This is a genomic window from Corynebacterium tapiri, from assembly GCF_006334925.1.
GTDB lineage: Bacteria > Actinomycetota > Actinomycetes > Mycobacteriales > Mycobacteriaceae > Corynebacterium > Corynebacterium tapiri.
Window position 1 is genome coordinate 171736 of sequence record NZ_VDHJ01000003.1, and the last position, 57671, is coordinate 229406.

The 57671-nt window shown below is 62.7% G+C and carries 51 protein-coding genes (2 of these 51 only partly in view); 20 read left to right on the plus strand and 31 right to left on the minus strand.

The genetic code is table 11. The features are described 5' to 3' along the window. Positions 1-329 carry the 5' end (the start) of an alpha/beta hydrolase gene (locus tag FHE74_RS02975; RefSeq protein ID WP_139465011.1) on the minus strand. 565 nt of this gene lie to the left of the window's left edge, so only the first 329 of its 894 coding nucleotides appear in the window; it begins with the start codon at positions 327-329; its stop codon lies off the left edge, out of view. Between the two features lie 306 nt (positions 330-635). On the opposite strand from FHE74_RS02975, the gene FHE74_RS02980 reads away from it, so the two are divergent. Together FHE74_RS02980 and FHE74_RS02985 are read left to right on the plus strand one after the other, a co-directional pair. Continuing rightward, the gene (locus FHE74_RS02980; RefSeq protein WP_139465012.1) at positions 636-1691 is read left to right on the plus strand and encodes an alcohol dehydrogenase; all 1056 of its coding nucleotides are present in this window, start codon (positions 636-638) and stop codon (positions 1689-1691) included. Positions 1692-1701: 10 nt separating this feature from the next. After that, positions 1702-2463, plus strand: a complete 762-nt coding sequence (locus FHE74_RS02985) for a helix-turn-helix domain-containing protein (RefSeq protein ID WP_139465013.1) — start codon at positions 1702-1704, stop codon at positions 2461-2463. Here FHE74_RS02985 and mutM read toward each other — a convergent pair. The 5 genes from mutM to gdhA all read right to left on the minus strand — a co-directional run bounded on the left by mutM (position 2402) and on the right by gdhA (position 6691). Continuing rightward, on the minus strand, positions 2402-3247 hold the full coding sequence (gene mutM, locus FHE74_RS02990) for a bifunctional DNA-formamidopyrimidine glycosylase/DNA-(apurinic or apyrimidinic site) lyase (protein ID WP_139465014.1): 846 nt from the start codon (positions 3245-3247) through the stop codon (positions 2402-2404). The genes FHE74_RS02985 and mutM overlap by 62 nt on opposite strands. After that, positions 3240-3998, minus strand: coding sequence for a ribonuclease III (gene rnc, locus FHE74_RS02995; RefSeq protein ID WP_139465015.1), 759 nt, complete (start codon positions 3996-3998; stop codon positions 3240-3242). Before rnc ends, mutM begins: the two co-directional genes overlap by 8 nt. Further along, on the minus strand, positions 3995-4519 hold the full coding sequence (locus tag FHE74_RS03000; RefSeq protein ID WP_139465016.1) for a YceD family protein: 525 nt from the start codon (positions 4517-4519) through the stop codon (positions 3995-3997). The genes rnc and FHE74_RS03000 overlap by 4 nt, the downstream gene beginning before the upstream one ends. A gap of 31 nt (positions 4520-4550) precedes the next feature. Beyond that, positions 4551-5282, minus strand: a complete 732-nt coding sequence (locus FHE74_RS03005) for a F0F1 ATP synthase subunit B family protein (protein ID WP_139465017.1) — start codon at positions 5280-5282, stop codon at positions 4551-4553. 62 nt (positions 5283-5344) lie between these two features. Then, complete coding sequence (gdhA, locus tag FHE74_RS03010) at positions 5345-6691, minus strand: NADP-specific glutamate dehydrogenase (RefSeq protein WP_139465018.1); 1347 nt, start codon at positions 6689-6691, stop codon at positions 5345-5347. Positions 6692-6808: 117 nt separating this feature from the next. On the opposite strand from gdhA, the gene FHE74_RS03015 reads away from it, so the two are divergent. Next, positions 6809-7756: a glycerate kinase gene (locus tag FHE74_RS03015; RefSeq protein WP_139465019.1), complete on the plus strand. Its 948-nt coding sequence runs from the start codon at positions 6809-6811 to the stop codon at positions 7754-7756. Here the strand turns inward: FHE74_RS03015 and FHE74_RS03020 are convergent. After that, complete coding sequence (locus FHE74_RS03020; protein WP_139465020.1) at positions 7726-8121, minus strand: hypothetical protein; 396 nt, start codon at positions 8119-8121, stop codon at positions 7726-7728. The genes FHE74_RS03015 and FHE74_RS03020 overlap by 31 nt on opposite strands. Positions 8122-8200: 79 nt before the next feature. Here FHE74_RS03020 and FHE74_RS03025 point away from each other — a divergent pair, with 79 nt between their 5' ends. Continuing rightward, on the plus strand, positions 8201-9463 hold the full coding sequence (locus tag FHE74_RS03025) for an amidohydrolase (protein ID WP_139465021.1): 1263 nt from the start codon (positions 8201-8203) through the stop codon (positions 9461-9463). 114 nt (positions 9464-9577) lie between these two features. Beyond that, a complete protein-coding gene (locus tag FHE74_RS03030) occupies positions 9578-11935 on the plus strand; it encodes a glycogen/starch/alpha-glucan phosphorylase (RefSeq protein WP_139465022.1) in 2358 nt (785 codons plus the stop codon). 59 nt (positions 11936-11994) lie between these two features. Here FHE74_RS03030 and pyk read toward each other — a convergent pair whose 3' ends face one another. From pyk to priA, 8 genes are all read right to left on the minus strand, one after another. Beyond that, positions 11995-13431, minus strand: coding sequence for a pyruvate kinase (pyk, locus tag FHE74_RS03035; RefSeq protein WP_139465023.1), 1437 nt, complete (start codon positions 13429-13431; stop codon positions 11995-11997). 68 nt (positions 13432-13499) lie between these two features. Further along, entirely contained in the window at positions 13500-14381 is an 882-nt protein-coding gene (gene lgt, locus FHE74_RS03040) for a prolipoprotein diacylglyceryl transferase (RefSeq protein WP_139465024.1), read from the minus strand. A gap of 27 nt (positions 14382-14408) precedes the next feature. Further along, positions 14409-15221: an indole-3-glycerol phosphate synthase TrpC gene (locus FHE74_RS03045; protein WP_139465025.1), complete on the minus strand. Its 813-nt coding sequence runs from the start codon at positions 15219-15221 to the stop codon at positions 14409-14411. Between the two features lie 96 nt (positions 15222-15317). Next, positions 15318-15965: a TIGR02234 family membrane protein gene (locus FHE74_RS03050; protein WP_246049165.1), complete on the minus strand. Its 648-nt coding sequence runs from the start codon at positions 15963-15965 to the stop codon at positions 15318-15320. Further along, the gene (gene hisI, locus FHE74_RS03055; RefSeq protein WP_246049166.1) at positions 15962-16336 is read right to left on the minus strand and encodes a phosphoribosyl-AMP cyclohydrolase; all 375 of its coding nucleotides are present in this window, start codon (positions 16334-16336) and stop codon (positions 15962-15964) included. Before hisI ends, FHE74_RS03050 begins: the two co-directional genes overlap by 4 nt. After that, entirely contained in the window at positions 16333-17109 is a 777-nt protein-coding gene (gene hisF / locus FHE74_RS03060) for an imidazole glycerol phosphate synthase subunit HisF (protein WP_139465026.1), read from the minus strand. The genes hisI and hisF overlap by 4 nt, the downstream gene beginning before the upstream one ends. Before the next feature lie 9 nt (positions 17110-17118). Next, a complete protein-coding gene (locus FHE74_RS03065; protein ID WP_139465027.1) occupies positions 17119-17922 on the minus strand; it encodes an inositol monophosphatase family protein in 804 nt (267 codons plus the stop codon). A 16-nt stretch (positions 17923-17938) separates the two neighbouring features. Then, the gene (priA, locus tag FHE74_RS03070) at positions 17939-18676 is read right to left on the minus strand and encodes a bifunctional 1-(5-phosphoribosyl)-5-((5-phosphoribosylamino)methylideneamino)imidazole-4-carboxamide isomerase/phosphoribosylanthranilate isomerase PriA (RefSeq protein WP_139465028.1); all 738 of its coding nucleotides are present in this window, start codon (positions 18674-18676) and stop codon (positions 17939-17941) included. Positions 18677-18707: 31 nt separating this feature from the next. Here priA and FHE74_RS03075 point away from each other — a divergent pair, with 31 nt between their 5' ends. Together FHE74_RS03075 and FHE74_RS03080 are read left to right on the plus strand one after the other, a co-directional pair. After that, on the plus strand, positions 18708-19226 hold the full coding sequence (locus FHE74_RS03075; RefSeq protein WP_139465029.1) for a DinB family protein: 519 nt from the start codon (positions 18708-18710) through the stop codon (positions 19224-19226). Next, positions 19223-19633: a rhodanese-like domain-containing protein gene (locus tag FHE74_RS03080; RefSeq protein ID WP_139465030.1), complete on the plus strand. Its 411-nt coding sequence runs from the start codon at positions 19223-19225 to the stop codon at positions 19631-19633. Before FHE74_RS03075 ends, FHE74_RS03080 begins: the two co-directional genes overlap by 4 nt. Here FHE74_RS03080 and hisH read toward each other — a convergent pair. Genes hisH through hisD form a run of 5 tightly spaced genes read right to left on the minus strand, consistent with a single transcriptional unit; the run spans position 19630 to position 24643 of the window. Beyond that, positions 19630-20265, minus strand: coding sequence for an imidazole glycerol phosphate synthase subunit HisH (hisH, locus tag FHE74_RS03085; protein WP_139465031.1), 636 nt, complete (start codon positions 20263-20265; stop codon positions 19630-19632). The two genes, FHE74_RS03080 and hisH, sit on opposite strands and share 4 nt — an antisense overlap. Before the next feature lie 11 nt (positions 20266-20276). Then, positions 20277-21572, minus strand: coding sequence for an MFS transporter (locus FHE74_RS03090; RefSeq protein WP_139465032.1), 1296 nt, complete (start codon positions 21570-21572; stop codon positions 20277-20279). Positions 21573-21630: 58 nt separating this feature from the next. Further along, on the minus strand, positions 21631-22236 hold the full coding sequence (hisB, locus tag FHE74_RS03095; RefSeq protein ID WP_139465033.1) for an imidazoleglycerol-phosphate dehydratase HisB: 606 nt from the start codon (positions 22234-22236) through the stop codon (positions 21631-21633). After that, positions 22233-23327: a histidinol-phosphate transaminase gene (locus FHE74_RS03100; RefSeq protein WP_139465034.1), complete on the minus strand. Its 1095-nt coding sequence runs from the start codon at positions 23325-23327 to the stop codon at positions 22233-22235. The genes hisB and FHE74_RS03100 overlap by 4 nt, the downstream gene beginning before the upstream one ends. Then, entirely contained in the window at positions 23327-24643 is a 1317-nt protein-coding gene (hisD, locus tag FHE74_RS03105; RefSeq protein ID WP_139465035.1) for a histidinol dehydrogenase, read from the minus strand. The genes FHE74_RS03100 and hisD overlap by 1 nt, the downstream gene beginning before the upstream one ends. An 81-nt stretch (positions 24644-24724) precedes the next feature. Between hisD and FHE74_RS03110 the strand changes: the two genes are divergently transcribed. Continuing rightward, entirely contained in the window at positions 24725-25720 is a 996-nt protein-coding gene (locus tag FHE74_RS03110; protein ID WP_139465036.1) for a YbjN domain-containing protein, read from the plus strand. Here FHE74_RS03110 and FHE74_RS03115 read toward each other — a convergent pair. Both FHE74_RS03115 and FHE74_RS03120 read right to left on the minus strand, forming a co-directional pair. Beyond that, positions 25717-26196, minus strand: coding sequence for a hypothetical protein (locus FHE74_RS03115; RefSeq protein WP_139465037.1), 480 nt, complete (start codon positions 26194-26196; stop codon positions 25717-25719). The two genes, FHE74_RS03110 and FHE74_RS03115, sit on opposite strands and share 4 nt — an antisense overlap. Positions 26197-26225: 29 nt before the next feature. Continuing rightward, complete coding sequence (locus FHE74_RS03120) at positions 26226-26915, minus strand: hypothetical protein (RefSeq protein ID WP_139465038.1); 690 nt, start codon at positions 26913-26915, stop codon at positions 26226-26228. Positions 26916-27091: 176 nt separating this feature from the next. Here FHE74_RS03120 and FHE74_RS03125 point away from each other — a divergent pair, with 176 nt between their 5' ends. Both FHE74_RS03125 and glgX read left to right on the plus strand, forming a co-directional pair. Continuing rightward, positions 27092-27637 (plus strand): TetR family transcriptional regulator, encoded by a 546-nt coding sequence (locus FHE74_RS03125; RefSeq protein WP_139465039.1) that lies wholly within the window; start codon positions 27092-27094, stop codon positions 27635-27637. 6 nt (positions 27638-27643) lie between these two features. Then, positions 27644-29809 carry a glycogen debranching protein GlgX gene (gene glgX, locus FHE74_RS03130; RefSeq protein WP_139465040.1) on the plus strand — a complete coding sequence of 722 codons (2166 nt, stop codon included), beginning with the start codon at positions 27644-27646 and terminating at the stop codon, positions 29807-29809. On the opposite strand, the gene FHE74_RS03135 is transcribed toward glgX, so the two are convergent. Then, a complete protein-coding gene (locus tag FHE74_RS03135; RefSeq protein WP_139465041.1) occupies positions 29806-30657 on the minus strand; it encodes a VOC family protein in 852 nt (283 codons plus the stop codon). The two genes, glgX and FHE74_RS03135, sit on opposite strands and share 4 nt — an antisense overlap. A 59-nt stretch (positions 30658-30716) precedes the next feature. Between FHE74_RS03135 and FHE74_RS03140 the strand changes: the two genes are divergently transcribed. The 5 genes from FHE74_RS03140 to FHE74_RS03160 all read left to right on the plus strand — a co-directional run bounded on the left by FHE74_RS03140 (position 30717) and on the right by FHE74_RS03160 (position 37241). Continuing rightward, positions 30717-31604, plus strand: a complete 888-nt coding sequence (locus FHE74_RS03140) for an SDR family oxidoreductase (RefSeq protein WP_139465042.1) — start codon at positions 30717-30719, stop codon at positions 31602-31604. Positions 31605-31692: 88 nt separating this feature from the next. Further along, positions 31693-33054, plus strand: a complete 1362-nt coding sequence (locus FHE74_RS03145; protein ID WP_139465043.1) for an exonuclease domain-containing protein — start codon at positions 31693-31695, stop codon at positions 33052-33054. 102 nt (positions 33055-33156) lie between these two features. Then, a complete protein-coding gene (locus FHE74_RS03150; protein WP_139465044.1) occupies positions 33157-33702 on the plus strand; it encodes a hypothetical protein in 546 nt (181 codons plus the stop codon). 64 nt (positions 33703-33766) lie between these two features. Then, complete coding sequence (treY, locus tag FHE74_RS03155) at positions 33767-36253, plus strand: malto-oligosyltrehalose synthase (RefSeq protein WP_139465045.1); 2487 nt, start codon at positions 33767-33769, stop codon at positions 36251-36253. Then, positions 36246-37241 carry a GTP pyrophosphokinase gene (locus tag FHE74_RS03160; RefSeq protein ID WP_139465046.1) on the plus strand — a complete coding sequence of 332 codons (996 nt, stop codon included), beginning with the start codon at positions 36246-36248 and terminating at the stop codon, positions 37239-37241. The genes treY and FHE74_RS03160 overlap by 8 nt, the downstream gene beginning before the upstream one ends. Before the next feature lie 8 nt (positions 37242-37249). Here FHE74_RS03160 and FHE74_RS03165 read toward each other — a convergent pair whose 3' ends face one another. From FHE74_RS03165 to FHE74_RS03175, 3 genes are read right to left on the minus strand one after another with little or no spacing between them, the layout of a single operon-like run. Next, complete coding sequence (locus FHE74_RS03165; protein ID WP_139465047.1) at positions 37250-37630, minus strand: RNA-binding S4 domain-containing protein; 381 nt, start codon at positions 37628-37630, stop codon at positions 37250-37252. A gap of 11 nt (positions 37631-37641) precedes the next feature. After that, on the minus strand, positions 37642-37872 hold the full coding sequence (locus tag FHE74_RS03170) for a hypothetical protein (protein ID WP_139465048.1): 231 nt from the start codon (positions 37870-37872) through the stop codon (positions 37642-37644). Positions 37873-37882: 10 nt separating this feature from the next. Continuing rightward, positions 37883-38521, minus strand: coding sequence for a YigZ family protein (locus FHE74_RS03175; RefSeq protein ID WP_139465049.1), 639 nt, complete (start codon positions 38519-38521; stop codon positions 37883-37885). Between the two features lie 58 nt (positions 38522-38579). Here FHE74_RS03175 and treZ point away from each other — a divergent pair, with 58 nt between their 5' ends. Further along, positions 38580-40307, plus strand: coding sequence for a malto-oligosyltrehalose trehalohydrolase (gene treZ / locus FHE74_RS03180; protein WP_139465050.1), 1728 nt, complete (start codon positions 38580-38582; stop codon positions 40305-40307). A 35-nt stretch (positions 40308-40342) separates the two neighbouring features. On the opposite strand, the gene ilvA is transcribed toward treZ, so the two are convergent. Continuing rightward, on the minus strand, positions 40343-41623 hold the full coding sequence (ilvA, locus tag FHE74_RS03185) for a threonine ammonia-lyase IlvA (RefSeq protein WP_139465051.1): 1281 nt from the start codon (positions 41621-41623) through the stop codon (positions 40343-40345). 127 nt (positions 41624-41750) lie between these two features. Between ilvA and FHE74_RS03190 the strand changes: the two genes are divergently transcribed. After that, positions 41751-43487 carry a choice-of-anchor I family protein gene (locus FHE74_RS03190; protein WP_180339662.1) on the plus strand — a complete coding sequence of 579 codons (1737 nt, stop codon included), beginning with the start codon at positions 41751-41753 and terminating at the stop codon, positions 43485-43487. On the opposite strand, the gene FHE74_RS03195 is transcribed toward FHE74_RS03190, so the two are convergent. After that, positions 43458-43931 carry a MarR family winged helix-turn-helix transcriptional regulator gene (locus FHE74_RS03195; protein ID WP_139465052.1) on the minus strand — a complete coding sequence of 158 codons (474 nt, stop codon included), beginning with the start codon at positions 43929-43931 and terminating at the stop codon, positions 43458-43460. The two genes, FHE74_RS03190 and FHE74_RS03195, sit on opposite strands and share 30 nt — an antisense overlap. Positions 43932-44018: 87 nt before the next feature. Between FHE74_RS03195 and FHE74_RS03200 the strand changes: the two genes are divergently transcribed. Then, positions 44019-45974, plus strand: coding sequence for an MMPL family transporter (locus tag FHE74_RS03200; RefSeq protein WP_246049167.1), 1956 nt, complete (start codon positions 44019-44021; stop codon positions 45972-45974). Here the strand turns inward: FHE74_RS03200 and FHE74_RS03205 are convergent. From FHE74_RS03205 to dnaE, 3 genes are all read right to left on the minus strand, one after another. After that, complete coding sequence (locus FHE74_RS03205; protein WP_139465053.1) at positions 45967-47172, minus strand: cobalamin-independent methionine synthase II family protein; 1206 nt, start codon at positions 47170-47172, stop codon at positions 45967-45969. The two genes, FHE74_RS03200 and FHE74_RS03205, sit on opposite strands and share 8 nt — an antisense overlap. A 104-nt stretch (positions 47173-47276) precedes the next feature. Continuing rightward, entirely contained in the window at positions 47277-47768 is a 492-nt protein-coding gene (locus tag FHE74_RS03210; protein ID WP_139465054.1) for a GNAT family N-acetyltransferase, read from the minus strand. 43 nt (positions 47769-47811) lie between these two features. Further along, a complete protein-coding gene (gene dnaE, locus FHE74_RS03215; protein WP_139465055.1) occupies positions 47812-51369 on the minus strand; it encodes a DNA polymerase III subunit alpha in 3558 nt (1185 codons plus the stop codon). A gap of 174 nt (positions 51370-51543) precedes the next feature. On the opposite strand from dnaE, the gene FHE74_RS03220 reads away from it, so the two are divergent. Together FHE74_RS03220 and FHE74_RS03225 are read left to right on the plus strand one after the other, a co-directional pair. After that, positions 51544-52935, plus strand: a complete 1392-nt coding sequence (locus tag FHE74_RS03220; RefSeq protein WP_139465056.1) for a GntP family permease — start codon at positions 51544-51546, stop codon at positions 52933-52935. A 69-nt stretch (positions 52936-53004) separates the two neighbouring features. Further along, on the plus strand, positions 53005-57671 hold the 5' portion of the coding sequence (locus tag FHE74_RS03225) for a DEAD/DEAH box helicase (RefSeq protein ID WP_139465057.1). The gene runs 265 nt beyond the window's last position; 4667 of the gene's 4932 nt are visible here — the first part of the coding sequence; the start codon lies at positions 53005-53007; its stop codon lies beyond the right edge, outside the window.

The window sequence follows — 57671 nt, forward strand, 5'->3', positions numbered from 1 at the left end:
CGGCGGTAATCGAGGACAAAGCTGGTAACACTGAGGGTCTTGGCCACGTGGGCGGCGAGCTTGCGGTGCGAGGCCGCGGAGCCGACGGCGAATCCGCCGCCGTGGGTGTACACGAGCACCCGGGAGGTGTCTGCGCCCTGCGGGAGACACCAGATGCCGGGGACTCCCCCGATTACTTCTTCCTTGTAGGTGACGTTCTCGGGTTCGACGGTGGGCTGGTGCCACTCGTCGAAGATGGCGCGGAAAAGGCGCATGGACATGTCCGGGTTATCGGCCATGACCTGGCTCCAGTCCGCGTAGAGGTCGCGCAACGGATCGGAAGTGTTCATGGTGCTCTCCTCAAGTTCGGGTGCGGTAGCTCGACGCGCTTCCGCAGCGTGTTGTGTTCTCGAGCTCAGGTGATACCGGAGAGTGACCGGAATCACTTTGCTTAACTTGACCCTAAAGCACGTCAAGCACCTGTGGTTGTTCCGATCTGAAACAGTGCCCGCGAAACACCGATCATTACCGGCATGGCATTAATAGACCCGTCATTTGGTATCGGAGTTTTCTTAGTGGGTATTCACTTCGCACCACATCCCTGGAAGACTCAAACATGATCCAGATCACTGCCAGGCAATATTGAGAGGTGCATCATGCATTCTTACGCGGTTCAACCTGACGACACCCGCATCCACGACCTCGAGATCGACACCCCCACCCCGGAGGGACGCGGGGTACTCCTGAAGGTGATCCGCGCCGGGGTCTGCCACACCGACACCCACCTGCGCGAGGGCGGCTACAACCTGGGAAGCCGCGGCACGATGACCATGAAGGACCGCGGCATCGAATACCCCATGGTCATGGGCCACGAGGTGGTCGGCGTGGTGGAAAAGCTCGGCCCGGAGGCCACAGAGTCCACGATCGGCAGCACCAAGCTGATCTACCCGTGGATCGGCTGCGGAGAGTGTCGCGAGTGCCGCGAGGGCAATGACAACCGCTGCGCAGCCGGAAAGAACCTCGGCATCGCGCGCCACGGTGGCTACGCGGAATACATCCTCGTCCCCGATGAGAAGTACCTGGTAGACATCGACGGAATCGACCCGAGCTGGGCCGCCACCCTGGCCTGCTCCGGGCTGACGGCCTACAGCGCCGTGGACAAGGTCCTGCCCCTGGACCCCGACGAGCCCATCGTCGTCTTCGGCGCGGGCGGGCTCGGGCTCACCGCCATCGCCATCCTCAAGCACCGCGGGCACGAGTCCATCTGCGCAGTTGACGTCTCAGACAGAAACCTCGAGCTGGCCGCGAACATGGGAGCTAGCCACACGGTCAAGTCAGACGATGAAGCCGCCAAAAACATCACCGAGGCCGTCGGAAACCCAGCCAGCGCCGTCATCGACTTTGTGAACAACGGCGCGACCGCGTCGACTGCCTTCGACATCCTCAAGAAGGCCGGCGTCATGGTCCAGGTGGGCCTCTTTGGCGGCGAGGTCACCATCCCCACGGCACTGCTGGCGCTGCGCATGGTGCACATCGAGGGCAGCTTCGTGGGCACCTTGGGCCAGATGCAGGATTTGGTCTCCATCGCCCAGACCGGCTCCCTGCCCAACATCCCCATCGTCGAGCGCCCCCTCAACGCCGCCGAGGTCGAGCAGGCACTGGACGACCTCACCAGCGGCGGAGTCTCCGGGCGCGTCGTGCTAACCGGATAGGCCTGGAACTATGTCCGGTCTGCCCGAGCCCATCCTGACCAGCTGGCAACGCTCCCAGCGACAGGGAGTTGATGCCGACACGGTGGCGCGGGCAGCCACGTCTACGCTTCTCGACGACAGGCTTCAACGCGCCGGCGAGCGAGTCTTGAGCCAATGGGCCACGAGTCTGGAAGACTTTCGACTGTCCATCCTGGTGGCAGACAACACCGGCATGATCATTGCCCGCCACATCGTGGACGCGCGCGATCGCAGTGCGCTTGAGCGTGTCAACGCCGCAGAAGGGTTCGACTTCTCCGAGTCCTCTGTGGGGACAAACGGTTTGGGCACTCCGCTGCACACCGGAGAAGACATCTTTGTGCAGGGCTCCCACCATTTTTCCTCCAGCCTTGCCCAGCTAGCCTGCGCCGGCGTCCCGATCACCCACCCCAATGACGGGCGCATCGTGGGCTCCATTGCATTGGCCGCGCACATTGAACACTCAGCTCCCCTCATGCTGGGAATGGCCCGCCACGCTGGCCAGCAGATTACCGAGGTCCTGCGTTCTGTGCAGGCAGCGGCAGGCACACCCGGTTCTTTACGCCTGAGTCGCTTTGAGCACTCTGAACGCGCCACCATCCTGGCTGCTTTGCAGGAACATCAGGGAAACAAATTGCAGGCGGCGGTCGACCTCGGGATCGGACGCACGACGCTGTACCGCAAGATGCGCGCGCTCAAGATCGATGAGACCGAGATTGGCACCGCGGGCAATAGTGCGCCGAGCGGTTCTGAATGACCGCTCGCGCAATCGCTTCCCCGCACCGCGCACACGGTGCGCCCGTTTGCCCGTACGCATTCAGCGACCGGGAGAAGTAGCCACTGGCCCCGTTGACGTTGACGTAGAGGGAATCAAAGCTGGTGCCGCCGGCCTCCAGCGCGCGAGTCATGACTTGCCGAGCTGCCTCAAGCAACCCGACAGCGTCCTTTTGCCGCAGACTGTGTGCTGGGCGGAAGGGCGAGATCCGTGCCTGCCACAACGCCTCGTCGGCATAAATATTGCCTATTCCAGACACGACTGTCTGGTTAAGCAACACGGTCTTGATACTGCTACGCCGTCGCCGAATTGATCGGGCGGCCTCCACGATGTCGAACTCGGCGTCAAAGGGATCTGGTGCGACGTGAGCAACCGGGGTAGGAACACCGTCGATAAGCGGACACACCAGCCACTGGCCAAAGGTGCGCTGATCTACGAAGGCGAGTTCACGCACCTGGCCGGAAAAGTCCAGCTGCGCTCGAATCCGCGTGTGTACCGCTGTGCACTCCCCCACGGCACCTACCAGCATCTGACCGCTCATGCCGAGATGGACGTACAGGGCATTGCCGTCGTCCAGATTGAGCCACAGATACTTTCCCCGTCGGCCAGTTCCGGTGATTGTGCGATCTTCCAGGAGCTCCTCGATGGGCTGTCCCTGGCCGCGAGTGGCGCGCGGATGGCTCACCTCGACGGAGATGAATCTCCCGCCCACCACGTGGGTGTCCAGACCGCGCCGGACAACCTCGACTTCAGGAAGTTCAGGCACGGACGACCGCGGGGTTATCGCGCAAGACGGCCAGGGCCTCGCGCGCGGCCTCCTGCTCGGCCAGCTTCTTGTTTCCCTTCACGCCGGTGCCCAAAACCTTGTCGTTGACCGTGGCGTGAGCGGTGAAGGTGAGATCATGATCCGGCCCAACCGAAGTGGCCGTGTACACGGCCATGGGAGCCTTGAGCTCGGCCAGGCGCTCCTGCAGGGCAGTCTTGAAGTCCTGGTGGAGGCTCAAGGCGGAAGCGCTATCGATCTTCTTCTTAAACAGGCGCAAGATCACCTGACGCGCAGGCTCAAATCCGTGTTCCAGGTAGATCGCTCCGAAGATCGCCTCGGTGGTGTCGGCCAGAATCGAGTCCTTTTCTCGGCCCTGGGTCACCAGCTCGCCCTTACCCAACAGGATGTGCTCACCCAGACCGATCTCTCGGGCGATATCGGCAAGGCCATAGCGGGAGACAATGCCGGCGCGCATCTTGGAGATGTCCGACTCTGGGCGCGTGGGGTACTGCTCGTACAGCTTGTTGGCCACAGAAAGCCCCAGCACGGCATCACCGAGGAACTCGAGACGCTCGTTGTTGGGTAGGTGGCCGTTCTCGTTTGCGAAAGAACGGTGCGTGAGCGCTAGGCGCAAACCTTCGTCGGCCACGGTGATGCCGAGCGCAGTCAGCAGCGGGGTGTGGTCGACAGCCTCATAGGCCTGCTGCCAGGCCTCTTCGCCGCTGATGCGGGACTTCTTGGAGCGGCTCACAGGAACTTCTCCAATCCAGCCCAGCGCGGGTCGGTCTTCTCCTCGTCCTCTTCCCCAGACACCCCATCAGGCTTGGGCGCGTCCTCGTCGCAACCGTTCTCACAGACGGGGTTGAAGGGCAGGCTCAGACCGGCCTCATCAACCACGGCCTGCTCGATGTCCGCGGTATCGCCACTGATGACCACCACGCCTTCGTCCTCGCCGTCTTCGGCAGCTTCGCCCGCGATGAAGTCGTCATCACCGGCGAAAACCTGGCTGATGTGCAGACGGGTCTCCGGGCGCAGTGTGCGCAGGCAGCGCACGCACTCGCCCGTCAGCGTCGAGCTGATGTCAGCATCGACGAGCACTGCCCCGCCCAGCGGCGTGAGGCTGGCGTCAACGACGACCTGCTCGCCTTCAGCGATGGCGATCATTTCGGGCCCGATACGTGAGGGGCTGGGACCAGAGTTGCGGCGCACCTCAGTCTCGCTGGCTTGCACCCGCAGAAGTTCGGCAACGTTAAAGACGAATGGAGAGTTCATAACGCCGTCTAGGTTACCCGCGTTGCCCCACTTACTCGGAGCGGGGGCGACGTGCGCGCGTGGTACCGCGGGAAGCGTAACCCTGGCCCGGCTGCTGACGCTGCTGACCGGACAGGCCTGCTCCGCGACGCAGTGCGGCGCGATCGGAGGTCACAGTGCGCAGGATCGAGGAGAGCGACTCCTCAAAGTCTGCCAACTTGTTGTCCACGAACTCATCGGCCTCGGTGCGCAGACGATCAGAGTCGGAGTGGGCGGCGTCGACGATACGACGTGCCTCCTCGTTGGCACGGCGAGTGACCTCGGACTCGTCGACCAGGCGCTGCTGCTCTGCAATGCCCTCGTTGACGTAACGCTCATAGGCGGCGTTACCCTCGCTGACCAGACGGTCAGCCTCGTTACGGGCAGAAACGACCGTGCGGTCTGCCTCTTCGTCGGCCTCAGAAATGGTAGCCGTGGCGCGTGCCTGGGCATCATCCATGATCGCGGCTGCCTCGGAGCTGGCGCCGTTGATGGTGTCATCTGCCTCGGCCTGGGCGTCCTGCACGATCTCGCGGGCACGCTCTTCGGCTCCGCGGAGGATGTCGTCCTGCTTATCCAGCACGTCCTGCGCGTCGTCGATTTCCATCGGCAGGGCGTTGCGCAGATCGTCGAGAAGCGCGAGGACATCATTGCGCGGAACCATGCAGTTGGGGGTCATGGGCACGCCGTAGGCCTGCTCTACGGTCTGCACCAATTCGTCGAGGGCTTCAAAAACTCGATACATAGTCCCCCACGATACGCATGGTCTCCGGCTTCGGCGCTTCTCGACGCGCGAAACCTGGTGGCTTAGATAACTCCCTGCGCGAGCATGGCATCAGCGACCTTCTTGAAGCCCGCGATGTTTGCACCCACCACATAGTCGTTCTCATGGCCGTACTGGGCAGCGGTATCGGCGGTGGCGCGGAAGATGTTCTTCATGATCTCCTGCAGACGCTCGTCGGTGTACTCGAAGCTCCAGGAGTCGCGTGTGGCGTTCTGCTGCATTTCCAGGGCCGACGTGGCCACGCCACCGGCGTTGGCAGCCTTGCCCGGAACGAAGTGGACGCCCGCCTTCTGGAACGCCTCGATGGCCTCCGGGGTACAGGGCATATTCGCACCTTCGGCCACGTAGGCCACGCCCTTGTCCACCAGGTTCTTGGCGTGGGACTCATCCAGCTCGTTCTGGGTGGCACACGGCAGAGCAACGGCGGCTTCCAGATCCCAGACGCTGCCGTCCTCGTGGAAGGTGGCATTGTCGGCGTGCTTGACGTAATCGCCAACGCGCCCGCGCTCGACCTCCTTGATCTGCTTGAGCAGCTCCACGTCCACGCCCTCCGGGGTGTGGACCCACCCCGAGGAGTCGGAGAAACCGACGACGGTTGCCCCCAACTGCTGGGCCTTCTCGATGGCGTAGATGGCCACGTTGCCGGAGCCCGACACGATGACGTGTGCGCCCTGCAGGCTGTCGCCATTGGCCTTCATCATCTCCTCGGTGAGGTAAACGCAGCCGTAGCCGGTGGCCTCGGTGCGTACCAGGGAACCACCCCAGTTCAGCCCCTTGCCCGTGAGCACGCCAGACTCGTGTTCGTTGGTCAGGCGACGGTACTGCCCAAAGAGGTAGCCAATCTCACGACCACCCACGCCGATGTCGCCGGCGGGCACATCGCGGTACTCACCGATATGGCGGTGCAGCTCCGTCATGAAGGACTGGCAAAAACGCATGATCTCTTGGTCGGAACGTCCCTTGGGGTCGAAGTCCGAACCGCCCTTGCCGCCACCGATGGGCAGGCCGGTCAAGGAGTTCTTGAAGATCTGCTCGAACCCCAGGAACTTGATGATGCCCAGGTTGACCGACGGGTGGAAACGCAGCCCGCCCTTGTACGGGCCAAGTGCCGAGTTGAACTGGACGCGGAATCCGCGATTGACCTGTACCTGGCCCTGGTCATCCACCCAGGGCACTCGGAAGATGATCTGACGCTCCGGCTCGCAGAGACGCTGGATGAGCCCGTAATCGGCGTAATGCGGATCATGCTCCAACACAATCTTGAGGGAATCGAGCACCTCGGCCACGGCCTGGTGGAACTCCGGCTCACCAGCGTTGCGCTTGAGCAGCTTTGAGTAATACTCCGAGACCTTCTGGTCAACGTCAGACATCAACATTCCTTTCTATAGTTCGATAGAACCTATGAGACATTGTATGTCAGGCGCACCCCAGATTTAAGGGCGATCAGACAAAACCGGCGATCTCCCTGGCCACTACACTGCGAAGCTATGCCGTCTGACGTATTCACCCCTAACCCACCGGCCAACCCGCTTAACGTCCTCATTGCTCCCACCGATCTCGGTGCCCTGAGCGCCACCGAAGTCGCCCAACACGTGGGATCTGGAGTTACCAGTGTGATCCGCGATGCCCAGGTCAGCATCGCGCCGATCAGCGCGGGCGGCCCGGGCACGGCGGCGCTTTTCGACGGCTCCACCATCACCTGCCCCACCGTGACGGCGTCAGGTCGACTCACCGAGGCGACATACGTACTCAGTGGCGACACCGCCATCATCGACGCCGCCACCTGCCTGGGTGAAGAGGAGCTCACTCCCGGAACCGCCGACTCCTACGGCTTGGGCGTGCTCATCGCCGATGCGCAGACGCGTGGAGCTTCCCGAGCGCTGATTGCTCTCAACGGTTGCACAGTGGACGACGGCGGAGCCGGGATCCTTGTTGCTCTCGCAGCTCCCCCGCTGGATGCTGCCGGACACACCCTCCCCAAGGGCGGCAAGGCACTAGAGCGCGTTGCAGACTTTGATACCGCAAAGGTCAACGTGCCCGCCGGCGCGATGGACTGGATGTTCGTCGGTGGCCAACCGTTTGCTGAGGCCCCGGGCATGGAGCAGCTACGTGCGTTTACCGGCGTGGGGGAATCCACTCCGAATCTTGCGATTGCCCCGACTTGGCTGTCCACCGTATTCCACGCAGGTCCGGAGCACGTCACATTGCTGACTGTCGACGAGTTGGTGGCCGGACTTGACGTTTCCGCGCTACTCGCAGACTCCCCCAACCTGGCCATTTCTACGGGCGGGGCAGCAGAAGCACTCCGCCGCAGCGCCCCCGAAAGCACGACTGTTGCTGGGATCAACCTGCCGGAGGCCACCCCGCAGGCACTCGAGGAGGCTGGGGCTCAAGTCGCTGCGGACTACCTGAGGATCTCCACCGACCAGGGATAGGCGGCCGGGATCTCGAAGGCCAGCTCGTTTTCCAAAGCCACTGGATCGTTCGGCAGATCAGCACGCGGGGTAAGAATCCGCGCAAGGCTCATAGCTAGTTCGTTGTAGGACAGAGACTCACCCGTGGCCTCGATACTGAGGCTGCGCACGCGGGCATTCTGGTCGACTTCCGCGTGCTCGCGCTCGTAGACCTCCCACAGTTGTTGAGTGAGCTGCTCCGATACCTGCGGGGCATCCTCATAGGACAAGTCGTAGCTGTGGAGGCGCTTGTGCTCGCAGAGGATGCGCCCGGCGTTTTCGAAGGCCGCGCGGATCTCGGCTGCGGCGTCGTCGGGGGCAAGGACGTCAAAGCGAATGGTCGGCATGCCCCTGGAGCTTAGACCAGTGATGGTTATAGTGATTTCCAAGCATTAACCATTTACTCGATAGAAAGACGTTTGCGCCATGTCCGCGCCCACAGATATTGCCCGCTTGCTCTCCAGCCACGAAGCCGACCTCAGTTTCCAGCGCCCGTTCTATGAGGACCTGCACGAGCGCCCCGAACTTTCTGGCCAAGAGGCAGAGACGTTCAGCAAAATCCAGGAGCTCATGGAGCGCTTCGACTGCGAGGTGGTCTCCCCGCTGGGTGGGTTCGGGCTATGCGCGGTCTTTCGAAATGGCGACGGCCCCACGGTCCTCTTCCGCGCGGATATCGACGCCCTTCCGGTGAAGGAGGAGACTGGTGTCCCCTACGCGTCGACACGCCTGCGTCCGCGCGGGGACGGCACCATGACCGGAGTGATGCACGCCTGCGGCCACGACATGCACGCCACCGCCCTGGCCGGAATTTGCGCGATCCTGGACGCGCACCGCCAGGACTGGTCGGGTACTTTCGTTGCCCTATTCCAGCCCGCCGAGGAGAACTCGACCGGAGCCAACGCCATGATCGCTGATGGATTGGTGACTAAGATCCCGCGCCCCGATGTCTGCCTGGGGCAGCACGTTATGCCGGGGCGCGCCGGTGAGGTGCGCTCCATGCCTGGCGCCCAGTTCGCGGCCTGCGACTCGATTCGCATCACGGTCCATGGGCGCAGCGCGCACGGTTCCATGCCGCACAAGGCCATCGATCCGACTTTTATTGCGGCCATGATTATCGTTCGCTTGCAGGCCGTCGTGGGGCGCGAAGTTGACCCGGATGATTTCGCAGTGGTCACCGTGGGATCCGTTCGGGCCGGTACGACGAACAACATCATCCCGTCGTCCGCCGAGATTGTGCTGAATTGCCGCTTCTTTGACAACGCCACTAAGCGACGCGTGTATTCATCCATTCGGCGCCTCGTCAACGCCGAGTGCGAGGCCTCCGGATCACCCAAGCCCGCCGAATTCGAGTTCTTTGCCCACGGTGATTTGATTGATAATTCCCCCGAGGTCTACTCCACGGTTCGCCCCACCTTTGATCGAGTCTTCGGGCGCAACTCCGTTGACGGGCACCGCTCATCGGTTTCGGAGGACTTCTCTCATATTCCCGCGGCGTTTCGTTCTCCATACCTGTACTGGACGGTTGGCTGCACTCCGCACGACATCTGGGACCAGGCAGTGGCCAACGGCACCGTCGATACTGACGTACCTGTTAACCACCAGCCAAACTTCCTGCCGGACTACGAGCCCACGGTCGAAGCAGCCACCAAGGCGGGTGCCGCAGCAGCATTGACGTACTTGGCCTCTTAAGAGGGCCACTAAAAGGGGCGAACCTGCGCGAGCAGCTGCGGGCACAATTAGGCTACAGCTATAAGCCTTTGTGCCTATTGTGTTCGCTGTTTTACAGGAAGGCCCCGTAAGTTCATGTACAAATCCGTTGGTGGCCACATTCGTGCCGCGGCCGGTACTACTCCGGAGCACGCCACTGATCGTAAGTTCTGGTTTGGACTCTCCCGCGCCATCGTGGACGCGATGTCGGAGAATTGGCACCGTACCCGTTCGGCCCACGCCAAGGTTCGCCAGCAGCACTACTTCTCTGCGGAGTTCCTGATGGGACGCGCGCTGCTGAACAACCTCAATAACCTCGGCTTGTTGGAGGAGGCGAAGGAAGCCGCAGCCGGCTATGGCCGCGATCTGACCGAAGTACTGGAAGCCGAAAACGACGCCGCCCTCGGCAACGGTGGCCTGGGACGTTTGGCCGCCTGCTTCCTCGATTCGGCAGTGACCCACGACCTGCCGGTCACCGGCTACGGTCTGCTTTACCGCTACGGACTGTTCCGCCAGGAGTTCTCCGAAGGATTCCAGGTGGAGCAGCCTGACCCCTGGCGCGAGGACGGCAACCCGTTCACTATCCGCCGCACCCACCAGCAGGTGCGCGTGAACTTCGACGATCTCAATGTGCGAGCCGTCCCCTATGACATGCCGATCACCGGCTACGGCACCTCGAACGTCGGAACGCTGCGCCTGTGGAAGGCCGAACCCATGGAGGAGTTCGACTACCAAGCGTTCAACTCCCAGCGCTTCACTGAGGCCATCACCCAGCGCGAGGCAGTCAACGACATCTGCCGTGTCCTCTACCCCAACGACACGACCTACGAAGGCAAGAAGCTGCGCGTTCGCCAGCAGTACTTCTTTACCTCCGCGTCCCTGCAGGAGATGCTGGCCAATCACCTCAAGCACCATTCGGATGTGCGCAGCTTCGCTGAGTACAACTGCATCCAGCTCAATGACACCCACCCGGTGCTGGCCATCCCCGAGCTCATGCGCCTGCTCATGGACGAGCACGGCCTGGGGTGGGACGAGGCCTGGGACATCGTCACCCAGACGTTCGCCTACACCAACCACACCGTGCTTACCGAGGCCCTGGAGACCTGGGAGCAGTCCATCTTCCAGCAGATGCTGTGGCGAGTGTGGCAGATCATTGAGGAGATCGACCGCCGCTTCCGACTGGACATGCAGGCTCGCGGCCTCGATTCCGAGCGCATCAACCGCATGGCCCCGGTCCGCGATGGCATCGTCCACATGGCGTGGATCGCCTGCTACGCCGCCTACTCCATCAACGGTGTCGCGGCGCTGCACACCGAGATCATCAAGCGCGAGACGCTGGGCGACTGGCATGACCTGTGGCCGGAGAAGTTCAACAACAAGACCAATGGTGTGACCCCGCGCCGCTGGCTGGCCATGTGCAACCCGCGCCTGGCCCAAACGCTTACCCGACTGAGCGGTTCGGATGAGTGGGTTACCAACCTCGAGGAGCTCAGCTACCTCGATGAGCATGCCTCCGACGAGGAACTCCTCCGCGAACTCATGGCTATCAAGCAGGCCAACAAGGATGACTTCGCGGAGTGGATCAATAAGCGTCAGGGAATCGAGATCGATTCGACGTCGCTTTTCGACGTCCAGATCAAGCGGTTGCACGAGTACAAGCGCCAACTTCTCAACGCCATCTACATCCTGGACCTGTATTTCCGCATTACGCGTGATGGCCATTCGTGCCCGCCGCGCACCTTCATCTTCGGTGCTAAGGCAGCCCCGGGATATGACCGCGCCAAGGCGATCATCAAGCTCATCAATACTATTGCTGACCTGGTCAATAACGACCCGGTGGCGTCGCGCTACCTGCGGGTGGTCTTCGTGGAGAACTACAACGTCTCCCCCGCCGAGCGCATCATCCCGGCCGCGGACATCTCTGAGCAGATCTCTACTGCCGGCAAGGAGGCCTCGGGCACCAGCAACATGAAGTTCATGATGAACGGGGCGTTGACCTTGGGCACCATGGATGGCGCCAACGTTGAGATCGTCGAGGCCGTCGGCGGGGAGAACGCCTACATCTTCGGTGCACGGGAAGAAGAGCTTCCGCAGCTGCGCGCTACCTATTCTCCCCACGAGTTCTATGAGAAGGTCCCCGGACTTAAGCGTGCGTTGGATGCCTTCGACGATGGCACTCTCGACGACCACGGGACCGGCCAGTTCCACGACCTAAAGAACTCGCTCATCCACGGCTACGGCGAGACTGCCACCGACACCTACTACGTGCTCGGCGACTTCGAGTCCTACCGCGAGACCCGCGATCAGGCGGCGGAAGACTATCAGCGCGACCCGCTGGAGTGGGCCCGCAAGTGCTGGCTGAACATCTGTGCTTCGGGGCGTTTCTCTTCGGATCGCACGATCCGCGACTACGCCGACGAGGTATGGCGCATTAAACCCCACCCGATCTTCTAATCGGATGGGGCTCTAGCGCTCAGCCCGCTCTACCTCAGTGGTAGGGCGGGCTGTTTTTCTTAGTTGTTGTGCGCGTTCGCTGCCTTAGCGACGTCGCCCAACATGTGCACCTGGATCATGTTGGTATTGCCCGAGACTCCCGGAGGGGTACCGGCGACAACAACCATCATGTCGTTCTCGTTGTACTCCTCCAGGCCAAGCAGCTGGTCGTCTAGCGTGGCCATCATTTCGTCCGTGGACTCAATAGCCGGGCACAGGAACGTCTCTGCACCCCAGGTCAGCGCCAGCTGAGAGCGCACGTGCTGATGCGGCGTGAAAACCAGCAGCGGCAGGTGGGAGTGCAGGCGGGCCACGCGCTTTGCGGTATCACCAGTGGTGGTGAAGGCAACGAGCGCGCGGGATCCCAGGCGCTCGGCGATGTCGCGTGCCGAGTAGGAGATCACGCCACGCTTGGTACGCGGCACGTGGGAAAGCTCCGGAACCGAACCGTCGCGCTCAGCAACGCGAACGATACGAGCCATGGTGCGCACGGTGTTGTGCGGATCGCGGCCCACGGAGGTCTCACCGGACAGCATGACGGCGTCGGCGCCATCGAGCACGGCGTTAGCCACGTCGGAGGCCTCTGCACGGGTCGGCCGGGAGTTTTCGATCATGGAGTCCAGCATCTGGGTAGCCACGATGGCCGGCTTGGCGTTCTCGCGGGCAATCTGCACAGCGCGCTTCTGCACCAGCGGGACGTCCTCCAACGGGATCTCCACGCCGAGGTCACCGCGGGCGACCATGATGCCGTCGAAGGCCAGCACAATGGACTCGAGGGCGTCGATAGCCTCCGGCTTCTCCAGTTTTGCGATCACGGGCACGCGGAATCCGTGCTCGTCCATGATCTCGTGGACCAGGTCCACATCAGCCGGCGAGCGCACAAAGGACAGGGCGACAAAGTCCACGCCCAGCTGCATGGCAAAGCGCAGATCCTCGATGTCCTTCTCCGACAGCGCGGGCACGGAGATGTCCATGCCCGGCAGGGACACGCCCTTGTTGTTGGACACGGGGCCGCCCTCTACGACCTCGCAGACCACGTCGTTGCCGTCGACCTCTTTGCACACCAGGCCGACCTTGCCGTCGTCGACGAGCAGACGGTCGCCGGGGCGGGCGTCCAGAGCCAGGTTCTTGTAGGTAGTGGACACGCGGTCGTGCGTACCGGGGACGTCATCCACGGTGATGCGCACGATCTCGCCATCGGCCCAGTAGGTCGAGCCTTCTTCGAATCGTCCGAGGCGAATCTTCGGGCCCTGAAGGTCGGCCAGGATGCCCACGGCCTGTCCAGTCTCGTCGGTGGCCTCACGCACCCACTTGTAGTTCTGCTCGTGGTCAGCGTGATCGCCATGCGAGAAGTTCATGCGAGCCACATTCATGCCGGCCTCGACGAGTCCGAGAATGCCTTCCTTGCTGGCGACCGCCGGGCCTAGCGTACAAACGATCTTGGTTCTTCTATCCACACTGCATCACCTTACTGAAACGTCTGGGGATTGGTATGACGTAGTTTGTTGGGCGTCAATGCCCCAATTTACTCCGTTTGCTTCACTGCTTGGGAAGTCCCTGGAGACAGGCTCGTTTCCCGCCGTTTTTTCATGACAATGAACACCACTACTGCGCTCAGGAACACAATCAGCGAAACCCAGGTGTTCACTCGCTGCCCCAGAATCATGGTGGCGGCGTCGTCACGCATGAGCTCCACCCAGAAGCGACCAAGCGTGTATCCGGCCACGTACAACACGAACACGCTGCCGTTGCCTAGGCGGAAGCGTCGATCGGCCCAGAGCAGGAAGAGGCAAACCAACACGTTCCACAACAGCTCGTAGAGGAAGGTGGGGTGAACCACGGAGATGATTTCTCCGGTCGAGTGCCCGGTCAGCGGGGCGAAGTTTCCTTGCTCATCGACGCGGTAGTAGATCTCTAGTGCCCACGGCACATCGGTGGGGCGACCATAGATCTCCTGGTTGAACCAGTTACCCAGGCGTCCGATGCCCTGCGCGAGAACCACTCCGGGAGCGACTGCGTCGGCAAACGGCGCCAACGGGACCTGCTTGTACTTAAACAGCAGCCATACCGCGATGCTGCCGAGTGCAATGGCGCCCCAGATTCCTAGGCCACCGGCAGTGATATTGAACGCCTGCCAGGGGTTCTTACCCTCTCCGAAGTACTTCGGAGCATCCGTGATCACGTGGTACAGCCGACCGCCGACGATGCCAGCTGGCACAGCGACGATGGCGGCATCCCAAACGTCATCAGGATTTCCCCCACGCTCCTTGTAACGGCGCAGCGTCAACCACAGGGCAACGAGAATGCCGGTGATGATGCAAAGCGCGTAGGCACGAATCGGCAGAGGCCCGAGATGCCAAACGCCTTGGGGTGGGGAGGGAATATTCGCCAAAATCATGGTGTGCACGCACCATAGTGTGCCTTAGTGCATCAATTAACGCGAAGGGCAGGCCGGGTGTTGCCCTGCCGCGACCAGGGCGCGCGTGGCGGCTTCTGGATCTTCAGCCATCATGATCGCCTCTCCTACCAGGACCGCATCAGCCCCCGCGGAGGCATAGGCCAACAAGTCTTGGCCGGTTCGCACGCCCCCCAGCGCGATGCGCACCACCTCTTCCGGCAGCCCTGGAACAATGGAAGCAAAGTTTTCGCGATCCAGCGTCGAGGACGTGATCGACCAAGCATTAACACCGATCACCCGGGCTCCGGCTTCCAGGGCCCGATCCGCTTCCTCAGGTGTTCGCACCTCGGCCAGCGCTGTCATTCCCAGAGACTCAGCACGATCGATCAGGGCGACCAGACGGGCCTGACCAAGAAGCTCAACCTGGAGCGGCACGATGTCTGCACCAAAGCAACGGGCCTCGTGAATCTGGTAAGGGTCGACGATGATGTCCCGGATAATCATGGGCAGACTAACCGCCTGGCGGGCATGCCACATGTCTTCCAGGGAACCGTCGTAACGCAATCGTTCGGTCTGGCACGCCACCAAATGGGCTCCGGCGCGTTCGATCGTTGTCGCCAGTTCTTCCATCGACGGGATGGATACTCGTTGCCCTAGGCGTGGCACGGCGCGTTTGATCTCAACGATGACACCGCAACCCGAACGCAGAATGGCGGCCCGACCGTCGCGGGGCGCGGGTGCTTGTCGAGAGCGCGCTTTGATGTCGGCAAAGCTGATGTGCGCCTCACGGGCGGCAACGTCCTCGAGGATTCCGGCGACAATGCCATCGACAGCAAGCGGTGATTGCATGGCCCCTCTCCTCGAGTCGTGCGCGGATGTCAATACCCTTGCGAGCCTAATGCGCTGAGAGTGTCCTGCGAAATTGCGGGTGTGTTCTGGGGCACACTACTTCACATCGGTGGGGTCAATGTCTTCATCGAGTGCATCCCACATCACACGCCCCGAATCCGGAGACTCCTCGAGGTCCTCCTGCAGCTTCTCTGCGCGAGTGGCCTTGCGTTCGTACGCGTTTGCCCGCACCCCATCCGCCCCTGGCCTCATGAGCACGACGACCGCCGCCATGACGACCAAGGCACATGCCAGCAAGGCAAGCACTGGGCCGAGGTGGTGCACCTCAACTCCGGTGATTTGCGCCCAAGACTCCAGCGCGGGTGCATCCGTGGCTTTCCGGGCCGAGGTTCGCGTACTCAGCAGAGCATGGAGCCGGGAGTAGTCGGGATCGGTCGTCAGAATGCTCACGGGGCTCAGGCTCGCTCCAATGGCAGCAAGCCCAGCGATCCCCGCCACGAAGCGCCGCCCCCACCGACGCAAAACCAGCAGGGCCACCGCGGCCGCCACAACGAGCAGAGCTACCGCGAGAATCTCGGTGGAGTAGGTGGATCCCTTGACCGCCACGCTTTGCGGGCCGGCTTTGTCGTCATCCGCGCTCACGGTCAGCCACTGCATGTTCGAGGCCAACCACAACATGCCGGCCGCCGCCAGCATCGTGAGTGCTCCCAGGCGAGAGGGCTTCTTGGACGTATCGACGCTCACTTGGTGTCCTCCAGCAAGATGTCGGAATCAAAACAGGTGCGATCCCCGGTGTGGCAGGCCCCACCGACTTGGTCGACCGTAATCAGCACAGTGTCGCCGTCACAGTCCAGGCGGACCTCATGTACCGCTTGCGTGTGCCCAGACGTCAGTCCCTTAACCCAGTATTCGTCCCGGGAGCGGGAGTAGTACGTGGCTCGGCGCGAGCGCAGCGTATACGCGAGGGCTGCGCTATCCATCCACGCCATCATCAGCACTTCCCCGGTCGTGGCTTCCTGGGCAATCGCCGGAACCAGACCGGCCGAGTTAAAGCTCACCCTTGCGGCTATCGCAGGGTCGAGCTTTTCCTGGGCAATCTCTTGCTGCAAGGTCACTGGCGCACCTCGTAACCGGCTTGCGCGATCGCGCTCTTGACTTCACCGATCGTGGTGTGCCCGAAGTGGAAGATGGAGGCCGCCAGCACCGCGTCCGCCCCGGCAGCAATGGCCGGAGGAAAATCCTGGGGGCTTCCCGCTCCACCCGAGGCGATCACGGGAACGTCGACCGCCTCGCGCACAGCCTGCAAGAGCTCCAGGTCAAAGCCTTCCTGCGTGCCGTCCCCGTCCATGGAGTTCAGCAAGATCTCTCCGACACCCAGTTCCTGGCCTTTCCGGGCCCATTCCACGGCGTCCAGTCCCGCCGAGCGCGATCCTCCGTGAGTGGTCACCTCGAACCCGCTCGGGCACTGCTCGCTCGATTCCTTAACCCGGCGCGCATCAACCGACAGGACAATGCACTGCGCGCCGAAGCGCTGGGATAGCTCTTGCAGTAGAGCAGGGTTGGCGATCGCCGCGGTGTTGATGGAGACCTTGTCGGCGCCGGCACGCAACAGGGCGTCCACGTCCTCTGCGCTGCGCACTCCTCCCCCGACTGTCAGCGGGATGAAAACGCGATCGGCAGTACGACGAACCACGTCGAGCATGGTTCCGCGCCCATCTTTGGAGGCGGTCACGTCCAGAAACGTCAGTTCGTCGGCGCCTTCACGGTCATAGCGCTCGGCAAGTTCGACGGGGTCGCCGGCATCGACTAGTCCGGCGAAGTTCACCCCTTTGACCACGCGCCCGTTGTCGACGTCCAAGCAGGGAATTACCCGGACTGCCACTGCCATGACGTTCTCCTAAAAGGTTGAGCTGGAAGAAGATTTAGTTTGTTTGATGGTACTCAGCAGGAACGTGTGTGCTTCAGGTGCTCCCGCAATCACCCCGTGGCTCTGGGGCGTCCAAGGGTTGCCACTGAGGTCGGTCACCACCGCCCCGGCGGCGCGGGCCAGCGCCACGCCAGCCGCGTTGTCCCACACGTGCGGGCTCAGGCTTATGGCTCCGTCGAACACTCCCTGCGCAACAAAGGCCAGGTCGGTTCCCACCGAACCCGTGATGCGAGGTCGAAAGGGCCCGTGTGCCAATTGGCACAGCAGATCTCCGGCTGCCGCGCGATGCGTCGGCGGCAGAGATCCGGATACTGCAGAGGAAACCCCCAACTGCCCTAGCGCAGCTGGTCTGTTGCCAATGGAGTGCACTGGCTGCTCATTGAACTTCGCTTCTTGTCCCTGCGCCCAGGTGATACGCCGGCCCAGAAGTGGATGTGAGGTCACGGCAACCACCGGTTCTGACTCCACGACCAAGCTCAGCAGTATGGCGCACATTGGGTTGCCCACCGCATAATTGCTCGTGCCATCGATCGGGTCGACTACCCACATCTTGGCCTGGTCGAAGAAACCACCATGTTCCTCACCGAACACCTCGATGCCGGTTTCTGCGGTCAAGCGCGCACGAATGAGCCGCTCGATCTCCAGGTCGACGCTGGTGGCAAAGTCTCGCGGCCCCTTGTGCACGCTCGGACAAGCTCCCACTCCGTCGCGAAAGAGCGCCTCGGCGTCGTTGACCACCTCTAAGGCGGTGTGCAGGAGTTCGCGATAGGCCATGGACCGTCCCGTCTATTTAGTAGGCAGAGACTGCGCGGAGCGCCTCGGCCAGGTCGACGCGACCTTCGTAGAGGGCCTTGCCCACGATCACGGAGTCGATTCCCTCGTCGGCGCATTCTGCCAGGGCAATGATGTCGTCAACACTGGAAATGCCCCCTGAGGCCGTGACTGCGGCATCGGTGGCCGCCGCGACGTCGACAAGCAACTCCACATTCGGTCCGGACAGCGTGCCGTCGGTGGACACGTCCGTGACCACAAAGCGCGGGCATCCCGCTGCGTCCAGTCGCTCCAGAACCTCCCAGAGATCGCCGCCATCGGTGACCCATCCGTTGGCCTTGACTCGCCAAGAATCGCCCTCGGCCACGGCAGCAAGATCGACAGCGATGGCCTCTCCGTGCCGTGCGATCACGCGTTCAATCCACTCCGGGTTGGTCAGCGCGGCGGTACCGATGTTGACGCGCGCGGCCCCGGTGGCCAGGGCTCTTTCTAAGGAGGCATCATCACGAATTCCGCCGGTGAGCTCCACATTGATGTCCAGCTCTCCGGCGATGTGCGCCAGCAGTTCGTGGTTGGAGCCTCGCCCGAAGGCCGCGTCCAGATCGACCACGTGCAACCACTGCGCGCCCTGCTCCTGGAAACAGCGGGCTGCCGCCAGTGGGTCTCCGTAGCCTTTCTCGGTGCCAGCAGCGCCTTTGTCCAGGCGCACTGCTTGGCCGCCGACGATGTCTACAGCGGGCACGAGGGTAAACGTCATGTGGGCAATACTAGCGCCTAGGCTTAAGCGCATGGACGGCTTGGAGATCTTTCGCAACTTCGCGTCTCGGCCCATCGCACAGCTGCGTGCCCTGCCCCAGCTGACTACCGAGCAACTCAACGCTCGCCCCGGTGACCACCCCAATTCGATCTCGTGGCTGTTGTGGCATGCGGCTCGCCAGGCTGACGTACAGCTATCCGAGCTGACGGGTCATGCGCAGTTGTGGAAGCGCGGGGGTTATCGCGCGCAGCTTGAGCTAGGCCCGCTGGGAGATAGCTTCGGGCTGGGGCATACCCCACAGGAGGCTGCTGAAATTACGCTCACAAGCCAGACGCTGCCTTCTGCGTTGGATTATCTCAATGCGGTAATCGGCGAGATCGTGGCCTACTTCCCCACCGCGGACTTAGACGAGGTGGTAGACGATTCCTGGGATCCACCCACCACTCGCGGGGTGCGCTTGGTCTCGCTTATCGACGATTGCCAACAACACGTCGGAGCAATCATGCACATTGCCGGAAGCGTGGTGGGTAAGCCGGTGGGGCTGGCATGAAGGGCGCGATGGATCTGCTCGCTCGAGCTCGGGCCAGCATTGACCGGGTAACTCCTCAGCAGGCCCTGGAGGAGCAGCGCCGGGGCGAGGCATACCTCATCGATGTGCGTATGCCGGACCACCGCGCAGACCAGGGTGAGCTACCGGGCGCGATCGTCTGCGATCTCACTGTGCTGCCGTGGCGTCTGGATCCCACGTTTGACTATCGGCTGCCTGAGGCAACCGATTGGGATGTGCGCTGGATACTGTTGTGCCGCCACAGCTACAGCTCGTCCGTGGCGGCAGCCCAGCTGAAAGCCATGGGTTTGGTTAACGCCACCGATGTGATCGGCGGAGTGGAGGCCTGGGCAGATGCAGGGCTGCCGCTGGGCCTGGCCGAGGGCCAGGTAGCTGACGTTCGCCCTTAGAAGCTCTCCAGCCAGTTCTTGAGCAGCTGGGCGCCGGCATCTCCAGACTTTTCTGGATGGAATTGGGTAGCCCACAGCGGACCGTTTTCTACCGCCGCGACAAAACGGTCACCTCCGTGTTCGGCCCACGTCACCAGCGGGGCGTGCGTGCGTCCGTCGGTAACCAGCTCCCAGGAGCGCGCCGCGTAGGAGTGCACAAAGTAGAAACGCTCCTCGGCGGGCAGCCCGGCAAACATCTGGGTATCCGCCGGGGCTTCAACGGTGTTCCACCCCATGTGTGGCAGCGGTTCTGCCTCCAAGCGGGTGACCTCTCCTGGCCATTCCCCGCATCCTTCGCTGCGCACGCCATGCTCGGTTCCGGCGTCGAAAAGCACCTGCATCCCCACGCAGATGCCCATCACCGGGCGTCCTCCGGCCAGGCGCTCCCCGATGATGCGCGGACCGTAGACCGCGCGCAGCCCCTGCATGCAGGCGTCGAATGCTCCAACTCCCGGCACCAGCAAGCCATCGGCGGCAACAGCGATCTTCGGATCTGAGGTGACTGTGACTTCAGCCCCCACGCGCTCCAGTGCCCGCTGGGCCGAACGGATGTTGCCGGATCCGTAGTCTAAAAGGGCTACTCGCTGAACCATGGGGCTAGATCCTATTCTCCCGAGCGTGGGCGACGTGCGCGTACTCGCACCTGGCGCAGACGGGTCTTGATGTTGTCATACTCGCTGACGCGGTGGCGCCCCACGAAGGCGTCGGCTGCAGTCCAGAGGATGCCAAGCACAATCACGGCCGCGCCCACCGCGAATGCACCGTGGTAGAAGTACGAGGCCACCACAGCTCCGTACACGATGGAGCCCAAACCGGTGCCCGCGTCGTAAAAGATGTTCCACACCGCAGACGCCTCGGAAACCTTGGAGCGCGGCAGGCGGTGGAACATGCTGAGCAGAGCCTCGTTCTGAGCCGCACCAAAGCCGGAGCCGAACAGGATGGCCGCAACCACCAGCAGCCATACCGACAGGTGGAGGGCAACGGTCACGCTCATGAGCACCATGCCCAAAAGGGCGATGATTTCGGAGATGATCATCAGTTGGCCGGGCTTTCCGGTGCGGTCGGCAATCGCGCCGGAGACGTAGCGCGCCGTCATGATGGACGCGCCGACGATCGAGAGCATGAATCCGCCGATGACGGCTCCGGTGGAGGGGTCGATCTCGCGGACAGCCGCCGGCAGGAAGGTGGAGACGGCACCAAAGCTCATGGACACGGTCGTTACCGCCAGGGCGGGCACGAGCACGAGCTTCCACATGCTCACCTGCGGAGCTCCCCCGGCTACCGCCTCATCATCCTTGGTCGAGGCCGCCTTGATGCGCGGGATGCGCAGGCACATCACGCCGGCCACTAGGGCGATGGCTGCGGCCACGACGTACACGGTCTCGTAGTTAAAGTGATCCGCCAGGAACAAGCCGGAGGGCAGCAGCAGCATCTGGGCAAGACCAACGAACACTCCCAGCAGGCCGGTCGCCTTGCCCAACAACCTCACCGGCACGAGCTCGGCAATGAGGGCGGACTCTGCCACGGTGATGGCACCGAAGCCGATGCCGCGCAGGGCGGAGAACAGCAAGACGATCCACGCGTCCATGCCCAGCAGGTGACCGAGGGCCGGCACGCCCAGCATGAGGGCGGCAACGACCATCACGGGGTTGTAACCAAACTTGCGCAGCAGGAACGGAGTGCACATCTGGGTGACCACGGTTACTGCCATGAACACCGCGGTGGTTGCACCGGCCAGTGCGGCGGTTCCCCCGGAGTCCAATACTGCGAGCGGAAGAACGGGCAAGAGGATCGACCAGGCGCCGAACGCGGAGGCGACCGCGATCATGGTGGGGGTAAAACCAGGACTCGACCACACGCTGTCGTTCTTAGTCACGTCAGTACCAGCAGTCCGAGCCATCAAGTTCACCTATCCCTCACATCCTCTTCTTATTTAGTGTTTTAAATCTCAGCCCACACTACAACGTGCCCTTGGTAGAAGGAACTGACTGGATACGTTCATCGTTTTCGCACGCCTCGCGCAGGCTGCGCGCCACCGCCTTGAACTCCGCCTCGGTGATGTGGTGCGGGTCGCGTCCGGCCAACACCGTCAGGTGCAGGGTCGCCTGGCTGTGTTGCGCCAAAGTTTCAAAGAAGTGGTGGTTGATCACCGTGGGATAGTGCCCACCGATGACCTGCACCTGCATGTTCTCGGGCTCCCCAGTGATCACGCTGTAACTGCGACCAGAGAGGTCGATGACGGCACGAACCAGGGCCTCGTCCATGGGCAGGTAGCGCTGCCCAAAGCGACGAATGCCCGCTTTGTCCCCGAGCGCCTGAGCGATGGCCTGCCCCAGCACAATGGCTGTGTCCTCCACCGTGTGGTGGGCATCGATGTGGGTGTCACCCTGGGCGATTACCTCAAGGTCGAAGGCGCCGTGGGTGCAGAACGCGGTAAGCATGTGGTCAAAAAATGGCAACCCGGTCTGAATATTGGCTGTGCCGGAGCCATCCAGGTTGATCTCCACCCGGATATCCGACTCACTGGTACGCCGGTGGACCTGCGCGATACGCGGTGTGTTCATGCCAGCTCCTTTGCAATTTCTTCGGCGGCGTCGAGGAAAGCATCATTTTCTTCCGGCACGCCAATAGTCACTCGCAGGTAGCCGGTCGCTCCCACGTCTCGGATCAGCACGTCCCGGTCCAGGAAGCGCTGCCACACCGCATGCGAATCGGCGAACTGCCCGAAGAACAAGAAGTTCGCCTCGCTGTCCACCAGGTGGAAGCCGAATTCACGCAGCCGAACGGCAACGCGTTCCCGCTCTGCGCTGAGCTTGTCGACGGTGCGCAGCGTCTGCTCGCTGTGGTGCAGTGCCGCCACCGCCGCGATCTGCGTGGGGGTGGACAAGTGGTAGGGCAAGCGCACCAGCATGACTGCTTCCACGAAGGCGGGATCGGCCGCGAAGTACCCCACCCGCCCACCGGCGAAGTCGAAGGCTTTGCTCATCGTGCGCGAGACCACGAGCTTTTCTGGATAGCGCGCAATGAGGGTGGTTGCCGAGGGGCTGGCGGAGAATTCCGCGTAGGCCTCATCCACGATCACGATGCCGGGCGCAGCCTTCAGGACGTCCTCGATGATCTCCAGGCTGGTGACATCACCAGTCGGATTGTTCGGCGTGGTGATGAATACGATGTCTGGCGAGTGCTGGGCAATCGCCGCGAGCGCCTCGGTGCGATCAATGCGGAAGTCTGCTCCACGGGGAATAGAGATGAACTCTGTTTGCGTGCCCGCGGCCAGAAGCGGGTGCATGGAATAGGACGGAGTAAAACCCATGGCCTTGCGCCCCGGACCGCCGAAGGCCTGCAGGAGCTGCTGCAATACCTCGTTGGAACCATTGGCGGCCCACACATTGTCCTTTTCCAGCTGCACCCCAGTCTGGCGCGTCAGATACGCGGCGAGCTCCGTGCGCAGCTCGACGCAGTCGCGATCGGGGTAGCGGTTGAGTTCGGGCCCGGCCTGCTTCATGCGCTCGAAGAACTCATCCAGGATCTGTGCGGATGGCGGGTAGGGGTTTTCGTTGGTGTTCAGGCGAACGCTCACGGCAAGTTGCGGGGCGCCGTAGGCCTCCTGGCCACGTAGCTCGTCGCGAAGCGGAAGGTCGTTCAGGTTTGTCATCAGCGCTCCTCTCCAAGCAACCGGGCAGAAATGGCTTCACCGTGCGCGGGCAGCTGCTCTGCCTCGGCCAGTGCAATGACGTGCTCGGCGACCTCGGCCAACGCAGGCTGGTCGTAAGACACCAGGTTCATGGGCTTGAGGAATGTGTGGGTGCTTAAGCCCGCAGCAAAGCGTGCGGTGCCCGAGGTGGGAAGCACGTGATTGGAACCGGCTGCGTAGTCGCCCAGCGGAACCGGTGAGTACGGGCCCACAAACACGGCTCCGGCGTTGGTGATGCGGCGGGCAACGGCCTCGGCCTCACGGGTGTGAATCTCCAGGTGTTCGGCCGCGTACGCATTGGCTGCCGCAATCCCCGCCTCAAGGCCGCTAACCAGCACGATGCCCGACTGCGCACCAGTGAGCGCCTCGCGCACCCGGTCGGCATTGCGGGTGACGGTATAGCGTGCCTCGACCTCCTTGTTCACCGCGTGGGCCAGGTCCTCGTCGTCGGTGATCAGCACGGATGCTGCCAGCTGATCGTGCTCGGCCTGGCTGATGAGGTCGTAGGCCACGTGGACCGGATTGGCGGAAGAATCCGCCAGCACCGCGATCTCGGTGGGTCCGGCCTCTGCATCGATACCTACTACCCCGTTGACCAGCCTTTTGGCGGCTGCGACAAAGATGTTTCCCGGGCCCGTGATCATATCTACGGGTGCCAAGTCGGCTTCGTCGTCACCGTATGCCAGCAACGCGACAGCTTGCGCGCCACCGACCGCCCACACCTCGTCGACCCCAAGTAGAGCGCATGCCGCCAGGATCGTGGGGTGAGGCAATCCGCCGTGCTCGGCCTGCGGCGGCGAGGCCACGACGAGGGAGCTTGCCCCCGCCTCCTGCGCCGGAATCACATTCATCATGACGCTGGACGGGTACACCGCCTGACCGCCGGGCACGTAGAGGCCCACGCGCTCAACGGGCACAAAGGTCTCGGTGATGCGCGCGCCCGATCGAATCTCGGTGGTGTGTTCCACCGGGCGCTGATCAGCATGGACAGCGCGCACCCGCGCAATCGATTCTTCCAAGGCCGCCCGCACGGCGGGATCGAGATCTGCCAAGGCGCGCTGGCACTCTTCCTCCGGCACGCGAATGGCCTCCGGGCGCACGGAATCGAATCGCTCGGTGTAATCGAGGGCGGCGGCGGCACCGCGGTGTCGAACGTCCTCTACGATGGGCGCGACCGTTGGCAGAGTCGAGGCAACGTCAACCCCTCCTCGTGGTAGAGCGCGCCGCAGCTGCGAAGGGGTGGGGGCGGTGCCGCGCAAATCGGTCACAGCTAGCATCGAGGTACCTCTTCCTTTGTAAGCCTGTAGAGGAATAGGTAATCCAGTGTACGGGGTACAAGGTTTAGCCGAGGAGTAGCCATGAGTTTTGAGGACGGCACCATTTCCGAGGTCACACTTGACCGAATCCGGGCTGCTGCTACTTACATGGGGCTGCCGGTCGTGGAGGCGGAGAACAGCGTCGTTGTTCCCGCCGAGACTCACGTTACGGTGATCACCGTGCAGGAAGAGTCGCCACGAACGCTCTCGTTCACCTCCCGCGCACGCCATAGCGCGGCCCTGGCCGACATCGCCGAACTAGCTCAGCTGTGCAATGAATGGAATCACGATCGCCTCGGACCGACCGCCACGCTCGTCGTCGGTGACGATGGTTCTGTCGAGGTCGTAGCGCGCGTTAGCGTCCTGGTGGTTGATGGGCTGAGCGACGCCCAAGTGTTGGATCACATGCAGCTGTACGAGTCCACCAGCAAACTCTTTTTCCGCGAGCTGAGCAACGCCCGACCCGAGTTCAGCGACCTCTCCCCTGATCAGCGTGAGACACAGGACCAGGATGCCGCCAAGCGCAGCATCGGGCACCGCCAGCACCGCGGAGTAGAGGATTCCGTATTGCGCAATGCCGTTCAGCAAGAAGAGGACACCGTGGAATCATCCATCAAGCCGGTCACTCTGGACCGCATCTTGACCAGCCTCGAGTCCCTCGGCATCACGCGCGTACAGCGCGACCCCGAGGGCTTGATGGCCTGGATCAATGGCATAGCGTTTGGCTTCTTCGTGGACAACGGACCCAGCTTCCTGGTTAAAGGGCACTGGGATCCGGGCCTCGATCCGGAAAACGACGCCCTGCGCATCTTCTTGCTCTGCAACGACCTCAACTGCGAAAAGCCGCTGCTGAAGGCCTACACCCACACCGACGATGACGGCTTACAGGTGCGCATCGAGTACACGGCCTCCGTGGTGCAGGGGCTTAACGACGATCAATTGGACTCCCACGTCATGCACGCCCTCAACCTGATCCTGCACGCGCTGGATGACATTAGCCGCGACGCCACCGGCTCCAGCGCCGTGGATTGGCCCTAAATCTCCTGCCACTGCCGCATTACGAGTCCGCACCAGTGGGCCATCGTGGCCATCAAGGGGGCTGCGATCAGCGCCACGGTGGGATCGAGATCGGTAACCAGCTCCACCTGCTGCCCCGGCTGCACCGTAGGCAGGTCAGGGATGGTGTGCAGGGCGTGCGATACCGCATCACCAACCAGGAAGAACGCTAGTGCCCCGGTCACGGCACAGAGGCCGGACCACAACACACCCCGCGTCGAGGGCCGGGTGCGCGTTGCCGCCACTGCTAGCGAGCCGACGGCAACGCCAAGCAGCCCCGTGAGGACGACGAACCACATGTAGCTGTTCACGCTGGCATCGGTGTTAGCGATCAGCGCCAGCCCCGCACCATCCTCGGTAACCTCTGTGAGCACGCGCGGGCGCAACCACCCCCACAGGGCCCCAAGCGTCGAGTACCCCAGAAGGGCAACGCCAAATAGTCCCGCAGCATCACCCACTGCGGGACCAATCCGTGGTCGAGTTCGCGTTAGCGGCAGAACTTCCACTCCCCGCCCTCATTGCGGAAGCGCTGCGTCTTGGTGTCGGTGCCTTCTGCGGTGGAGGCGGTGATCGACGCGGAGGCCACGTCCCCGTTGACGACCACGTTGCTCACATCCTTGATGCCAGAGGCATTCCAACCCGGAAAGTTGTTCATCGGCATGTTGGGCACACCATCCAGATTGAATGCCTTCTCACCGCCCTGCTCGGCGACGACCTCCTGGCAGGAGTGGCGCGGCATGTAGAGCAGGAAGTCATGCAGCGTCTGCTGCTCGTACAGTCCGCCAACCAGCGTGGTGATCTGGTGAACCTGGTCAGGGTTGGCAGGCTGGCCTTGGATGGGGTCGATCTCCGCTACCTGGATGTCGCCATTCTCAAAGGGGTTCTCCCCTGCCGCTGCCGCCCCTGGAGCCGGTACGGGGACGGCTGGAGCGTTTGCGGAATCCCCCTTCTGCGGGGACTTAGGCTGATCGGAGGGCTTCGTCGTCGACTCTTTCGCGGACGTCGTGCTGGACGACGTCGTCGTTGCCGAGCTGCTGGGCTTTGCCGATGAGGTCACCGTGCTCGTGGGCGCGGGGGCGTTAGCCGATTCCTCCTTGGAACCGCACGCACTGAGCACAAGTGGCACGGCAGCCACAACGGCTACAGCGGGGGCAACACGGGAAAGACTCGCAAACACGAAGGGTGATCTCCTTAAATCAACAAGTGCGGCAAACATCCGGACATGAAGGTCTATCGCATCAGTTGTGCCGATCGTAACAACCTTCAACTGTCCGCCGCGTAGGCGTTGTCTAGCGGATTACGCAAAGAATCCTGTGAACGCTCACCTGAGGTTTAACGCTATCGTGGTGCACCGTGAACCTGACTCGCGATGCCATTGTCGACGCCGCCCTGACCATCCTGGATACCTACGGTCTGGCCGATATGACGATGCGACGCGTGGCCACGCACCTCTCGGTAGCTCCCGGTGCGCTGTACTGGCACGTGGCCAACAAGCAGGCACTCATCGCCGCGCTGGCGCAACGAATTGTGGAGCCAGCGCTGAACTCGCCCGCCCAGGATGCTCACGAGCGCACCCAGCTCATCGCTGGTGCACTGGTGTCCCACCGGGATGCCGCTGAGCTGTGCTCGATCGCAATCGCCCAGCCAGAATCTGCCGTGCGACGCGAGATCGAGGAGTCTTTGACCACTGCGCTTGGTTCCATTCCCGACTCGCCCGTCGCTGCCCGAGCGCTGCTCCATCTGCTGTTGGGTGCCTGCGTCAACGAGCAGACCACGCGGCAGCTGGCAGCCGCTGCCGGATCCGACGTGGTTGTGAGCGGGTATGGGGTAAGCCGGGACGTCGAAACGCAGGTTGCACTGCTGTTGCGCGGTCTTGGGCAAGCTACCCCGCTAGACTAAGCCGTCATGAGTTCTGCGAATACTGAAGAGCAACCCGTCTGGCCCGGCTCTGCTTATCCCCTCGGCTCCACCTACGACGGCGCGGGGACCAACTTTGCACTGTTCTCGGATGTTGCAGAACGCGTCGAGCTTTGCCTTATCGACCGCGATGACAACGAGACCCGAGTGGAGATCACCGAGGTCGACGGCCACGTCTGGCATTGCTATCTTCCCGGAATCGTTCCGGGCCAGCGCTACGGTTACCGCGTCTATGGTCCCTACGACCCGGACAATGGCCTGCGCTGCGATCCGTCCAAGCTGCTGGTGGACCCATACGCCCGCGCCTTCGACGGCGAGTTCGACGGCGACGCCTCCCTGTTTAGCTACGACATCTTCGCCGATGAACCGGGTGCGGGCCGCAACGAGTCGGACTCCTTGGGCCACACCATGAAGTCTGTGGTGATCAACCCCTTCTTCGACTGGGGAAACGACCGCGCCCCCAAGACCCCGTACCACGAGACAGTGATCTACGAGACCCACGTCAAGGGCATGACGGCCACCCACCCGGACGTTCCCGAACACCTGCGCGGAACGTATGCCGGCATGGCTCACCCCGCTGTGGTCAACTACCTCAAAGACCTCGGCGTCACCGCAGTCGAGCTGATGCCCGTGCATCAGTTCCTGCAGGATGATCGCCTGCGTAACCTGGGACTGCGCAACTACTGGGGGTACAACACCTTCGGGTTCTTTGCCCCGCAACAGGACTACGCGGCTGCGCAGCGCCCAGGCGAGGCCGTCGCCGAATTCAAGGGCATGGTGCGCGCCTATCACGAGGCGGGTATGGAGGTCATCCTCGATGTGGTTTACAACCACACCGCTGAGGGCAACCATCTCGGTCCCACGATCGCCTTCCGCGGCATCGACAACCAGGCCTACTACCGCCTAGTCGAGGGCGACGAGGGCCACTACATGGACTACACCGGCACCGGTAACTCGCTGAACGTGCGCCACCCGCACTCGCTGCAGCTAATCCTGGATAGCCTGCGCTACTGGGTCACCGAGATGCACGTGGACGGCTTCCGCTTCGACCTGGCCTCCACTCTGGCGCGTGAGTTCAACGACGTTGATCGCCTGGCCACGTTCTTCGACCTGGTCCAGCAGGACCCGGTGGTCTCCCAAGTCAAGCTCATCGCCGAGCCCTGGGATGTCGGCGAGGGCGGCTACCAGGTAGGCAACTTCCCGCCGCTGTGGACCGAGTGGAACGGTAAGTACCGCGACACGGTGCGCGACTTCTGGCGCGGTCAGCCCGCCACCCTGGGCGAGTTTGCCTCTCGCCTGACGGGCTCCTCCGATCTGTATGCGGGTAGCGATCGTCGCCCCACGGCCTCGATCAACTTCATCACCGCACACGACGGCTTCACCCTCAACGACCTGGTCAGCTACAACGAGAAGCACAACTCTGAAAACGGCGAGGACAACCGCGACGGTGAATCCCACAACCGCTCGTGGAACCACGGCGTGGAGGGCAAGACGGACGACCCGGCGGTGCTGGAGCTGCGCGGGCGCCAGCGTCGCAACTTCCTCACCACCCTGCTATTGAGCCTGGGCACGCCGATGATCAGCCACGGTGATGAGATCGGGCGCACCCAGAACGGCAACAACAATGTGTACTGCCAAGACAACGAGCTGTCGTGGATGAACTGGGACCTGTTGGAGGAGAACTCCGAGCTGCACGCGTTTACCCAGCGCCTCATCGCACTGCGCCAGGAGCACCCGGTGTTCCGGCGCCGCCAATTCCTCTCCGGCGGGCCGCTGGGCTCGGATGTGCGCGAGCGCGACATCGCCTGGCTGGTCCCCTCCGGCGAACTGATGACGCAGGACGATTGGGATTTCGACTTTGGCAAAGCCTTGATGGTCTACCTCAACGGCATGGCCATCACCGAGCCGAACGAGCGCGGCGAGCACATCGTGGATGATTCTTTTGTGCTCATGTTCAACGCGCACGATGAGGACATCGACTTCACGCTGCCCCCGAAGTCCCTGGGTACGCGGTGGACGGTGGTCATCGACACCACCGAGCCGACCGGCTACCCCTTGGAGGCCCAGGAGATGTCAGCCTCCGATACCTTGCGGGTGCCGGCGCGCTCCACGATGGTGCTCAAGCAGCTGGCTCCCCCGGAGTTCGACGCCTAGAGCTCCATCCCGCGGTGGTGGATCTGCCAGGTGATTCCGAACTGATCCTCGCACCAGCCGTAGTTGTCCTTGGCAGGATCGTGGGACAGGCGAGCATGCAGCTGCTCTGCCTGCTCCGCGTCCTCGGCCATGACGTGCAGCGAGTTGCCGGCGGTGAAGGTGAACTCGTGCTCCACGCCGGAGTCCATGGCGGATAACCACAGTCCGCCGATGCGCGCATCGGAGTACATCACGTCGCCGCTTTCGGTGGACACGCCCGTGCCCGCGGCGGACTCATCGGTGTAGAAGTGGCGCACGCCGAGCTGGGAATCCGGGAACGTCTCCACGTAGTAGTCAACGGCTTCACGGGCCTTGCCGTGGTTGACGTTGCCAAACATCAGCGACGGGGTGACAAAGGGGCGCTCGTCGCCCTCCGGATTGGTCAGCATGAGCTGCCAGTTCACCCCATATTTGTCCTGCACCCACCCATAAAGCTGGCTAAAGGGATACTGCTGCAGCGGCATGAGCGCTTGACCGCCGTCGATAAGCACCTCCCACAGCTTTTCCAGGCGCGCGCTGGCGTCCTGCATCCGAGAGGGATCGAAGTTGAGGATGAAGCTTATCGACGGATTCACTGCGTGCTCATCCGCGGCGTTGATAAAGCCCAGCGAAACGCCTTCGATGTCTAGGAACTTCACGCGGGTCTTGCCGGCGAACTCTTCCAGGTAGTACTCGTGCGGGTCCGGGTAGGTCAGGCGGCCGGTCACCTCGGCGCGCACGTCGATGGACTGGAAGGCCTGAACGTAGAAGTCGCAGGCCTCGTCGGCGGTGCGGTTCATCCATAGGGTAGGCGTGATCATCTGGGTCATGTCCGCCCACCCTATCGATCCGACCACATATGCGTGGATTTTGATTAGTCTCGGGTGACATGAGCACTTTGAAAGACCCCCGCACGTTGTTCGAAGCTATTGAGCCGCCGGCGCAGATTCAGGAGGAGCCCGGACTGGAGACCGAGGCCACCCCGGTCCCGGACATCGGGCTCGACTCCTACGTTGGCCACGGGCGGCTCAAGGGCCGTAAGGCCCTGATCACCGGTGGCGACTCCGGCATTGGCGCCGCCGTGGCCATCGCCTACGCCCGCGAGGGTGCAGACGTGGCCATCTCCTACCTGCCCAGCGAGCAGAAGGACGCGGACCGCGTAATCAAGGCGATCGAGGATGCGGGCCAGAAGGCCCTGGCGCTGCCCGGCGACCTCATCGAGCTGGAGCAGTGCGAAAAGATCGTGGCTGAAACGGTCAAGGCTTTCGGTGGCCTGGACATCCTGGTCAACAACGCGTCGCGCCAGCGGTGGCAGGAAAAACTCACCGACATCACCGACGAGGAATTCGACAAGACTATGAAGGCCAACGTCTACTCCTCCTTCCGTGTGACCAAGGCGGCGCTGCCGCACCTGGAGCCGGGTTCGGCAATCCTGTTTACGTCCTCGGTCAACGCCTACTCGCCCAGCCCGACGCTGATCGACTACGGCGTGACCAAGGCAGCCATGAACAACCTGGCCAAGGGCCTATCCGAGCAGCTCGTCGGGGATGGCATCCGCGTCAACTGTGTGGCACCCGGCCCGGTGTGGACGGTCCTTCAGCCCTCCCACGGCCAGCCGCAGGAGAAGGTTCAGGAGTTCGGCCGCGACACCGGCTTGGGTCGTGCCGGGCAGCCCGTGGAGATGGCCGGAGCCTACGTCTACCTGGCATCCGATGAGGCCTCCTTTGTCACCGGCGAGACCATTGTGGCCGCTGGTGGCGGGCGCATGCCGTTCTAAGAAATCTGGTTGAGAGGGGACGTCGAAAAGCGCCACCCCACCGCGTAGGCTGAGTCATCTATACGTGAGTCAGGAAAGGTGCGGTGGCGTGTTCAAAGCCCATGGTGCGACGGTAACGGTCACGGCAGATTCCGTGGAGGTTCAGCGCTCTGCGTTGTCTGCTGCGTTGCTCGGCGACGAACTTCTTTCGATCCCCTTGAGCGAGATCACAGGAGTGCACATCGAGGAGCCCACGGAGCTGGATCGTGGCGCGGTGCTTCTCGACGGCACACAGCACTCCATCGCGTTTGCACCCCTCCAACAGGAGCAGGCGCAAGCCCTCAGTGAGGCCATCGAGCGCGCCCGCAATGGGGAAGCTCCCACTACCTCCGGGGTTACTGGCCTAGACTTTGTGGCATTCGATGTGGAAACGGCCAACCCGGCGTTCGGGTCAGTGTGCCAGATCGGCATGGCCAAGTTCCGCGACGGCGAACTGGCAGAAACTCGCTCCTGGCTGTGCAAGCCTCCGCAAGGGCTCGATGATTTCCAGCCCAAGAACATGGAGATCCACGGGATCACCCCGGAGGACGTGGCCGACGCGCCGGCCTTTGCCGACGCTGCCGCCGAGGCCCTCGAGTTCTTAGGCGATATGCCTTTTGTGGCTCACAACGCGCAGTTCGACGCGACGGCGCTGCGCGATGCTGCTCAGGCCACCTCGCTCGACCTGCCTGACATTCTGTTTGGGTGCTCGCTGGCGCTGGCGCGCGCGGCCTCGCTCAAGGTGAAAAACCACAAACTGCCGACCCTGGCAGAACACTTCCATGCGGATTTGTCCCAGCATCACAACGCCGAGGCAGACGCGATTGCCTGCGGCGGCATCATCGTCGGTTTGGCCTCCGAGAGGAACTACCGCGGCGAGCTCATGGGCCTGTTCCACGACGCCGGCTTCACCCTCGGCCGCATCGCCGAGGGCAAGGTCACCCCAGTGCTCAAGGACCGTTCGGGTGCAGCCCGCGCGCTACAGCTAAAGGGGCACACCACCGCTTCCCCGCTGGGTGAGCCCGGCGCGGGAACGGACTTCCGCTCAACCGAAGACAGTGCGCAGGAAAAGAAGCCCACGCGCGGTCGCGGGCCGGCTCCCTGGTCAAAGGTGGCCACCCCGGAGACCATCCCGGAGCCAAACCAGGCCGCCGACCCCAACGACCCGTTGTATGGCCAGCAGGTCACCCTCACCGGAGACTTCGAGCCCTTTGACAAGGGCCAGCTGTGGCAAGCGATCGCCGAGCACGGCGGCCAGGTGGCCAAGAACGTGACCAAGAAGTCCACCATCCTGGTGATCGGCTCTTGGGGATCAATGACGTCGAAGGAGAAGCGCGCCCGCGAGCTCATGGACAAGGGCCAGGACATTCAGCTGTGGCCGGCAGACAAGCTGCTCGAGGTACTGGGGCTGAGCGAAGAGCCGCCGTTCTAAGCCGAGCACAAGACTTTTGCCCACGCGAGGGAACCGATGGGGGTTTAAAGCAGTCAAAGAGGGGTGAAACCACAAACTTCTGCGTGTAGCGAGGCCCACCCCATGACAACTGCTCTGTCCCCTTCCTCCACCACCCACCTACTCATCCCCGCGCTGCAGTGGCGGCGCGAGGACACGCCGCGTGCTCGTCGAGTAGCGGCAGTGGCCCTCTCCACCGAGCTCAATGCGGTGATCACCCTGGCATCGGTAGCCCAATCCGCCACCGAGCTGGGCTGCATGGGCTTAAGCATTAGGCAAGCGTGGGAGGAATCCGCGGACAACCTGCTCGCGCTGGCTGGCTCCCCAGACAACGTGGAGCTGCGCGTTAGACCCGGCCCCGATAGTTATCACCTGTTTGTGCGGGGCACCCGAGCCACCAGCTGGCTAGCTCATCCGCGCACGTTTCACTTCCTGCACCGCACCGTGCGCAGTCGCGTGGGGTTCGATCCGGTCTTTCACCTTCCGGCTTTGGATTCGGAGTATGTGGAGGTATCCACCACCCGTCGTACGCGCGAGACCTTCACCCATTCCGCGGTCTACCGCAACGGATTCCCTGTTCCCGCGCACTTGGGGCACACCCGTAGTAACGCATTCCTGCTTGCCGCCTAGGAAACTGCCTATGCTGGGACGTCGATAACCCGTCGCACAAGCCTAGACAGGAGCACCGCTTCCGATGCGCCGAGAACTCACCGCCACCTATCGCCTCCAGCTGCGGGGCCCGCAGGCCGACCCGTCTGGCCGAGCCTTCGGGTTTGCCGAGGCCGCAGAACAGGTGGAGTACCTGGCGTCTCTGGGCGTAAGCCATATCTACCTCTCCCCGATCCTGACGGCCGTTCCCCACTCGAATCACAACTACGACGTCATCGACCCCACCACAGTCAACCCCGAGCTTGGCGGCATCGAGGGGCTGCGCGAGTTGGCTGAGCGCGCCCATAAAGCGGGCCTGGGCATCATCGTGGACATCGTGCCCAACCACATGAGCGTGGAAGTCCCCCAACTCAACGCGTGGTGGTGGGACGTGCTTAAGAACGGCCAGGACAGCCAGTTCGAGCACTACTTCGACATCGACTGGCATGACGACAACGGCGCCAACGGCAAGTTGGGCCTGCCGGTGTTGGGCGCCGAGGGCGATGAGGACAAGCTCACCCTCGAGCACGACGAGATCGTCAACGAGCTGACCCTGGCCTACTACGACAACCACTTCCCCATCAAGGAGGGCACCTGCTCTGGCGTGGATGACGACCCCGTCGCCGTCTATGAAAAGCAGTCCTACCGGCTGATGTATTGGCGCGACGGCGTGATCTCGTACCGCCGTTTCTTCTCGGTGAACACGTTGGCGGGTATTCGCCAGGAAGATCCCCTGGTCTTTGAGCACACGCACCGCATCCTGCGACAGCTCATCTCGGAGGGGCTTATCGACGGCGTCCGCGTTGACCACCCCGATGGTCTGGCTGACCCCTTTGGTTACCTGCACCGCCTGCGCGAGCTCATCGGAGATGACCGCTGGCTGGTGGTGGAAAAGATCTTGTCCGCCGACGAGCCGCTGGATCCCCGCCTGTCGGTGGATGGCACCACGGGTTATGACGCCCTGCGCGAACTCGACGGGGTGTTTGTCTCTCGCGAGGCCGAGGACACCCTCAGCATGTTGGCCCTGCAGCAGTCTGGTTCTACCTGGGACGAGCATGCCTTCGAGGCCACCGAGCACCAGCTCAAGCGCGACGTGGCCGAGACTGAGCTGGGTGCCGAGGTCGCCCGCCTCGCACGTGCAATTCGACGCGACAACTTCTCCACGGCCGGCTCGACCGTCTCGGAGGAAGACCTGGTCAATACCATCGTTGATCTGGTTGCCGAGATCCCCGTCTATCGTGCCGACTACATCTCGCTCTCCCGCGTAACCGCCACGGTGATCGCGGACCTCTCGCGCCGCTTCCCTTCCCGGCGCGATTGCCTGGATCTCATCGCCGCTGCGCTGATCGAGAACGGAGAGGCCAAAATCCGCTTTGCCCAGGTGTGCGGTGCGGTCATGGCCAAAGGCGTGGAGGATACGACCTTCTACCGGGCCTGCCGTCTGGTCGCCCTGCAGGAGGTCGGAGGCGCTCCCGGGCGCTTTGGCGTCTCGGCTGCCGAGTTCCATCTGCTGCAGCAGGAGCGTGCCCGCCTGTGGCCGCGCACGATGACCACTTTGTCCACCCACGACACCAAGCGCAGCGAGGACGTTCGCTCGAGGTTGATCGAGCTGACAGAAACGCCGAACGACTTCGCCGAGCTGGTGCGCCGCTGCAGCGCCCAGGTCCCGGCCCCCGATACCGCGACCGGGCTCTTCCTCTTCCACAACCTGCTGGGCGTCTGGCCCACTGACGGCGAGGTCACGGACTCGCTGCGCCAGCGCTTCCATGACTACGCGCTGAAGGCGATCCGCGAGGCCGGCCGCATCACCACCTGGGTCGATCCCGATGAGCGTGCCGAAAAGGCCGTGCTCGACTGGATCGATGCCGTCATCGACGGCCCCGTTGCTGCCTCCATTACCCGGTTTGTGCAGCCACTCGACGCCGCCGCCCGAGTGCTCAGCCTTTCGCGCAAGGCGCTGCAACTGACCGGCCCGGGCATCCCGGACATCTTCCAGGGCCAGGAGTTCTTCGACGATTCCCTGGTCGATCCGGATAACCGACGCTTTGTGGACTACACCGCTCGCGCGCAGTCCCTGCAGCAGGCAGACACGCTGGACAAGGTCCGCGCCCAGGCAGCGCAGTTGCGCGAGACGGTTCCGGTTGGTGCCCTGAACGCCTACGACTACCTGGCTGAGCATGCCGATTGGGCCAAGCAACACCTCACTCACACGATCCTTCAGCTGCGTCTGCGCTACCCGGACATGTTCGTCTCCGAGGGCTACCAGGCTGTCTTTGCCGAGGGACCAAGTTCCGGCCACCTCATTGGCATGGCCCGCTCCACCCGCGGTGGGGACATCGGTGTGATCACCGTGGCCACCCGCCGCCCCCAGGTACTGGACCTACGCGGCGGGTGGGGTGAGTGCACGCTCACTCTGCCGGACGGCACGTGGACCGATGCGCTAACCGGCCAGGAGTTTTCGGGCAAGACGCCGGTCTCTGCCATCTTCGACGTGTTCCCGGCCGCCGTGCTCGTTGCGGAGGATCATGCCTGAGAAGATCATTCGCCAGCTAGGTTCGCGCTATCACGAGTGGATTAGGCAGCACCCGCAGGCGGCGGAGGACTTTGCCGAGGACATCGAGGATCTGCTCAACGATGCCGGCGTGACCTTCGATCGCGTCACCGCGCGCGTGAAAACGTGGCCTTCGCTCAAGGCCAAGGCCCGCAAGCGGCGCTCCGATGGTCAGCTCGCCTACGCAGAACCCTGGACGGACATCCACGACATCGTGGGCGTGCGGGTTAACGTGTTCCACTCGACCGAGATCCCGCTGGCCATCGAGGTCTTAAGCCAGTGGTTCGAGGTGGTTCGCTCCGTGGACAAGGCAGCGGAGACCCGCGTGGCTGGCGGCTTTGGCTATGGCTCCCATCACCTGGTGCTGCGGGTGCCAGAATCCAGCACCGATCTGGCCGAGTACAGCGGTTTTACCTTCGAGGTCCAGGTGCGCACCGTCCTGCAGCATGCCTGGGCCGAGTTCGAGCACGACATCCGCTATAAGCACGGCTCCGAGCCCCTGGATCCTCAGGTCGATCGCGCATTCACGCTCGCCGCCGGTTTGATTGAGCTCGCCGACCAGCAATTCGACCAGATCGCTGCTCTTAAGTCCCCCAAGAAGGACATCCCGGAGCACACCGGGGATGTGGAAATCAGCGCCGAGACGCTGCCCGGAATCCTCACTATGCTGCTGGGCAATCGGTTCCCCCGCTCGCGTTCCGAGAACTACCGCTGGCTGGAGGAGCTACTTACCGCCAATGGAGTGACCACCGTCGCGGAGCTCGCCGAGCTTCTCGACGACCTCGCCATCGAGACCGTCACCGCCGCCGTGAACTACCGGTTCCAACCCGGCCAGGTCCGGCTTATCGACGACCTTCTCCTCCACCGATTCGGGGAGCAGCACATCGCGCGCACAGGCGACTCCGGAAACCGATCGACCCATCGCCCGCGGCGCCTGCGTGCCCGCCTGAACGCCCTGCGCAAGGGCTAGGGCCTTACCTACTGGCGGCGGCGCAGGCGCTCCAGCTCGCGGCGGTCTTTCTTAGTGGGCCGACCTGCCCCGCGATCGCGCTGGGGCATAGACGCCAGGATCTCCTTGGGCGGCGGAGGTGGGGAATGGTCCGCATAGCAGCGCCGGGCAATCGGTGCGCCTACTCGCTTGCGCACGGTGGCCAAGACCTCGAGGTCGAACTCTCGGTGGTCCTTCCAGATGCGCACGCGGTCCCCTGGAACGACCTGCTGGGCTGGCTTGGTGGCGGAACCGTTGAGCTTGACGTGCCCGGCGCGCACGGCCTCGGCGGCCTCGGAGCGGGTTTTGAAGAACCGCACGGACCACACCCAGGCATCAAGCCGAACGGGCATGCCACTGGGATCGGTCATAGGCTACGAACCTAGTCCTTGTGGTTAATGATCTGGTTGATGCGCAGTGCGTTCCAGCCACCGCCCACCACGGCGATGATCAGGCCGAGGGTGACCCAGAACATGGAGTGCGATAGCAGAAAGCCCACTAGGAGGCCGCCGCCGATGCCACCTCCCACACAGATAGCGGCATTGCGCGAGTGCTTTCGCACCTGGTCCTTGCGGTGCTGGATCGGGTTAGAGGGTCGGGGCTGAAGCGTCATGCGCCCTATTCTAACGCTCGACCCATGCCGAGCCGGCAGCACTCGTGCGCGCTGCTCCCTTGGTCACGGATGCCAGCACGGCCTCGAGCTCCTCGCGGGTCCCCGGAGCTACGGCGAGGGTATAGCGTGCTTTGGAGCCGTACTCGACGTTGGTGATATCCACCCCGGCTGCGCGCAGCTCTGACTCACAGCGCCCGGCATCAGCGTGGGTGAATTCGACGGTGTACAGTTCGCGCTGGCTGCGCTGGGCACGCTGCACGGTCTCGAGTACCTGACCAACGGCCTCGGAATACGCATGGGTCAGCCCACCGGCACCCAACTTGATTCCGCCGAAGTACCGGGTGACCACGCAGGTGACGTCGTAAAGCGAGGATCCTTTAAGCTGCTGCAGCATCGGAGCACCGGCGGTTCCGGAGGGCTCGCCGTCATCGGAGGAGCGCTCGATGGGGGTGGCGCCGTCGACGTGGATGACCATCGCGGAGCAATGGTGGCGGGCGTCGGGATACGTTTTCCGGATCTGCTCGATGAACTCCCGGGCCTCATCCTCGGTGGAGGTACGCCGCAGGTCGGCGATGAAGCGGGAGCGCTTGATCTCTAGCTCGGCGGAAAAGACGGTGCCGGCCGTAGGCAGACTGTATTCGGTGATCATGGTTAGCACCGCATAATACCCGTGCGCCCACGGGGCATTTTGCCTAGCGTGAATAGGTATGAGCTTTCCCCTTAAAGTCTGGGCACCGTACGCCACCGACTGCCGCGTACTCATTGATGGCCAGCGCCATGACCTCACCCCTGGAGAGCAAGGGTGGTTTGGTGGCGAGGTCGAGATGCAGGAAGGCTCGCGTTACGGATTTGAGCTGCTCAAGGACGGTGAGTGGAGCACCCCGTTGCCGGATCCGCGCACGCGTTCTCAGCCCGAGGGTGTACATGGCCTCAGCGAGTGGGTCACCGCCGACTTCGCCTGGAATGACCACGACTACGCGGGCCGCCAGCTCAATGAGATGGTGATCTACGAGCTGCACACGGGCGTGTTTACGCCCGAGGGCACGCTGGATGCCGCGGCAGAGAAGCTGGATTACCTGCAGGACTTGGGAATCAATACGGTGCAGCTGATGCCGGTGCAGCCCTTCGGTGGGGATCGTAACTGGGGTTACGACGGCGTGGAGCTCTACGCCGTGCACGCCTCATACGGTGGCCCCCGCGCGCTGAAGCGCTTTGTCGATGCTGCCCACCAGCGGGGTATGGCGGTGCTTCTCGACGTCGTGTTCAACCACTTCGGGCCCGACGGCAATTACCTCGGAGCCTTTGGCCCCTACACCGCCGGCGGCTCGACCGGCTGGGGTGAGGTGGTCAACCTCAGCATGGCCGGCTCCGACCACGTGCGCTCTTTTGTCCTCGGCGCGGTGCGCCAATGGCTGGAGGAATTCCACGTCGATGGGCTGCGCCTGGACGCGGTGCACGCCTACGACGATCGCCGCGCCTACAGCATCATGGAGGAGATGCGTGCGGTCGCAGACGAGGTGCAGGCCCTGGATCACCGCCCGCGCACGCTCATCGCAGAGAGCGACCTGAATAACCCGCGCCTGATCACCCCACAGTCAGAGGGCGGGTTCGGCTTGGATGGCCAGTGGGTGGATGACATTCACCACGGATTGCACAGCCTGGTCAGCGGGGAGACCGAGGGTTACTACTGCGACTACGGAACCCTGAAGATTTACGCCGAGATTCTGCGCCGTGGTTGGCGCTTTAACAACGACTACTCGGAATTTAGACAAAAGACGCACGGCCGCCCCCTGGATTTGGAGCGCACGCCTTCATGGCGTCTGGTCACCTACACCACCACGCACGATCAGACCGGCAATCGCGCCGCCGGCGACCGGCCCTCCATGTATCTGAGCCCACGCCAGCAGGTGCTCAAGGCCACGCTCACGCTGCTCTCCCCCTTCACCCCGATGCTGTTCATGGGTGAGGAGTTTGGTGCACGCACGCCCTTCCCGTTCTTCTGCTCGCACACCGACGCCGACCTGCTGCAGGCGACCCGGGACGGACGCCGCCGGGAGTTCGCGAACATCGGATGGGATGAGAATGACATCCCCGACCCGGCCGCAGAAGAGACGTTTGAGTCGGCCAAGCTGGTGTGGAACTTCGATGAGGAGCAGCAGGAGATTCACGCTGCGTATAAGCGCCTGCTTGCGCTCAGGGCAGCGCACGACATCGCGCATCCGCGTCTCGACGAATGGATGGTCGACCACGGCGCCGAAAATGACCGCTGGCTGGCATTCGGCCATGGTCGCTTCCTGGTGGTGGCCAACCTATCCGACCAACCAGTGTGTGCGCCCTACGCCGGGGAGGCGCTGTTTGGCAGCGGGGAGGTCAACCCCGACGGTGCGAGCACCTCGCTGGGCGCGTGGAGCTGCGCGCTGCTGGCGACGCGCTAACCGGAAGCGCTAGCCAGAAGCGCTAGCCGGAAGCGCTAGCCAGCGACGACGAAGTCGTACTCCGGGGTGCCTGGCTCGAGCCGGCGGCAGTCGATACGCGAGGCCTCCATGCGCTCGAGTAGACCGGCCAGATCGGCAGCGCTGCCCAGTTGCAGGCCGACTAGGGCGGTACCGGTCTCGCGGTTGTTGCGCTTGAGGTATTCAAACAGGGTGATGTCGTCATCAGGCCCCAGGATGTCCGTGAGGAAGGCGCGCAGCTGGCCCGGTTCCTGCGGAAAGTTCACCAGGAAGTAGTGCTTCAGGCCGCGGTGGATCAGGGAGCGTTCCATGATCTCGGCGTAACGCAGGACGTCGTTATTGCCCCCGGAGATCACGCACACCACGGTGGATCCGGCCGGGGCGTTAAGTCCGCGCAGTCCAGCAATGGACAGGGCTCCGGCAGGCTCGGCGATGATGCCCTCGGACTGGTACAGATCCAGCATTTCGGTGGCTACCGCCCCCTCATCAGCATGCGTGACGTGGACGCGCTCGCGGTTGGCATTGACCACCTGGTAGTTCACGTCACCGATGCGACGAACTGCGGCGCCGTCGATGAATGTGTCCACGTCCGGCAGGCTCACCGGCTCCCCGGCCTCCAGTGCGGCCTGGAGCGAGCGTGCGCCCGAGGGCTCCACACCCACGATTGAGGTGCGCGGGGCCATGTCAGCCAGGTAGCTGGTGATGCCCGAAAGCAAGCCAGCCCCACCCACCGGCACGACCACGGTGTCCAAAGACTTGCCCAGCGTGGTCAGCTGGCTGACGATCTCGGCAGCCACAGTTCCCTGGCCGATTACGGTGTTGCGGGCGTCGAAAGGCTCGACGATGGTGGCACCACGCTCAGCCGCATCTACACGCGCTGCGGCGGCAGCCTCGTCGAAGTTGGCACCGGTGACTACAACCTCCACCATGTCGCCGCCGTGCACGGCGATGCGATCACGCTTTTGCTTAGGCGTCTTGTTGGGCACGAAGATGCGGCCCGGGATGCGCATGGTCTTGCAGGCGTACGCCACGCCCTGAGCATGGTTGCCGGCAGAAGCTGCCACGATTCCGGCGGCAGCTTCCTGCGTGGTGAGGTTGGACATGGAGAAGTAGGCACCGCGGATCTTGTAGGAGCGCACATCCTGCAAGTCCTCGCGCTTGAGGTAGACCTCAAATCCGGTCTCTTCGCTCAGGCGGGGGCAGAATTGCAGCGGGGTCGGTGCAATGACCGAGGAAATGCGCGCCTGTGCGCCTTGGATGTCGGAGGCGTGGATGGGCTCAAACGGTGCTTCGGTCATACCTATAAATCTTAGCCATGGAGGTCCATTCATTCAGGCTTCACCCTGAGCTCTCCTCACGTTTAAGTGACACAGCTACAAATCAGTAAATACCCACGTTGTTGTCACGCTACTCAAGGAGTTAGACATGTCCCCTCTATCCCGCGCCGGCGTCATCGCGCTGTGTGCTTCCACCGCGCTGAGCGCGTTTGCACTTCCTGCGGGAGCGGAGATCGTCGATAAGCCCGTTCATGCAGCTGGAACCGAGTCGATCACCTTGAGCCCGATCGGGTCCTACGACACCGGGATTCTGGATGAGTCTGCGGCTGAGATCGTGTCTTACCACAAGCAGTCGACGACAATCCTGACGGTGAATGCGCAGGCAGGACACATTGATCTGCTCGATGCTTCTGATCCCACGCAGCTGGCCAAGCGCGGGGAGCTGGCCGTTGAGGGCTACACGCTGAACTCCGTGGACGTGCGTGCCGACGGCTTGGCGGTCGCCGCCGCAGAGCCCGCCGAGGACAAGACTGCGCGTGGCAAGGTGGTGTTCTTCAACGTCGCCGACGGCGTGATCTACCGCGAGGTGGAGGTCGGGTCGCTGCCGGACATGGTCACCTTTAACGAGGACGGCAGCTTTGCGCTGGTGGCCAACGAAGGCGAGCCGGCAGAGGACTACTCCGTGGACCCGGAGGGGTCGGTCTCCGTGATCTCGGTGCCAGCCGAGCCCAATGGCGACTATGAGGCGCGCACCGCCGGCTTCGGCGCCTGGGACGCGCAGAGCCCCGAGGAGCTGTTTGCCCAAAACAACATCCGTGTCTTCGGCCCGGAGTCCAGCCTGCGCGCCTCGGTGAACTTTGAGCCCGAGTACATCACCGTCGACGGCGACAAGGCCTACGTGACGCTGCAGGAGAATAACGCGATCGCGGTGGTGGACATCGCCACCGCCACGGTGACTGACGTGTTTGGGCTGGGCACCATTGATCGCAACGAGGTGCCGTTCGATCCCTCAGACAAGGACGAGACCTTCGAGCCGCGCACGTATCCGGTGAAGTCTCTTCCGCTTCCCGACGCCGTGTCTCACGTGAACGTCGGCGGCACCACCTACCTGGTCACGGCGAATGAGGGTGACTCGCGCGATTGGAAGGGCTACTCCGAGGAGATTCGCGTCAAAGACCTGGGAGATCCGAAGGAGACCGAGTTTGGTGGGCTGGACCCGGAGGTCTTTGGCCCCGAGCTGGCCGAGGATGAGCACCTGGGTCGGTTGAACATCACCACCGCGCACGGCTACGACGCCGAGCGCAAGGTGTTCACCGAGCTCTACACCTTTGGCGGGCGCGGGATCGGGGTCTACACCACCGACGGCCAGCTGGTGGCAACCTCGGGCGATGAGTTCGAGCGCATCACCGGCCAGGCGCTGCCGGAGTACGTGAATTCCAACCACTCCGAGTCCAACTTTGAGGGCCGCTCGGACGACAAGGGCCCGGAGCCCGAGGCGCTGACCACCGCCGAGATCGCCGGTGTTCCCTACGCGTTTGTGGGCAACGAGCGTGTGGGCGGGATCATGGTGTACGACCTGAGCACTCCGCAGGCGCCGAAGTTTGTGACGTACGTGAACAACCGCGACTTCTCCGTCTCCGCCGAGGATGATGGCCTGGCCGGGGCCGGCGACCTGGGCCCGGAGGGCGTGAAGTTCATCGCGGCCGCGGATTCCCCGAACGGCAAGCCACTGTTGGTGGTGGGCAACGAGGTGTCTGGTTCTACGACCGTGTTTGAGATCGGCGGCCCGGCTACCGAGTTCGCCGGCCCGGGGGCGTCGTCTGAGCTGCCGGGCAGCTCACTGTCCTCCGGCAGCTCACTGTCCTCCGGCAGCTCCCTGTTCTAGGCGCTGCGTGTGTGCCTTGAGGCTGGATTCGATCGCCTTGAGGTAGCGCAGCACGGTGTCTTGTTCCTCGGGTGAGAGTGCCGCGACGATGTCCTCGGACTCGGCGAGCACCGGGGCGAGCATGCTCATCACCTGCGCGTAGGCGGTGGGTGTGGCCTCGACGACGGTGCGGCGGCGATCCTGCGGGTGGGTAGCGCGCGTGACGTGACCGCGGGCGACCAGGCGGTCGATCACCGTGGTGGTGGCCGCGTTGGTCAGGTGTAGGCGTTTGGCCAGGTCCGTGGGCGAGTGCGGGCCCTGTTTGAGCAGTAGCTGGACTGCGCGGAAGTCGGTGGCGTTCATGCCGGCGGTGTTAGCGGCCTGAAAGGCGATCTCGTCATTCCACTTGAGCACCTCAAAGAGGCGGCGGGAGATCGGGTGAAAGCGCGGGGTGGGGGTGGTCATGGAGATTCGTCCTGGAATTTCTGCACCATCGGATAGTACGATTTTCTAAGTATATCCACCTCTCTCCCACCCACACAGGAGGCAGGCGTGTCGCCTCGCATTGTCCGACGCTCCCGCTGGGCCAGCGCGATCCTCATGCTCATCGGCATTGGGCTGATCCTCATCGGCCCCACCCCACAGCCCAGTAATCCCACGGGCATGATGCCGGACGACGCGGACTCCACCCGCGTGTCCCAGATCGTCGCCGAGCAGGGCGAGCCGGGAGACAACCAGGCGGTGGTGTTCTTTAGCTCCAGCTCGGGCACGTTGGATGTTGCCCGCCTGCAGGAGATCGCCCAGGAACTCGGCGGGCCACTGATCCCCAACGAGGACGCCACCGCGGCACTCGTGCCCACCACCATCGAGAGCTCCACGCTGACGGGCAACAGCGAGGCCGTGACCCAACTGCGCGAGCGCCTCAACGCCGAAGCCCCACAAGGTGTCAGCGTCAAGGTCACCGGCCCGGCGGCAATCAGCGCGGATCTGTCCGCCGTGTTCGAGGGCGCCAACGTCACGCTGTTGGCGGTGACCGGGCTGATCGTGGCCGTGCTGCTGATTTTCACCTACCGCTCCCCCGTGCTGTGGATCATCCCGCTGGCGGTCATTGGCGTCGCGGATCGCGTGGCGGCCACCGCTTTTACCTGGGTGCTCGGCGCGCTGGGAATGACGTGGAACGAGTCGACGGCCGGCATCGTCTCGGTGCTCGTCTTCGGCGCCGGCACCAACTACGCGCTGCTGCTGATCTCACGGTACCGCGACGAGCTCACCCAGCAGGCCGATCGCTTCGCGGCTATGGCCACAGCACTTCGCCCCACAGCCACCACGGTCGTGGCCAGCGGCGGCACGGTGATCGTGGGAGTGGCCTGCCTGCTGCTATCTGCCACCCCGGCCAACCGCGGCCTGGGCGGTGCGGCGATGGTGGGCATCCTGATCGCCATGTTCTTTGTGCTGGCAGCCCTGCCCGGCGCGCTCGTGGCGTGCGGGCGCTGGGTGTTCTGGCCCAGGCGCCCGGAGCCGGGCACACAGGTCACACACGGCGTGTGGGCCAAGGTGGCGGACTACGTGGCCGCGCGCCCGGTCAAGGTCGCGTCAGTCACGCTGATCGGTCTCCTCGCGGCGGCGGCGGGCTACCCGTTCGCCTCGGTGGGACTGAAGCAAGAGGACCAGTTCATCTCCACCCCGGAGTCGGTCACCGCGGCCGCCGAGCTGCGCGAGGCCTTCCCGGAGAACAACGCCACGCCGGCGCGCGTACTCACCACCGAGCCCGAGCGCGTCACCCAGGAACTCACGGCCGCGGGCATCACCGCCACGCCGCCGGAACAGCTCGGCGAGTGGACGAGCATCCAGGCGACCGCCTCACCCGAAGGCACCGAGCTCGTGCCGGCGATCAGGGATGCGGTTGCCGGCACCGACACGCTCGTGGGTGGACAGGATGCCCAGCTTATCGACGCCGCCCGCTTCGCAGCCCAGGATCGAACGCTCATCTTCCCGCTTGTACTGCTGGTGATCCTGGCAGCGTTGATGGTGTTGCTGCGCAGCGTGCTCGGCCCGGTGATCATGGTCGCCTCGGTGCTGCTGACCAACCTGGCCGCGTTGGGCTTGGGCTGGTGGGTCAGCACGGGCATCTTCGGCTTCGAGCGTTTTGCGGAGACCACTCCCCTGTACTCGTTCGTGTTCCTCGTGGCACTGGGCATCGACTACTCGATCTTCCTGATTACCCGCACGCGCGAAGAGGCGGCCACTGCCGGCACCCGCGATGGGGTGCGCACGGCGGTGGCCGCCACGGGAGGGGTGATCACCTCCGCCGGAATCCTCCTGGCCGCAGTCTTCGCGGCCCTGGGAGTTCTGCCGCTGGTAGCACTCGCTCAGATCGGCGTGGTGATCTTTGTGGGCGTGCTGCTGGACACCCTGGTGGTCAGGCCCCTCCTCATCCCGGCGCTAGTCATGGTGCTGGGAGAGAAGTTCTGGTGGCCGGGAGGCGTCGAGAAGCGAGAGACTACTTAAACAGTTCCTTCGTAGCGATCTCCGCGCCCTTGACCACGGACTCGAGCTTGGCCCAGGCGAGCTGATGGTTCAGGCGGCCGCCAAGACCGCAGTCGGTGGAGGCGACGACGTTCTCCGGCCCGACCTGCTCGGCAAACTTGATGATGCGATCGGCAACCAGGCGGGGATGCTCGATCGCATTGGTGGAGTGCGACACCAGGCCGGGGTAGATCACGGAGTTCTCGGGCAGGGTGCGGTTGGTCCACACGCGCCACTCGTGGGCGTGGCGGGGGCTGGAGCCCTCGAAGGAGTAGCCGCCGACCTTGGCCTCGAGGATGACGTCGATGATGTCCTCGAACGGCACGTCGGTGGCGTGCGGGCCGTGCCAGGAACCCCAGCAGATGTGCAGGCGGGTCTGCTCGCGCGGCAGGCCCTCGAGGGCGGAGTTGATGGCGTCGATGCGGATCTTCAGCCAGTCCTGGAAGTCGGCAACGCTGGGCTCCGGGTTGATCTGGTCCCAGGCCTCGGCCAGATCAGGGGCGTCGAGCTGGACCGTGAAGCCGGCATCGGTGATCGCCTTGTACTCGTGGTGCAGGGCGGCTCCGCAGGCGTTGACCAGGTCGGTGTCGTTGTCGTAGTACTCGTTCTTCAAGCGAGCGGCCGATCCCGGAGACAGTGCAGCGATGAAGCCATCCTTGGCCCCGTGCTTGTCCATGGCCTCGCGCAGCAGCTTGGCGTCGGTGGCCACCTCTTCCTGTCCGATGTAGGTGACTTCACCGGTGAACTTGGGGTTGCCCACCTTGGCTCGGCCGGCGAAGATGCCGGACTCGGGGTCATTGTAGGCATCGGCAAACAGAGCACGATCGCGGCGATCAGCAAAGGAGGTCAGCTTGATGTTGCCCGGGGTGGAGCGCACGACGTCCTGGGCGGCCCAGCGGTCCTCGTCGGTCATGGTCAGCCCACCCAGGCGAGAGAACGAGTAGTTCCACCACGCGCCGTAATCGACGGCACCGGAGGTGATGTGGCCGTACTCGCCCTCGTTGATGATGTCCACGCCGAGTTCGACCTGGCGGCGCACTACCTCGTCGATCGAAGAGCGCAGGATGGCAAAGAACTCCTCGTCGCCAATCGAGCCTTCTGCGCGGCGTTTGTTGGCGTCGAGGAGTTCTGGGGTGCGAGGCAGGGAGCCGACGTGCGTCGTGCGGATCTTGTTCGCCATGGAAGAGGAATCTCCGTTCAATTGAAACCTGCGGTATAGACTATGCGGTCTACTTTAGCAGCTTCAATGATACGACCACGCCGCACCGGCCTGAACCCCGCGGACTAGGTCAGATCCAGCACCATGACGGTGTACGGGTTGTCCTTGACCTTCACCGTTTTAAAGCCCAGGCGCTCGTACAACGCGCGGGCACGCGGGTTGTCATCGTGGACGCACAGGGAGAGCTGCTTGGCCCCGCGGTCGCGCGCCAGCTCAGCGGACTTCTTCAACAGCTCGGTCCCCAGGCCACTTCCGCGGTAGCGGCTCTCCACGGCGATGGCGACCTCCGGGATGCCCTCTGCGACGTAGCCCTCACCGTGGGAATCGTCCGTGCCGTAGACCAGCCAGGCTCCACCAGCGGGGTTCTTCAGGTCCTCGTCGATTACGAGCACTCCCCCGCGCTCTGCGTCCCATTCGTCGACGTAGACGCGGGTGGCCTCGAGGAACTCCTGCGAATCCGGATTCTTCGTCTCATCCCCGAAGACATCCGCCAGGTAGTTCAGGCGGTAGATGTACGTCTTATCTTCAGCTGTAGTTTCTCGGAAAATAAAACTCATACTTACTACGGTAACGAAACTACTGAGCCACTGAGGCCGAAATCTATCCCAGAATGCCCGGCCCCATCGTCGCCTTCAGGTCGCCCATCAAGTTGCCGCCGCGTTCCACGCGCAGGTGCTCGCCCAGGACCATGAGCGTGGACTCCTCCCCGTTGACAAGGTTGAGGTACACGTCCGACTCGCCCTTGTTTTTGACCAACACCTCCTTGAGCTTGCGGATGTTCTCCAGGGTGCATTGCTCGGTGCGCATGGTCAGGCGCAGCGGCAGGCCGGCACCGCCGCCGGGGCCGAGCTCAGGCACGCGGATGTCATCGCAGAACAGGCTCACGCGCTCATCTCGGATGGACACGTGCACCTTGGCCAGGATGATGTTGTCCTCCACGATCTGGGGTGCGACCAGTGAGTAGACCTTGTTGAACACCAAAATCTCCACCTGCGCGCCGTGGTGATCCTCCACCGTGACGATCGCCCACGGCGAGCCGTCCTTCTTGGAGAAGCGCCGGTCCACGCCCGAGATGATTCCGCCGATGATCATCTCCTGCTTGTTACGCACCTCGCCGGAGAGAATCGTCGTCAATTGCGTATCCGTCTGCGCGGAGATCGCATCCTCAAAGCCGTCGAGCGGGTGACCAGAGACATACAGGCCCAGCATCTCGCGCTCGAGGGTCAGCTCATGCTTGCGCTCCCACTTCTGATCCGGCACCTCGATGGCGAAGACGTTGTTGGCACTGGAGTCCTCGGCACCCAGCCCCGCGAAGAGGTCAAACTGCCCCTTGTCTGCGGCCTTCTTGGTGGTCAGCACGCTATCGACGGCGTCCTCATGAATGAGCATGAGCCCCTTGCGCGGGTGCCCGAGGGAGTCAAAAGCACCGGCCTTGACCAGGGATTCGGTGATGCGCTTGTTGCACGGCAGCAGGTCGATCTTGTCCAGGTAGTCGCCGAAGGATTCAAACGCACCCTTGGTGCGTCGCGTCTCGACGATCGATTCCACCACCTCGCGCCCCACATTGCGGATCGCGCTCATGCCGTAGCGGATGTCCTCGCCCACGGCCATGAAGTCCTGGTCGGACTCGTTGACGTCCGGCGGCAGCACCTTGATACCCAGGTGGCGGCAGTCGGCCAGGTAGATCGCGGACTTGTCCTTCTTATCCCCCACCGAGGTCAAAAGGGCCGCCATGTACTCCGGCGTGTAGTTGGCCTTGAGATATCCCGTCCAGTAGGACACCAGGCCGTAGCCGGCGGCGTGCGACTTGTTGAACGCGTAGGACGCGAAGGGCTCGATTGTTCCCCAGAGGGCGTCGACCGCGTCCTTGGAATACCCGTTGGAGAACATGCCCTGAGAGAACTTCTCGTACTGCTGGGCCAGCACTTCCGGCTTCTTCTTACCCATGGCTTTACGGAAGCCATCGGCCTCGCCGGCGGTGTAGTTGGCTACCTTGCGCGAGATCTCCATGATCTGCTCCTGGTAGACGATCAGACCGTAGGTCTCCTCCAGGATCTCCTTGAGCGGCTCCTCCAGCTCCGGGTGGATCGGGGTAATCGGCTTGCGCCCGTTCTTGCGGTCGGCGTAGTCCAGGTGGGCGTTCACACCCATCGGGCCCGGGCGGTAGAGCGCCAGCGAAGCCACGATGTCATTGAAGCCGGTGGGCTTCATACGCTTGAGCAGCTCCTGCATGCCGCCGCCGTCGAGCTGGAACACGCCCAGGGTGTCGCCGCGTCCGAGTAGCTCGTAGACCTTCGGGTCGTCGGTCTCCAGATTGTCCAGGAGCACCGTCTCGCCGCGGTTCTTCTTAATGTTCTCGATGGCATCACCGATCACCGTGAGGTTGCGCAGGCCCAGAAAGTCCATCTTGAGCAGGCCGATGGCCTCACAGGCCGGGTAGTCCCAGCCGGTGATGATCGCACCGTCGGCCGGGCGCTTCCACATGGGGATGTGGTCCAGCAGGCGCACGCTGGCCATAATCACGGCACAGGCGTGCACGCCGGCCTGGCGCACCACGCCTTCCAGGCCGCGGGCGGTTTCGTAAATCTTGGCTACGTCCGGGTCGGTCTCGATCATGCCGCGCACCTCCGAGGCCTCCGCGTAGCGCGCGTGCTCCGGGTCGGTGATGCCGGCCAGCGGGATGTCCTTGGCCATGATCGCCGGTGGCAGGGCCGCGTTGATGCGGTCGGCCATCTGGAAGCCGGGCTGACCAAAGTTGACCTTCGCAGCGTCCTTGATGGCCTGTTTGGTCTTCACGGTGCCGAAGGTGATCACCTGAGCAATCTTGTCTTCACCCCAGCGCTGCGCCGCGTAGGTGATCATCTCGCCGCGGCGGCGATCGTCGAAGTCGATATCGATATCGGGTGCAGACGGTCGCTCGGGGTTAAGGAATCGCTCGAAAAGCAGGCCGTGCTCGATCGGGTCGATGTTGGTGATCGTGAGTGCATACGCCACCAACGCGCCGGCGGCCGAGCCACGGCCCGGCCCCACGCGGATACCGATGGAACGGGCGTGCTTGATCAGCTCGGCCACGATGAGGAAGTAGGACGGGTATCCCTTGCCGTCGATGACGTCGATCTCGTACTTGGCGCGCTCGATGTACTCTTCGGGGACCTCGCCGCCGTCGAAACGCTTCTTCAATCCCTCCATGACCTCGTGGGTGAGCCAGGAGGTTGGGGTCTCGCCCTCGGGGACGTCGGCGATGGGCATGCGGTCGTGGGTGTGGTCCTCCCACATCTCGCCGTAGTCCTGGACGCGCTCGGCGATCCAGAGGGTGTTGTCGCAGCCCTTGGGCACCATCTCGTCCCAGATCTCGCGCATCTGCTCGGCGGACTTGATGTAGTAGCCGGAGCCGTCGAACTTGAAGCGGTCGGCGTCCAGGAGGGTCTTGCCCGTCTGCACGCAGAGCATGGCCTCGTGCGCGGGTGCCTGGGACTCGAGGACGTAGTGGCAGTCGTTGGTCACCAGCGGGGGCAGGTCGAGCTTGCGGCCAATATCCAGCAGCTCGTCGCGCACGCGCTTCTCGATGCTCAAGCCGTGATCCATCAGCTCGAGGAAGTAGTTCTCGCGCCCATAGATGTCCTGCCACATGGCCGCGGCTTCCAGGGCCTCGTCGTACTGGCCCAGGCGCAGGCGGGTCTGCACATCTCCGGAGGGGCAGCCGGTGGTGGCGATGATGCCGTCGGCACGCTCGGCGATGAGCTCGGCATCCATGCGCGGCCACTTACCCAGCTGGCCCTCGTAGGAGGCCATCGAGGACAGGTAGAACAGGTTGCGCAGACCGGTGGCGTTTTCCGCCAGCATCGTCTGGTGCAGGTAGGCACCGGAGGCCGAGACGTCGTCCGACTTCTGATCCGGCGTACCCCAGCGCACGCGCGACTTATTGAAGCGGCTTTCCGGCGCCATGTACGCCTCAATGCCGATGATCGGCTTGATCCCGGCCTCGGTCATCTTGCGGTAGAACGCGTTGGAGCCGAACATGTTGCCGTGGTCGGTCATTCCCACCGCCGGCATGCCCTGGCGCTTGACCTCCTCGGCCAACAAGTCCACCTTGGCCATGCCGTCGAGCATGGAATATTCCGTGTGATTGTGCAGATGAACGAATGACCGCTTCCCCATAAGCCGTCATCCTATCGGGGTGCGCAAGTCGGACCTTGTGGGGTTGTTGCGCTCGCTTATCGACGGGGGTTTGGGGGCGGAATGTGAAAGCGAATCCGACTGACCCCGGGTGGGCTGCACAGTTAAGGTGAACCCAAAGTTAATTCTTGCTCCTCGGTTGTGAAAGGCCAGCTCTTGGATACCTGGACCCCAACTCTTTCAGCAGGTCCGCTACTTGCCATCGCGCTCGCAGCTGTGGCGCTCATTCTGGTCATGGTGATTGTGTTCCGCGTACACGCGTTCATCACCCTGGTCACGGTCTCTGCGCTTACCGCACTTGCCGCCGGCATCCCCTTCGAGGGCGTGGTGAAAACGATGACCGAGGGATTCGGATCCACCTTGGCGTCCGTGGCGTTGCTAGTGGGCCTCGGTGCGATGCTGGGCCGCTTGGTGGAGCTGTCTGGTGGCGCGCAAAGCCTGGCGGAGCTGATGCTGCGACGCTTCGGAGAGCAGCGCGCACCGCTGGCACTCGGTGTTGCCTCGCTCATTGTTGGCGTGCCTATCTTCTTCGATGCCGGCCTGATTGTGATGCTCCCGGTCATCTTTGCCGTGGCCAGGCGTATTAACGGCCCCGTTTTGTCCTATGGAATTCCCGCAGCCGGTGCATTCTCCGTCACCCACGTCTACCTGCCTCCCCACCCCGGCCCGGTTGCGGCGGCCGGTTTCTATGGAGCTGACCTCGGCCTGATCCTTCTGCTCGGCCTGGTGGTTGCACTACCCACCTGGTTGGTTTCCGGTTATTGGTGGGGTCTGGTGTCTGGTCGCCGCTTCCCGTTCCCGGTGACCGACCTGTTGGTTGGCCCGGAGCGTGACCTGAAGCCCGGACATCGGCTTGCTTCCCCGGCCGCAGTGCTGGGCGTGCTAGCCATTCCGATTCTGCTCATTCTGGGCAATACCGGGCTCTCCGCGCTTAGTGCTGCCGGAACGATTGACAAGGGCGCGCGCTGGGTGCAGTTCTTGATCTTCTTGGGCCAGACCCCGATTGCCTTGCTGATCAGCACTCTGGTGGCCACCGTGGTGCTGGGTCTGCGGATGGGTATGGGGCGCACCGAGGTCGAGCAGGCCGTGGAACAGGCCCTGGGCCCGATTTGCTCGGTCGTTTTGATCACCGGTGCAGGAGGCATGTTTGGCGGTGTGCTGCGCACCTCGGGTATCGGCGACGCACTCTCTGAGGTGATGGCGAGCATGGGGCTGCCGGTGATTGTGGCGGTGTACCTGATTGCGGTGGTGCTGCGTTTGGCCCAGGGCTCGGCCACGGTGGCCCTGACGACCGCTGCAGCTCTCATGGTCCCGGCCGTGGAGGCCGCCGGCTACAACTCGGTGCAGGTTGCTTTGCTGGTGTTGGCCACCGCTGCGGGCTCGGTGTTTGGCAGCCACGTCAACGACTCTGGCTTCTGGCTGGTGGGTCGACTCATGGGCATGGACGTGGCCACTACCCTGCGTACCTGGACCGTGAACCAGGTGCTGGTGTCGGTGGTGGGCTTTGCGATCGTGCTGGTGTTGTTTGCTGGGAGTGGGTTGGTTTAGTGATTCTTCGATGAATTAGTTCCCAGGCTTTTCACAAAATCCATTACCTGTTGCGCCATACTGTTTCTTATGGCTGCAATCTCCGATGTCCTGGATCAACTCAACGAAGTCACTAACGACGCCACGCGTGGCTACATGTTTGAGAAGCTCATGCTCAACTACTTCCGCGTGGATCCGGTGTTGAGCCAGGAATATTCAGAGGTCTACCGGTTTAACGAGTGGCCGCACAATGGCGGCAAGACCGACACCGGCATCGACCTGGTGGCCCGCAGCTCCGAGGATGATTCCTGGGTTGCTATTCAATGCAAGTTCTACAAGCCCACCGCCTACCTGCAGAAGCAAAACCTGGATTCCTTCTTCGAGGCATCCGGACGCACCTTCACCACGGATAAGGGCACCGAAGGCTTCAGCCACCGCGTGATCATCTCCACCACGGACAAGTGGTCCAAGAACGCTGAATCCATGTTGGAGAACCAGCAAATCCCGGTTTCGCGCATTGGAATCAGTGCGATCGCAGATTCCCGCGTGAATTGGGACGTGGCCTTCCCCGGTTCGGAGATCTCCATCGACCTCTCCCTCAAGGAGACCTTTGCTCCGCGCCCGCACCAGCAGGAAGCCATCGACAAGACCATTGAGGCATTCGGTACGCACGATCGCGGCAAGTTGGTCATGGCCTGCGGTACTGGCAAGACCTTTACCTCCCTGCGCCTGGCCGAAACCTATGCAGAGCAGCTGGGAGGACGCGCCCGCGTGCTCTTTCTCGTTCCCTCGATCAGCCTGCTCTCTCAAACGCTGAAGGAGTGGACCGCCCAGGCAAACCTGGATTTGAAGCCCTTTGCGGTTTGTTCTGACACCAAGGTGTCCAAGGCCGCCGAGGACATCGCGGCATATGACCTTGAGGTCCCGGTCACCACCAACGGCAAGCATCTTGCCGAGCGCATGGAGCACGGCAAGCGCGCCGCCGGCCTCAACGTGGTGTTCTCTACCTACCAGTCAATCCAAGCCATCCACGACGCGCAGGCCAACGGAGCGCCCGACTTTGACCTGATCATCTGCGACGAGGCCCACCGCACCACCGGTGTCACGCTCGCTGGCGAAGACCCGTCGAATTTCACCCGCGTTCACGATGAGGACTACATCAAGGCCGGCAAGCGGTTGTACATGACGGCCACTCCGCGGCTTTTCGACGACACCACCAAGGCCAAGGCAACCGAGCACTCTGCCGAGATCGCCTCCATGGACGACGAGTCCACCTACGGCCCCGAGTTTCACCGCCTGGGCTTCGGCGAGGCCGTGGAGCGCGGGCTGCTCACCGACTACAAGGTCGTGGTGATGACCGTCGACGAGTCCACCGCCGCCGACGCGATGACCAGGATGAACTCCGCTGACAATGAGGTGACTCTCGATCTGGCCTCAGCAATGATCGGCACCTGGAACGCGCTGGCCAAGCGATCTGGAAACGAGCAAGACACCGCCAGCGGTTTCTCCTCCAACGAGACCGCGATGAAGCGCGCCGTCGCCTTTGCCAAGGACATCAAGACGTCCAAAAAGATCGCCGCTGCCTTTCCGAGCCTCATCGATTCCTTCTCCTATGGGCTGAAGGAAAAAGCCGCCACCAACACTGACGTCTCGCTGCACAACGTGGACCTTGCTGTTCAGGCCGAGCACGTCGACGGCGGCATGAACGCGCTCGAGCGCGGCAAGCTTCTCACCTGGCTTAAGGCAACTCCAGAAGAGGACTCCACCAAGATCCTCACCAACGCGCGTTGCCTCTCGGAGGGCGTGGACGTGCCTGCCCTGGATGCGATCGCGTTCTTCAACCCCCGCAACTCCATGGTGGACGTGGTCCAGTCCGTCGGACGCGTGATGCGCAAGGCCAAGGATAAGAACTACGGCTACATCATCCTGCCGGTCGCGGTGCCGCCGAACACTCCCCCGTCCCAGGCGCTCAACGACAATCGCCGGTTCAAGGTGGTCTGGCAGATCCTCAACGCTCTGCGCGCCCACGACGACCGTTTTAACGCGATGGTCAACTCCATCAGCCTCAATGAGCAGGAGAAGGATCCGCAGGACAAGGACAATGCGTCCGGCAACAGCCTGCGTGACAAGCTAGCGGTCGAGCACGTCGGTGAAACATCTGATGAGCCAGCGGTCACCTCTGAGCAGCTTGGCCTTTTCTCCCTGGATCAGTGGCAGGAGGCCATGTACACCAAGCTGGTGGACAAGGTGGGCACCCGCACCTACTGGGAAGACTGGGCTGACGATGTTGCCGACATTGCCCAAGCACAAATTGCCCGCATTACCGCGTTGATTGACGATGCCTCCCCGGCCCTGCGCAAAGAGTTCGAACGCTTCATCACCGGCCTGCGCGCCAACTTGAACGACTCCATCTCCGAGCCCGAGGCCATCAGCATGCTCTCCCAGCACCTGATCACTGCCCCGGTCTTTGACGCGCTTTTCAGCGAGCACGACTTCGCTTCCCACAACCCCGTGGCTCAGGTAATGACCCGCATGGTCAACGCCCTGGCCGACAAGCGCCTGGAAACCGAGACCGACGGACTAGAGAAGTTCTACCAATCCGTCCGCGTGCGCGCCTCCGAGGTCACCAGCGCGTCCGGCAAGCAGGAAGTGATCAAGGAGCTTTACGAGCGCTTCTTCCGCAAGGCCTTTAAGAAACAGTCTGAAGCCTTGGGCATCGTGTACACCCCGGTCGAGGTCGTCGACTTCATACTCCGCGCTGCCGACGAGGTCTCCCGCAAGCATTTTGGTAAGGGGCTTACCGACGAGGGAGTCCACATCCTCGACCCCTTCACCGGCACCGGTACGTTCATGGTCCGGCTACTTCAAAGCGGACTGATCAGCCCGGAAGATTTGGCACGCAAGTATGCCACTGAGCTACACGCCACCGAGATCATGTTGCTGGCCTACTACGTCGCGGCCGTCAACATTGAAACGACGTACCACGCAATTGTTTCCGAGCGGGCGCAGCGTGATGGTGCAGAAGAACCGGGTTACGAGCCCTTTGAGGGCATCGCATTGGCCGATACATTCCAGGTCCACGAAGAAGACGATGCCCTTGATTTGGATATGTTCGTGGACAACAACGAGCGGATTCAGCGCCAGAAGGACGCACCGATTCATGTGATTGTGGGAAATCCGCCTTATTCATCAGGCCAGAATTCAGCAAACGACATGAATGCGAATTTAAACTACCCAACTCTAGATGGTCGAATTTCCGATACTTACGCGAAGAATTCAACTGCGAAGGCAAAAATCAAACTTTACGACTCCTATCTGCGCGCTTTCCGATGGGCAACCGATCGGGTTGGCGATAAGGGGATCGTCGCCTTTGTATCCAATGGAGGATGGATTGATGGCAACTCAGGCGACGGAGTCCGACTGAGCTTCCAAAAAGATTTCTCCGACCTATACGTCTTTAATCTGAGAGGCAATGCTCGAACCTCAGGTATGCAACGCCGCAAAGAAGCCGGAAATGTCTTTCGAGATGGTGGACGAACCACCATTGCAATCACGATCGGCATTAAGAACCCATCCGACCACGAAAATCGCATTTACTATAAAGACATAGGTGACTATCTTTCTGCCGAAGAAAAACTCGAGATTGTAAACCGTGCGACCCCTAGCAATCTTGACTGGGAAGAAATTATACCTAATTCTCATGGCGACTGGATCTCGCAACGCTCCGAAGACTTCGGGACCTGGCCAGCTCTAGGCAAGAATCCCATAGGATCTGTTAACTTTTTCAAGACGTCCGCGACAGGGTTGAGCACCAACCGCGACTCCTGGGTTTACAACTTTAGCAATGAAACCCTAATAAAAAGCATTGACACTTTCGTTAAAACTTTCAATGAAGCCGTGTCCAAACTGGAGAAAGAAAAATCTATCAACGAATTCCTAAAACAGGAACCCGAGCTAGTAGACCCCACTAAAATTAAGTGGTCCTCTAATCTCATTAACAGATTGCAGAATAGGTCTGAGATACAAATTCCAGATTCAGAACAAATAATCCCGGCCCTGTATAGGCCTTTTACCACTCCTAAAGTCATTTTTCATCCGGTCTTCAATGACCGCATGTCACAGCTGCCACGCATGTTTCCTTCCGTAGCTCATCAAAACATAGGTTTTGTTGTGGTTAGCCCTGGAGAAACCGTTGGAGGGGACGCCCTTGCAACTAATCTGGTCCCGGACCTTCATACCATCGCTTCATCCCAATTCTTCCCCCGCTTCACCTGGGAAAAGTTCGAGGCTGACGACGGGGAGCTATTCGGCACGGGAGTCGTCGAGAAGCAACCTTCAGAACACAGCATCTACGGAGAGATCGGCGAAGTCGTCGATGGCTACGTGCGCACCGACAACATCACGGATGAAATCAAGACTCTCTACCGAGAAGCGCTTGGCGAGGACGTTACCGGTGACGACATCTTCCATTACGTCTACGGCCAGCTGCACGATCCTGAGTACCGGGAGAAGTACAAGGCAGATCTAAAGAAAATGCTGCCGCACATCGAGCCCGAGACCGATCGCGCTCGCTTCGATCGCGTCGCAGCTGCGGGTAAGAAGCTGATGGACCTGCACGTCAACTATGAGGACGTCGAGCCCTATCCACTGGATGTTCAGTTAAAGGAGTCGGCCGATCCGGAGGATCGCGAGACCTGGCGTGTGATTAAGCTCAAGTGGACCAAGAAGGTAGATGAGGAGACCGGCAAGAAGGTTAA

Bases quoted from the DNA above. Each gene is read 5' to 3' on its own strand.
- FHE74_RS02980 (WP_139465012.1), top strand. From the start codon at position 636: ATGCATTCTTACGCGGTTCAACCTGACGACACCCGCATCCACGACCTC.
- FHE74_RS02985 (WP_139465013.1), top strand. From the start codon at position 1,702: ATGTCCGGTCTGCCCGAGCCCATCCTGACCAGCTGGCAACGCTCCCAG.
- FHE74_RS03000 (WP_139465016.1), bottom strand. From the start codon at position 4,519: ATGAACTCTCCATTCGTCTTTAACGTTGCCGAACTTCTGCGGGTGCAA.
- FHE74_RS03005 (WP_139465017.1), bottom strand. From the start codon at position 5,282: ATGTATCGAGTTTTTGAAGCCCTCGACGAATTGGTGCAGACCGTAGAG.
- gdhA (WP_139465018.1), bottom strand. From the start codon at position 6,691: ATGTCTGACGTTGACCAGAAGGTCTCGGAGTATTACTCAAAGCTGCTC.
- FHE74_RS03015 (WP_139465019.1), top strand. From the start codon at position 6,809: ATGCCGTCTGACGTATTCACCCCTAACCCACCGGCCAACCCGCTTAAC.
- FHE74_RS03020 (WP_139465020.1), bottom strand. From the start codon at position 8,121: ATGCCGACCATTCGCTTTGACGTCCTTGCCCCCGACGACGCCGCAGCC.
- FHE74_RS03025 (WP_139465021.1), top strand. From the start codon at position 8,201: ATGTCCGCGCCCACAGATATTGCCCGCTTGCTCTCCAGCCACGAAGCC.
- FHE74_RS03030 (WP_139465022.1), top strand. From the start codon at position 9,578: ATGTACAAATCCGTTGGTGGCCACATTCGTGCCGCGGCCGGTACTACT.
- FHE74_RS03045 (WP_139465025.1), bottom strand. From the start codon at position 15,221: ATGCAATCACCGCTTGCTGTCGATGGCATTGTCGCCGGAATCCTCGAG.
- hisF (WP_139465026.1), bottom strand. From the start codon at position 17,109: ATGGCAGTGGCAGTCCGGGTAATTCCCTGCTTGGACGTCGACAACGGG.
- FHE74_RS03065 (WP_139465027.1), bottom strand. From the start codon at position 17,922: ATGGCCTATCGCGAACTCCTGCACACCGCCTTAGAGGTGGTCAACGAC.
- priA (WP_139465028.1), bottom strand. From the start codon at position 18,676: ATGACGTTTACCCTCGTGCCCGCTGTAGACATCGTCGGCGGCCAAGCA.
- FHE74_RS03075 (WP_139465029.1), top strand. From the start codon at position 18,708: ATGGACGGCTTGGAGATCTTTCGCAACTTCGCGTCTCGGCCCATCGCA.
- FHE74_RS03080 (WP_139465030.1), top strand. From the start codon at position 19,223: ATGAAGGGCGCGATGGATCTGCTCGCTCGAGCTCGGGCCAGCATTGAC.
- hisH (WP_139465031.1), bottom strand. From the start codon at position 20,265: ATGGTTCAGCGAGTAGCCCTTTTAGACTACGGATCCGGCAACATCCGT.
- FHE74_RS03090 (WP_139465032.1), bottom strand. From the start codon at position 21,572: ATGGCTCGGACTGCTGGTACTGACGTGACTAAGAACGACAGCGTGTGG.
- hisB (WP_139465033.1), bottom strand. From the start codon at position 22,236: ATGAACACACCGCGTATCGCGCAGGTCCACCGGCGTACCAGTGAGTCG.
- FHE74_RS03100 (WP_139465034.1), bottom strand. From the start codon at position 23,327: ATGACAAACCTGAACGACCTTCCGCTTCGCGACGAGCTACGTGGCCAG.
- hisD (WP_139465035.1), bottom strand. From the start codon at position 24,643: ATGCTAGCTGTGACCGATTTGCGCGGCACCGCCCCCACCCCTTCGCAG.
- FHE74_RS03110 (WP_139465036.1), top strand. From the start codon at position 24,725: ATGAGTTTTGAGGACGGCACCATTTCCGAGGTCACACTTGACCGAATC.
- glgX (WP_139465040.1), top strand. From the start codon at position 27,644: ATGAGTTCTGCGAATACTGAAGAGCAACCCGTCTGGCCCGGCTCTGCT.
- FHE74_RS03135 (WP_139465041.1), bottom strand. From the start codon at position 30,657: ATGACCCAGATGATCACGCCTACCCTATGGATGAACCGCACCGCCGAC.
- FHE74_RS03140 (WP_139465042.1), top strand. From the start codon at position 30,717: ATGAGCACTTTGAAAGACCCCCGCACGTTGTTCGAAGCTATTGAGCCG.
- FHE74_RS03150 (WP_139465044.1), top strand. From the start codon at position 33,157: ATGACAACTGCTCTGTCCCCTTCCTCCACCACCCACCTACTCATCCCC.
- treY (WP_139465045.1), top strand. From the start codon at position 33,767: ATGCGCCGAGAACTCACCGCCACCTATCGCCTCCAGCTGCGGGGCCCG.
- FHE74_RS03160 (WP_139465046.1), top strand. From the start codon at position 36,246: ATGCCTGAGAAGATCATTCGCCAGCTAGGTTCGCGCTATCACGAGTGG.
- FHE74_RS03165 (WP_139465047.1), bottom strand. From the start codon at position 37,630: ATGACCGATCCCAGTGGCATGCCCGTTCGGCTTGATGCCTGGGTGTGG.
- FHE74_RS03170 (WP_139465048.1), bottom strand. From the start codon at position 37,872: ATGACGCTTCAGCCCCGACCCTCTAACCCGATCCAGCACCGCAAGGAC.
- FHE74_RS03175 (WP_139465049.1), bottom strand. From the start codon at position 38,521: ATGATCACCGAATACAGTCTGCCTACGGCCGGCACCGTCTTTTCCGCC.
- treZ (WP_139465050.1), top strand. From the start codon at position 38,580: ATGAGCTTTCCCCTTAAAGTCTGGGCACCGTACGCCACCGACTGCCGC.
- ilvA (WP_139465051.1), bottom strand. From the start codon at position 41,623: ATGACCGAAGCACCGTTTGAGCCCATCCACGCCTCCGACATCCAAGGC.
- FHE74_RS03190 (WP_180339662.1), top strand. From the start codon at position 41,751: ATGTCCCCTCTATCCCGCGCCGGCGTCATCGCGCTGTGTGCTTCCACC.
- FHE74_RS03195 (WP_139465052.1), bottom strand. From the start codon at position 43,931: ATGACCACCCCCACCCCGCGCTTTCACCCGATCTCCCGCCGCCTCTTT.
- FHE74_RS03205 (WP_139465053.1), bottom strand. From the start codon at position 47,172: ATGGCGAACAAGATCCGCACGACGCACGTCGGCTCCCTGCCTCGCACC.
- FHE74_RS03210 (WP_139465054.1), bottom strand. From the start codon at position 47,768: ATGAGTTTTATTTTCCGAGAAACTACAGCTGAAGATAAGACGTACATC.
- dnaE (WP_139465055.1), bottom strand. From the start codon at position 51,369: ATGGGGAAGCGGTCATTCGTTCATCTGCACAATCACACGGAATATTCC.